The sequence below is a fragment of the Pseudomonas sp. SIMBA_041 genome, from assembly GCF_046535095.1.
Taxonomy (GTDB): domain Bacteria; phylum Pseudomonadota; class Gammaproteobacteria; order Pseudomonadales; family Pseudomonadaceae; genus Aquipseudomonas; species Aquipseudomonas mucoides.
Genome location: NZ_JAWRXJ010000005.1, coordinates 452,978 through 510,044 on the forward strand (window position 1 = coordinate 452,978; position 57,067 = coordinate 510,044).

53 protein-coding genes and 2 pseudogenes (2 of these 55 cut by a window edge) are annotated in these 57,067 nt (G+C 59.5%); 31 read left to right on the top strand and 24 right to left on the bottom strand.

The genetic code is table 11. The annotated features are described in order from the left end of the window. The 8 genes from SB725_RS14815 to SB725_RS14850 form a co-directional block, all read right to left on the bottom strand. Positions 1-583, bottom strand: partial view of a 2-hydroxyacid dehydrogenase gene (locus SB725_RS14815; RefSeq protein ID WP_027923322.1) — the 5' portion only. The gene continues 383 nt to the left of window position 1, outside the view; the window shows 583 of its 966 coding nt (coding positions 1-583); its start codon is at positions 581-583; its stop codon lies beyond the left edge, outside the window. A gap of 103 nt (positions 584-686) precedes the next feature. After that, the gene (locus tag SB725_RS14820; RefSeq protein WP_194939605.1) at positions 687-1,286 is read right to left on the bottom strand and encodes a TetR/AcrR family transcriptional regulator; all 600 of its coding nucleotides are present in this window, start codon (positions 1,284-1,286) and stop codon (positions 687-689) included. Between the two features lie 30 nt (positions 1,287-1,316). Next, positions 1,317-1,700, bottom strand: coding sequence for a tautomerase family protein (locus SB725_RS14825; protein WP_027923324.1), 384 nt, complete (start codon positions 1,698-1,700; stop codon positions 1,317-1,319). 298 nt (positions 1,701-1,998) lie between these two features. After that, entirely contained in the window at positions 1,999-2,670 is a 672-nt protein-coding gene (locus tag SB725_RS14830) for a DUF3313 domain-containing protein (RefSeq protein WP_027923325.1), read from the bottom strand. 46 nt (positions 2,671-2,716) lie between these two features. Beyond that, on the bottom strand, positions 2,717-3,643 hold the full coding sequence (locus tag SB725_RS14835; protein WP_027923326.1) for a transporter: 927 nt from the start codon (positions 3,641-3,643) through the stop codon (positions 2,717-2,719). 17 nt (positions 3,644-3,660) lie between these two features. Beyond that, positions 3,661-4,689 (bottom strand): DUF1254 domain-containing protein, encoded by a 1,029-nt coding sequence (locus SB725_RS14840; RefSeq protein ID WP_410922024.1) that lies wholly within the window; start codon positions 4,687-4,689, stop codon positions 3,661-3,663. A 156-nt stretch (positions 4,690-4,845) separates the two neighbouring features. After that, entirely contained in the window at positions 4,846-8,394 is a 3,549-nt protein-coding gene (locus tag SB725_RS14845) for an ATP-binding protein (protein ID WP_410922025.1), read from the bottom strand. A 76-nt stretch (positions 8,395-8,470) separates the two neighbouring features. Continuing rightward, entirely contained in the window at positions 8,471-9,085 is a 615-nt protein-coding gene (locus SB725_RS14850; RefSeq protein ID WP_194939602.1) for a response regulator transcription factor, read from the bottom strand. 213 nt (positions 9,086-9,298) lie between these two features. On the opposite strand from SB725_RS14850, the gene SB725_RS14855 reads away from it, so the two are divergent. From SB725_RS14855 to SB725_RS14910, 12 genes are all read left to right on the top strand, one after another. After that, the gene (locus SB725_RS14855; RefSeq protein ID WP_194939601.1) at positions 9,299-10,510 is read left to right on the top strand and encodes an EAL domain-containing protein; all 1,212 of its coding nucleotides are present in this window, start codon (positions 9,299-9,301) and stop codon (positions 10,508-10,510) included. Between the two features lie 198 nt (positions 10,511-10,708). Beyond that, a complete protein-coding gene (locus SB725_RS14860; protein WP_194939600.1) occupies positions 10,709-11,086 on the top strand; it encodes a hypothetical protein in 378 nt (125 codons plus the stop codon). Positions 11,087-11,097: 11 nt separating this feature from the next. Further along, the gene (locus tag SB725_RS14865; protein ID WP_194939599.1) at positions 11,098-11,235 is read left to right on the top strand and encodes a hypothetical protein; all 138 of its coding nucleotides are present in this window, start codon (positions 11,098-11,100) and stop codon (positions 11,233-11,235) included. Positions 11,236-11,408: 173 nt separating this feature from the next. Further along, a complete protein-coding gene (locus SB725_RS14870; RefSeq protein WP_194939598.1) occupies positions 11,409-11,909 on the top strand; it encodes an outer membrane beta-barrel protein in 501 nt (166 codons plus the stop codon). 706 nt (positions 11,910-12,615) lie between these two features. Next, positions 12,616-13,173: a fimbrial protein gene (locus SB725_RS14875; protein ID WP_410922026.1), complete on the top strand. Its 558-nt coding sequence runs from the start codon at positions 12,616-12,618 to the stop codon at positions 13,171-13,173. 79 nt (positions 13,174-13,252) lie between these two features. Continuing rightward, a complete protein-coding gene (locus tag SB725_RS14880; RefSeq protein ID WP_027923331.1) occupies positions 13,253-13,780 on the top strand; it encodes a fimbrial protein in 528 nt (175 codons plus the stop codon). A gap of 176 nt (positions 13,781-13,956) precedes the next feature. Further along, on the top strand, positions 13,957-14,487 hold the full coding sequence (locus SB725_RS14885) for a fimbrial protein (RefSeq protein WP_410922027.1): 531 nt from the start codon (positions 13,957-13,959) through the stop codon (positions 14,485-14,487). A gap of 78 nt (positions 14,488-14,565) precedes the next feature. Next, positions 14,566-15,579: a fimbrial protein gene (locus tag SB725_RS14890; RefSeq protein WP_410922028.1), complete on the top strand. Its 1,014-nt coding sequence runs from the start codon at positions 14,566-14,568 to the stop codon at positions 15,577-15,579. A 259-nt stretch (positions 15,580-15,838) separates the two neighbouring features. Beyond that, complete coding sequence (locus SB725_RS14895; protein ID WP_050590178.1) at positions 15,839-16,501, top strand: molecular chaperone; 663 nt, start codon at positions 15,839-15,841, stop codon at positions 16,499-16,501. After that, positions 16,501-18,999: a fimbria/pilus outer membrane usher protein gene (locus SB725_RS14900; protein ID WP_410922029.1), complete on the top strand. Its 2,499-nt coding sequence runs from the start codon at positions 16,501-16,503 to the stop codon at positions 18,997-18,999. The genes SB725_RS14895 and SB725_RS14900 overlap by 1 nt, the downstream gene beginning before the upstream one ends. Before the next feature lie 11 nt (positions 19,000-19,010). After that, positions 19,011-19,691 (top strand): molecular chaperone, encoded by a 681-nt coding sequence (locus SB725_RS14905; RefSeq protein WP_410922030.1) that lies wholly within the window; start codon positions 19,011-19,013, stop codon positions 19,689-19,691. Positions 19,692-20,320: 629 nt separating this feature from the next. Continuing rightward, positions 20,321-20,653 carry a hypothetical protein gene (locus SB725_RS14910; protein ID WP_155953723.1) on the top strand — a complete coding sequence of 111 codons (333 nt, stop codon included), beginning with the start codon at positions 20,321-20,323 and terminating at the stop codon, positions 20,651-20,653. Positions 20,654-21,131: 478 nt separating this feature from the next. Here SB725_RS14910 and SB725_RS14915 read toward each other — a convergent pair whose 3' ends face one another. The 4 genes from SB725_RS14915 to SB725_RS14930 form a co-directional block, all read right to left on the bottom strand. Next, positions 21,132-22,322 carry a lipase family protein gene (locus SB725_RS14915; protein ID WP_410922031.1) on the bottom strand — a complete coding sequence of 397 codons (1,191 nt, stop codon included), beginning with the start codon at positions 22,320-22,322 and terminating at the stop codon, positions 21,132-21,134. Between the two features lie 279 nt (positions 22,323-22,601). Further along, entirely contained in the window at positions 22,602-22,991 is a 390-nt protein-coding gene (locus SB725_RS14920) for a TraR/DksA family transcriptional regulator (protein ID WP_410922032.1), read from the bottom strand. A 91-nt stretch (positions 22,992-23,082) separates the two neighbouring features. Next, a complete protein-coding gene (locus tag SB725_RS14925) occupies positions 23,083-23,271 on the bottom strand; it encodes a carbon storage regulator (RefSeq protein WP_410922033.1) in 189 nt (62 codons plus the stop codon). Between the two features lie 581 nt (positions 23,272-23,852). After that, a complete protein-coding gene (locus SB725_RS14930; protein ID WP_410922035.1) occupies positions 23,853-25,247 on the bottom strand; it encodes a DUF1254 domain-containing protein in 1,395 nt (464 codons plus the stop codon). Positions 25,248-25,549: 302 nt separating this feature from the next. Between SB725_RS14930 and SB725_RS14935 the strand changes: the two genes are divergently transcribed. Beyond that, on the top strand, positions 25,550-26,593 hold the full coding sequence (locus SB725_RS14935) for a helix-turn-helix domain-containing protein (RefSeq protein ID WP_410922037.1): 1,044 nt from the start codon (positions 25,550-25,552) through the stop codon (positions 26,591-26,593). A gap of 82 nt (positions 26,594-26,675) precedes the next feature. Here SB725_RS14935 and SB725_RS14940 read toward each other — a convergent pair whose 3' ends face one another. Beyond that, positions 26,676-27,710, bottom strand: a complete 1,035-nt coding sequence (locus SB725_RS14940) for an AraC family transcriptional regulator ligand-binding domain-containing protein (RefSeq protein WP_410922039.1) — start codon at positions 27,708-27,710, stop codon at positions 26,676-26,678. A gap of 533 nt (positions 27,711-28,243) precedes the next feature. On the opposite strand from SB725_RS14940, the gene SB725_RS14945 reads away from it, so the two are divergent. From SB725_RS14945 to SB725_RS14970, 6 genes and pseudogenes are all read left to right on the top strand, one after another. Beyond that, complete coding sequence (locus tag SB725_RS14945) at positions 28,244-30,106, top strand: DUF1302 domain-containing protein (RefSeq protein ID WP_410922041.1); 1,863 nt, start codon at positions 28,244-28,246, stop codon at positions 30,104-30,106. Then, positions 30,106-31,452 (top strand): DUF1329 domain-containing protein, encoded by a 1,347-nt coding sequence (locus SB725_RS14950; RefSeq protein WP_410922043.1) that lies wholly within the window; start codon positions 30,106-30,108, stop codon positions 31,450-31,452. Before SB725_RS14945 ends, SB725_RS14950 begins: the two co-directional genes overlap by 1 nt. A 1,181-nt stretch (positions 31,453-32,633) precedes the next feature. Continuing rightward, positions 32,634-33,458 (top strand): annotated as a pseudogene (locus SB725_RS14955) (methyl-accepting chemotaxis protein); the annotation flags it as partial. 251 nt (positions 33,459-33,709) lie between these two features. After that, a complete protein-coding gene (locus tag SB725_RS14960; protein ID WP_410922045.1) occupies positions 33,710-35,386 on the top strand; it encodes an EAL domain-containing protein in 1,677 nt (558 codons plus the stop codon). Positions 35,387-35,595: 209 nt separating this feature from the next. Next, positions 35,596-36,876, top strand: coding sequence for an HAAAP family serine/threonine permease (locus SB725_RS14965; protein WP_027923347.1), 1,281 nt, complete (start codon positions 35,596-35,598; stop codon positions 36,874-36,876). A 94-nt stretch (positions 36,877-36,970) separates the two neighbouring features. Further along, a complete protein-coding gene (locus SB725_RS14970; protein ID WP_410922047.1) occupies positions 36,971-38,623 on the top strand; it encodes a SulP family inorganic anion transporter in 1,653 nt (550 codons plus the stop codon). A 93-nt stretch (positions 38,624-38,716) separates the two neighbouring features. Here the strand turns inward: SB725_RS14970 and acnB are convergent, their stop codons facing one another. Further along, complete coding sequence (gene acnB, locus SB725_RS14975; protein ID WP_410922100.1) at positions 38,717-41,317, bottom strand: bifunctional aconitate hydratase 2/2-methylisocitrate dehydratase; 2,601 nt, start codon at positions 41,315-41,317, stop codon at positions 38,717-38,719. 407 nt (positions 41,318-41,724) lie between these two features. On the opposite strand from acnB, the gene SB725_RS14980 reads away from it, so the two are divergent. Continuing rightward, positions 41,725-42,195 carry a DUF1289 domain-containing protein gene (locus SB725_RS14980; protein WP_027923350.1) on the top strand — a complete coding sequence of 157 codons (471 nt, stop codon included), beginning with the start codon at positions 41,725-41,727 and terminating at the stop codon, positions 42,193-42,195. A gap of 119 nt (positions 42,196-42,314) precedes the next feature. Here SB725_RS14980 and SB725_RS14985 read toward each other — a convergent pair whose 3' ends face one another. Then, positions 42,315-43,175 carry a universal stress protein gene (locus tag SB725_RS14985; protein ID WP_410922049.1) on the bottom strand — a complete coding sequence of 287 codons (861 nt, stop codon included), beginning with the start codon at positions 43,173-43,175 and terminating at the stop codon, positions 42,315-42,317. Between the two features lie 162 nt (positions 43,176-43,337). Here SB725_RS14985 and SB725_RS14990 point away from each other — a divergent pair, with 162 nt between their 5' ends. Next, a complete protein-coding gene (locus SB725_RS14990; protein WP_027923352.1) occupies positions 43,338-43,946 on the top strand; it encodes a tRNA-(ms[2]io[6]A)-hydroxylase in 609 nt (202 codons plus the stop codon). A gap of 18 nt (positions 43,947-43,964) precedes the next feature. Here SB725_RS14990 and SB725_RS14995 read toward each other — a convergent pair whose 3' ends face one another. After that, on the bottom strand, positions 43,965-44,453 hold the full coding sequence (locus SB725_RS14995) for a GFA family protein (protein ID WP_027923353.1): 489 nt from the start codon (positions 44,451-44,453) through the stop codon (positions 43,965-43,967). Positions 44,454-44,490: 37 nt separating this feature from the next. Beyond that, the gene (locus SB725_RS15000) at positions 44,491-44,916 is read right to left on the bottom strand and encodes a PaaI family thioesterase (RefSeq protein WP_228758643.1); all 426 of its coding nucleotides are present in this window, start codon (positions 44,914-44,916) and stop codon (positions 44,491-44,493) included. A 230-nt stretch (positions 44,917-45,146) separates the two neighbouring features. Here SB725_RS15000 and SB725_RS15005 point away from each other — a divergent pair, with 230 nt between their 5' ends. The 3 genes from SB725_RS15005 (at position 45,147) to SB725_RS15015 (ending at position 48,356) form a co-directional block, all read left to right on the top strand. Further along, a complete protein-coding gene (locus SB725_RS15005) occupies positions 45,147-46,031 on the top strand; it encodes a LysR substrate-binding domain-containing protein (protein WP_027923355.1) in 885 nt (294 codons plus the stop codon). 100 nt (positions 46,032-46,131) lie between these two features. Next, positions 46,132-47,256: an agmatine deiminase gene (gene aguA, locus SB725_RS15010; protein ID WP_027923356.1), complete on the top strand. Its 1,125-nt coding sequence runs from the start codon at positions 46,132-46,134 to the stop codon at positions 47,254-47,256. Positions 47,257-47,258: 2 nt separating this feature from the next. Continuing rightward, entirely contained in the window at positions 47,259-48,356 is a 1,098-nt protein-coding gene (locus tag SB725_RS15015; protein ID WP_027923357.1) for an extracellular solute-binding protein, read from the top strand. Between the two features lie 115 nt (positions 48,357-48,471). Here SB725_RS15015 and SB725_RS15020 read toward each other — a convergent pair whose 3' ends face one another. Genes SB725_RS15020 through SB725_RS15030 form a run of 3 tightly spaced genes read right to left on the bottom strand, consistent with a single transcriptional unit; the run spans position 48,472 to position 51,012 of the window. After that, the gene (locus tag SB725_RS15020; RefSeq protein ID WP_410922052.1) at positions 48,472-49,089 is read right to left on the bottom strand and encodes a DNA-3-methyladenine glycosylase family protein; all 618 of its coding nucleotides are present in this window, start codon (positions 49,087-49,089) and stop codon (positions 48,472-48,474) included. 5 nt (positions 49,090-49,094) lie between these two features. Then, complete coding sequence (locus tag SB725_RS15025; RefSeq protein WP_410922054.1) at positions 49,095-49,898, bottom strand: isocitrate lyase/phosphoenolpyruvate mutase family protein; 804 nt, start codon at positions 49,896-49,898, stop codon at positions 49,095-49,097. A gap of 31 nt (positions 49,899-49,929) precedes the next feature. Then, positions 49,930-51,012, bottom strand: coding sequence for a bifunctional transcriptional activator/DNA repair enzyme AdaA (locus SB725_RS15030; RefSeq protein ID WP_027923360.1), 1,083 nt, complete (start codon positions 51,010-51,012; stop codon positions 49,930-49,932). A gap of 118 nt (positions 51,013-51,130) precedes the next feature. On the opposite strand from SB725_RS15030, the gene SB725_RS15035 reads away from it, so the two are divergent. Next, on the top strand, positions 51,131-51,550 hold the full coding sequence (locus tag SB725_RS15035; RefSeq protein ID WP_027923361.1) for a VOC family protein: 420 nt from the start codon (positions 51,131-51,133) through the stop codon (positions 51,548-51,550). 43 nt (positions 51,551-51,593) lie between these two features. On the opposite strand, the pseudogene SB725_RS15040 reads toward SB725_RS15035, so the two are convergent. Next, a pseudogene (locus tag SB725_RS15040) lies at positions 51,594-51,704 on the bottom strand (LysR family transcriptional regulator); the annotation flags it as partial. A gap of 89 nt (positions 51,705-51,793) precedes the next feature. Between SB725_RS15040 and SB725_RS15045 the strand changes: the two are divergent. Genes SB725_RS15045 through SB725_RS15060 form a run of 4 tightly spaced genes read left to right on the top strand, consistent with a single transcriptional unit; the run spans position 51,794 to position 52,644 of the window. After that, positions 51,794-52,060, top strand: a complete 267-nt coding sequence (locus SB725_RS15045; RefSeq protein WP_410922056.1) for a phage tail sheath C-terminal domain-containing protein — start codon at positions 51,794-51,796, stop codon at positions 52,058-52,060. A gap of 60 nt (positions 52,061-52,120) precedes the next feature. After that, on the top strand, positions 52,121-52,327 hold the full coding sequence (locus tag SB725_RS15050; RefSeq protein ID WP_410922058.1) for a phage major tail tube protein: 207 nt from the start codon (positions 52,121-52,123) through the stop codon (positions 52,325-52,327). A gap of 17 nt (positions 52,328-52,344) precedes the next feature. Then, complete coding sequence (locus SB725_RS15055) at positions 52,345-52,500, top strand: hypothetical protein (protein ID WP_410922060.1); 156 nt, start codon at positions 52,345-52,347, stop codon at positions 52,498-52,500. 36 nt (positions 52,501-52,536) lie between these two features. Beyond that, positions 52,537-52,644: a phage major tail tube protein gene (locus tag SB725_RS15060; RefSeq protein WP_410922062.1), complete on the top strand. Its 108-nt coding sequence runs from the start codon at positions 52,537-52,539 to the stop codon at positions 52,642-52,644. 262 nt (positions 52,645-52,906) lie between these two features. Here the strand turns inward: SB725_RS15060 and SB725_RS15065 are convergent, their stop codons facing one another. The 3 genes from SB725_RS15065 to SB725_RS15075 form a co-directional block, all read right to left on the bottom strand. After that, a complete protein-coding gene (locus SB725_RS15065) occupies positions 52,907-53,620 on the bottom strand; it encodes a hypothetical protein (RefSeq protein WP_410922064.1) in 714 nt (237 codons plus the stop codon). Between the two features lie 101 nt (positions 53,621-53,721). Next, positions 53,722-54,144: a hypothetical protein gene (locus tag SB725_RS15070; RefSeq protein WP_410922066.1), complete on the bottom strand. Its 423-nt coding sequence runs from the start codon at positions 54,142-54,144 to the stop codon at positions 53,722-53,724. A 64-nt stretch (positions 54,145-54,208) separates the two neighbouring features. After that, positions 54,209-55,474 carry a phospholipase D family protein gene (locus SB725_RS15075; protein WP_410922068.1) on the bottom strand — a complete coding sequence of 422 codons (1,266 nt, stop codon included), beginning with the start codon at positions 55,472-55,474 and terminating at the stop codon, positions 54,209-54,211. A gap of 127 nt (positions 55,475-55,601) precedes the next feature. On the opposite strand from SB725_RS15075, the gene SB725_RS15080 reads away from it, so the two are divergent. Continuing rightward, the gene (locus tag SB725_RS15080) at positions 55,602-55,997 is read left to right on the top strand and encodes a TIR domain-containing protein (RefSeq protein ID WP_410922101.1); all 396 of its coding nucleotides are present in this window, start codon (positions 55,602-55,604) and stop codon (positions 55,995-55,997) included. Positions 55,998-56,861: 864 nt separating this feature from the next. Beyond that, positions 56,862-57,067 carry the 5' portion of a DUF6124 family protein gene (locus SB725_RS15085; RefSeq protein WP_027923362.1) on the top strand. Its footprint extends 187 nt past the window's final position, so 206 of the gene's 393 nt are visible here — the first part of the coding sequence; the start codon lies at positions 56,862-56,864; its stop codon lies beyond the right edge, outside the window.

The window sequence follows — 57,067 nt, forward strand, 5'->3', positions numbered from 1 at the left end:
CCGAGGTGCGCGCCAGTTCGGTGGGCGTTGAGCAGAAGGTGTACGGCACATCGCTGCGATGCTGGCGGTTGTGGTAACTGACCGTCATGTCGAAGCCATTGGCGGCGCGTTTGGCGATGGCCATGCCGACGGCGCCGAGGCCCAGGATGCCCAGGCGCTTGCCGGCCAGGGAAGGGCGCATGATCTTCGGCCACTCACCACGACGCACTGCCGCATCACAGCGGGGGATGTCACGCACCAGCGCGAGCAGCATGGCCATGGCGTGGTCGGCGACTGATGAGGCATTGACGCCGGCACCGTTGGTCACCGTGATGCCGCGGTCAGCGGCGGCCTGCAGGTCGACGTGTTCGTACCCGGCACCGATGACGCAAATAATCTTGAGATTGGGCAGGGCGGCGATTTCATCGGCGTAAAGACCCAGCGGGCCGCGTGTCAGCACAGCATCGATCTGCGCTCCATGACGGCTGATGGCCGCCGCGCGTTCGGCGGGTGTGGGGGCAAGAATCAGGTGAAAACCCTGATGTTCGAGAATCGGCAAGTAATCATTGATGGTTTCAACCAGTACCAGAACGGTTGCAGGCATGTTGCGCTCCTGTGGGCATCGAAATTGTCGGGGCTCGAACGTTGCTTCAGATTGCGGACTCCCGAACAGTTTAGCAACGGCCAACAGTCGCACACGCGGATGTTCAGTTTGATGAACCTTTTGACGTCAGAAAGGTGCGGGCGGCGTCGAGAATTTCATCCGATACGGCCTCACCGCGGGTGGCGCGGGCGAGGGTCAGGGCGCCCACCATCAGCGAGTACTCCACCAGTGCCTGTTGCCGATCGGCATCGACATCGCCCGAATCGAGCAGCGAACCATAGGCTTTCAGCAGCCGGTTGAGCCCCTCCATGAAGGTCTGGCGCAAACCACTGTCGGCCGCTTCGTGGCACATGTCCCCGGCAAAAGCCGCCACCGGGCAACTGTCACCCGGGTTGTCGCGGCTGGCTGGCGACAGGTAAGGCTCGATCAGCGCACGACGGGCGGCGTCCTTGTCGTCGACATGGGCGGCGATCCGTTCCCGCCAGCGTTCAGCCGATTGCTCGAACGCCCGACCACTGGCTTCCTGCGCCAATGCCTCCTTGGACTCGAAATGCCCATAGAAGCCGCCATGGGTCAGGCCTGCGGCGCCCATGACGTCGACGACACTGATGCCGTGTACGCCTCGCTCGCGAAACAGCCGCGTGGCGGCCTCGACGATGATTTCGCGGTTGAGGTCGGCTTGCTTGCGGGAAACTCGCGGCATCAGTGGCTCACAGGTATGAAAGGTGGGGAATCAAAGGGCGTATTGGGCAATCCCGTTGCCGAACGACCAGTTCTCTTTTTTAACTTCCACCAGATTGATGAACACATCCTCCAGGCGTACCGCCAGCTCGCGATTCAGGCTCTCGGCGATGGTTTTGTAGAGCAGCTTTTTCTTCTCGTCCGTCCGGCCTTCGCTCAGCGTGATCTGGATGATCACCAGATTGTCGGTGCGGTTGATGCCCAGGTATCCAGGGTCGAAGATGAAATGGTGTTCATCGTGTTCCGTCAGGATCTGGAAGTTATCGTTCTCCGGTACGGCAATGGCGCTGTGCATGGCCGCGTAAATCAGCTGGCCGACGCGTTTGGCGAAGGTAGGGTCTTGGTGTTTTTTGATGTCGACACGAACCAGTGGCATGGGATGTCTCCAGAAAAAAGGCCGGTCAGTTAAAAATACATGACGGAGGTCCTTTATCAAGTCAAAGCTGTCATCTGGCGATGAAACATCCACAGGCTTGGCGTTGTTGGCATGTCGAGGTCGCCGGCCTGCTTGTTGGGTCTCGGCGCCTGGCGCCACTCGCCTCAAACACCGGCCGTGCGCCCCTCGACTTGCGGCGAGGGACCTTCGGCGTTTTGATCCATAAAAAGACCGTCCCGTGAACGGGAACGGTCAACACGAAGCGGTTCTACTATGGTGCGGGCGGTGCAGTTTGGACTCAGCGCTGCCTGAGCATCTGCAGGGAGCGCGTCATGTCGACCGCCCAGCCGTCCAGCACGGCCTTGACGTCCTGGGCGTGCATCGTCTGGGCATCGTTCTCCAGGTCCTTGCCGGTGCCTTTGCGCACCACTTCGGCGACCGTGCGCCGACTACCGCCGTCGAGGAATGCCGCCTCGCTGGCCAGGCGGGTTTGCTGGTCGCGAATGCCGGTGGCGCTACTCACCTGGGCGGCCACGAACATCAGTGGCAGGTATTCGTACGGGCGCAGGTCCTTGTCCGAGGCTTCGACGGCGGTGATCGCGGGGCGCACCACCAGGGTGCCCGGCCCTGGCTGGGCGGCCAGCGGCAGGACCTTGGCGAGTTCGCGCTGCAGCGCCTGGTCATAGTAGCGGGTGATGTCCCGCAGCGTGTCCTGCGAAATCTTCTCGCTGGGCGGCGGTTGCGGGTAGAGCCGGCTCGGCTCGATGTAGACGCTGGTATAGCGCTTCGCGTCGAGGCCGTCGTCGAGCCAGTACAGCACCTCCGTGCCGGACGCCGACTTGCCCTGTTTCAGCACGCTGTAGTCCTTGAGGAACCCCGAATACTGCTCGGGCTCGACGTACTTGCTGGCGCAGCCGGAGAGGGCGAGGGCGGCCACACAGAGTGAGGCCGCCAGACACTTCGATTTCATGGTGTTGCTCCTTGGGGGCGATTACGGAAGGGCGTTGCGGGGTGGCTCAGAACAGCACCGAGAGGACGATGCGGCCGAGCCAGCCATCGACGCCATCCTCGTTACGTTCCACGGCCTCGCCATAGGTCATCTTCAGCGAGCTGGTGCGGTTGAGGTTGACGCCGGCGGTCACGCCGAGCGACAGCGAGCGCTGCTGGTTATCGTCGTCGACACCATCGGTGCGGGTTTCGCCGCCGCGCCAGAACAGCGCGTCGGCGGACGCCCAAAAGGCTGGGCCGAAGTTGTGGGTGAGGTGCGCCTCGCCACCGTATAAGGGCTTCTGGCTACTGCGGTCGGCGCCGTAGGGCGAGTCGTTGTCGCCATAGACAATAACCGCTGGTAGCAGCTCGAAGGTGGTCAACGACGGATCGAGATAGGACTCGCCCAGGGCATAGGACGTCGGCAGGCCCAGCTCGAGGGCATAGCGGTGGGTGCCGAGATTCACCGCCTTGTGCGAGTCGTACTCGCCGGTGGGCAGGAACAGCTTGCCGAGTACGCCCAGGGAGAAGCCCGGCCGTTGTTGGACGTACTGCTCCGGCGTCAGCGCAGGCGAACCGATCAGGCCGTAGGCAATGCCCAATTGCGCATCGCCCAGGCCCTTGCTGGTGCTCGTGATGTCTTGCCCAGGCAGCTTGACCGTCGCCTTTACCTCACCGTACGGGAGCACGCCGAACAGCGCCGTTGCATGGCCGCCCACATCGAATACCTCGGTGTACTGGACGACGCCCACCTGCACGTCGACATCGCTGCCGCGGATCACCGATCCGGGCATGGTGGACTGGTTGCCATGGGTGACGATGCCGTAGGCGGTGAGCATCTGCGTACCTACGGGGGCGAGCTGATAGGCGCGGGCGCCGTCGTCAGCGGCGTGGGCCGCGGCGAGCGGGAACAGCAGCGACAGGCTCAGCAAAGCGATCTTGGTGTGCGGATACATGCGTTTTCCCGGAGCCGTCACAGCTGCGATTTGGCAGCGGGGAAGGTCCAGCGACCGTCGAGGATCTCCGCGCGCGGCCGGTACAGGCGCACCACGTAGTTCCAGCCGGGTGTCACCGCCAGGCAGTTCGCCGTGGAGGGTTCGCAACCGCCGAACTGCACGGTGACGACGCCATTGGCGTCCTTGCGCGCGGTCAGGTTGTTCAGCGACACCGCGCCGGGGCCGTTCTTCTCGAAGTAGCCGGCGCCGTTGTACACGCTGATCGACCAGAAACCGTCTACCGGCACGTCGCGGACCCTCAGGCGGTGCACGGTGTGTCCGTCGTTGCGTTGGGGATAGACACTGACGTATTTCGCCGCGTACTCGGGGTTGCCGCCCCAGCCGGTGGCGGTGCCCAGCAGGTGGGCAATGGGGTTCACCTGCTCGCGCGTGCCGAAGCGCACGCCGTCGCCGCCAAGGGCGCTCAACGTGTTCAGCGCGTCACGCACCTTGTCCTGCGAGGCACTGTCCCAATGGGCTGGCTCGTATTGTCCCTTGCCGGCCTGGCGGACACTGATCGCGTCTTGCAGCTTCTGCGCGGCACGGATGTCGTTCTGGTCTTCGGGATTGGCGAGGGTCCGCACGATCACGTAGACGTAGCGTGTGCCTACCTGGTCGCGATTGTAGGTATGCGGGCCGGGGGTATAGGTGACGTCGGTGACGTAGTGGTCCTGGGAGAACACCTGCATCGACATGAAGCGCTGGCCGGCGTCGGGCAGGGAAAGGGTGACGGGCCCGGCATCCAGGTCGAACACGCCCGAGGAGTAGAGGGTGTCGCGGTTCATGCGCACCACGGTCTGCTTGTCCTGCGGCGTGGGTTCGCGGTCGTGCAGCAACCGGCCGAAGCCGCCTTCGCGGACGGTCTTGGCGAAATACTGATCCGTTTCGGCACGGATGAAGTTGAGGGCAGTGACTTTGGTCGGGGTTTCGCCGGCCTGTACAAGAGGGGCGCCCAGGCCGAGCACGAGGCTTGCGGCGAGGAGGGTGCGACGAGAGGGAAACCGCATGAATCGCTCCGTGAAGATTGGCGGAATAAAGCACGCGAGTTTGAGAAGCGCCAGATCGCCAAACAACTCCGCAGCGGACAAAAAGTTGACCCGGAGGGTGGCGTCAGGAATTCCCCGAGGCGGCCTCGGTAATCCCTGTGCCAGCCACCCCGCAGGTCAATTGCCGACGCTGGATTCGAGCGCCTGCAGCGCCTCGCACAGTTGCCGGAAGCTATCCTCGACGGTGTCGAACGAGGGCGTCTCGGAACGGCTCTCGCGCTCCAGTGCCTCGCAGCATTCGACGATGGTGCTTGCCGCGATCATCTGCGCAGGCCCCTTGATCCGGTGCGCGAGATCGGAGATGGCGGGCAAGTCGCGCTGCTCGATGCGCGCCTGCAGCGCGAGCAGGTCGGCTCGGCTGGTCTGCGCCATGGACTGCACCAGCGCACGCATGAGTTCGGCATCGTAGTTGGCGAAGGCAGGCTTGGGCGCGGGTGAGGGGGGCGAAGGCTCGGCGGGGAGCAGGCGGGCCAGGCAGTCCTGCAGGTCGTCCAGACTCAGCGGCTTGAACAGGCAGGCATCCATGCCGGCGGCCAGGCATTTCTCGATTTCCTCCTGCTGCGCATTGGCGGTGTAGGCGACGATGGGGCAGCGCGGCGTGCCCGTCTCCGCTTCCCGTGCACGGACCTGCCGGGCTAAGTCGTAGCCATTCAGGTTGGGCATGTTGCAGTCGGTGATGATCAGGTCGACCGCGGCGCCATCAAGCACTGCCAGCGCGGCGTAGCCGTCTTCGGCCTCCAGGAGCGAGTGGCCCATGTGCTGTAGTTGCTGGGTGACCAGCAGCCGATTGGTCGGGTGGTCGTCGACCACCAGCACGCGCAACGGTCTGGCGGGGCCGGTCCGGAGGCTGGCCTGGGGAGCCGCCGTTGCTTCAATCTGCGCATCCGTGGCCAGGGGCAGCGGCAGCTCCAGGTGTACGACGGTGCCCTCGCCCAGGGTGCTTTCCAGGTACAACTGGCCGCCCATCATTTCGCTGATGGAGCGGCAGATCGACAGTCCCAGCCCGGTTCCGCCGCGCGCCGCATGGCCCGGGGCGACGACCTGGGTGAAAGGGGCGAACAGGCGGTCCTGATCGGCGGCGCTGATGCCGATGCCGCTATCGCGCACGCTCAGGTGCAGCAGGATCGCGTCCTGTCCTGCGGGGCGGGTACTGGCGCTGATGCCGACGCTGCCTTCGTCGGTGAACTTGATGGCGTTGCTCAGCAGGTTGGAAAGCACCTGCTTGAAGCGCAGCGCATCGACGGACACGCAGCGGCGCACGCTGTCGTCCAGCGCCAGGTCCAGTTGCAGGCCCTTCTGCTTGGTCAGCCCGTCGAAGACCCGGACCACCGAGAGGATCAGTTCGCCGAGGTGTTCCGCCGCGGGTTTCAGGGTCATGTTGCCGGCCTCGATCTTGGAGATGTCGAGGATGTCGCCAATCAGTTCGAGCAGGCCGTGGGAGGAGTCGTAGGCCACCTCGATCGCCTTGCGGTCGGTCTGGCCGGCATCCAGCTTGCGTAACGCCAGTTCGAGCATGCCGATGATGGCGTTCATCGGCGTACGGATCTCGTGGCTCATGGTCGCCAGGAAGGTGCTCTTCACCCGGCTGGCCTGGTCGGCCTGTTCCTTGGCCGAGCGCAGCGCGTCGACCAGACGCAGGCGCTCGCTGATATCGATCAGGCCGCCGATGATGCCGCGGATCTCGCCTTCGGCATTGCGGTATGGGTGGATCCAGTGGAAGAGGTGGTGGACGGCGCCATTCACGTGCAGTTCACGGTCGCTCTCCTGGGCCGCCCCGCTGGCGATCACCTGTTCGTACTCACGCTCGAGCATCCGCTGCTCTTCGGCGGGCAGCGTGGTGATCGCCCGGGTGGGTTGGCCGATCACCTGTTCCCGGGACATCTGAGTGAGCTCCAGGAGCTTGTCGTTGCAGCTCAGCAGGTTGCCGTCGCGGTCGCGGACATACACCGGCTGGGGAATGCCGTTGATCAGCGACTGCTTGAACGCCAACTGCTCGGCCAGCGCCGCCTCGGCCCGTTCGCGCTGGCGGATCTGTCGGCGCAGGTAGATGGCCCAGAGCAGGGTGAGGGCGAGGAAGGCTGCCGATGCGATCAGCATCTGCAGGAACAGCGGCTTGTAGCGTTGCCAGGTGGTTTCCGTCTGCGCGGCGTTGGTACGCCAGCGGGTGGCGAGGGTATTGATCTCGTTGGGCGGAACCTGCAGCAGGACCTGGTCCAGGACGCCGATCAGGGTCGGGTCCGGGCTGGCGAAGGCGAGCAGGGCATCGGGCGCATCGACCAGCCCGCCGATACGCAGATTCGGGCTGTTGAGGACATTGAGCAGGTACTGGGCCGTGGTGATGCCGGCGACGGTGAGGTCGGCATCGCCGGCAGCCACCGCTCGCAGCGACTCGCGCAGGCTGTCGGTACCGACCAGTTGCAGATCCGGATGACGGGTGTGGAAGAAGGCTTCCAGCGGGTGGCCGCGAGACAGCGCCAGGCGCCGTGGCGTGCTGCCGTCCGAGTCTCCATCGGTGCGGCCGATGTAGACATAGGCGCCGGCGACGAACGGGTGGGTGTAGTGCAGGCCGGGTATGTGGCTGGTAGGCGAGGTGACGACCAGTTGGGTCTTGCCAGTCGCCAGGTCCTGGGTCATCTCGCTGGTTTGGGTATGCCGGCGCAGCTCGAATCGGATGCCGGTCTGCGACGTGGCTATGTTCAGCAGGTCGGCCACCAGGCCGCTGTAGCGGCCGTACTCGTCGTAAAAGGAAATGGGCGGCAAGTCCTCGACGGCGCCGAAGACGATCGATGGGTGGCGGGCCAGCCAGTTCGTCTGCAACGAGGTGAGGTGCAACTGGGTATCCGCGCCGAAGTCCACGCCGCCGATCCAGCGCCGGGCAATTTCCTCACGGCGGTCCTCGGTGATGCCGGCCAGGACAGCGTTGATTGCATGCAGCAACAGGCCGTCATCGTCGCGCACGGCGAAACCGATGCCGCGCAGCGGAGGTATCCGGTAGGCCAGCGGACGAATGTAGTTGTAGTAGCTGCGATTGATCACGTAGCCGGCGCTCAGTGAATTGCCAAAGTACAGGTCCAGGTTGCCGAACGCGACGGCGGCGATGGCCTGTTCATCGGTCTTGAAGAAATGCAGGTTGGCCCCGGGGAACAGCTGCTTCGCCTGGTCGGGGGGCAGGTAGCCGGCCCTCATCGCGATGGAGACGCCCACCAGGCGATCGAGCTGGCGCAGCTCGTTGGTGCGATTGAAGAGGTGGGGGCTGTCCTGGCTGTAGGCGTCGCTGAGCCGGGCCCGGTGGCCGGCGACCTGCTCGGGCGTGATGGTGCTGAGCAGGTCGATCTCGCGCCCGGACAGTGCCGCGAAGGCGTCTTCGAGACTGTCGAACGGGCGTATCTTCACCTCGACGCCCAGGGTGTCCTTCACGATGGCCAGGTAGTCCGCCGACAGGCCTTCGTAGGCCCGCCCGTCGGTGGTGATGTCGAAGGGGCGGAAATCCGGCCGGACCACGCCGACGACGATCCGTTGCCGGGCGGACATGAGTTGCAGGGTCAGCGGATCGTTCAGCGCAAGGCGGTAGTGCGTGCGGGCCAGCAGTTCGAGTTCGTCGGCGCCGGCGAGGCTGGCGGCAAGGGCGACGGCGAGGAACAGAAGTGGGCGAAACAGTCGTTTCATCGTCAGTCCTACAGGCGAGCGAGTGGGAGGCTGTCGTCCGAGGCCATCGCTCGGCGAGCGAGCGCCGAAGCCAGCATCAGGCCAAGCCGTTGCGCCGTGCGCAGTCCACCAGTTCAACGTTGTTGCCCACGCTGAGCTTTTGCATGATCCGCGATTTGTAGGTGCTCACGGTCTTGTCGCTGAGCAGCATGGTGGTGGCGATGTCCTTGATCTTCACGCCGCGGACGATGGCCTGCAGCACCATCATTTCGCGGTCGGTCAGCGAGCCGAAGGCCTCTTTTTCGTTGTTGTGTTCGCGATCGTAGAGGGCGTCCCGCGGGAAAAAACCGTAGCCGGCGGCCACCGCCTTCACCGCGCTGACCAGCTCCTCCAGGTTGTCGCTCTTGTTGATGTAGCCGGACGCGCCGGCGCTCATGCAGCGGCTGGCGAAGAGCGAAGAGGGCCGCGAGGTCAGTACCAGGGTGTCGATGCGCAAGCCGATGCTGCGCATGCGGCCGATGACGTCCAGCCCGTCGAGCAACGGAATGCCGATGTCGATGATGGCGATGTCCGGCATCGCCTCGCGGGCCAGCTTGATCGCGTCGATGCCGTTGTCGGCCTCCGCGACTATCTGGTGACCCTCGCGCTCCAGGATCACCCTGACCGCCAGACGTACAGTGGGATGATCGTCGACAATCATTATCTTACTCATGGTCACCTCGAAGGCTGCACGCCAATTCACTTTAATCCAACTCACTTTAATCCAACCCGCCGCAATGGGTAGGGGAATGCTGCATATTTTCTCGGATTATCCCGAGTGCTGAAAGGCGATTTCCCGGAATAGGGAAAACCCTACAAGGGCTTAGGGGAAGTCTGCTCCGGGTATTGTGTAGCTTTGCCGGCATGCAACCTATGGGGACAAATCATGCAAACCGGCAAGGTCATTCTGCTCGAGGACAATCGTTTTCAGCGTGCCGTCCTGCGCGCCGCGCTCGGGTTGATCGGCGTTACCGACGCGCTGGAAGCGGGCGACGGGGCGGAGGCGCTTGCGCTGTTGCGTGCCTGTGGTGGTGTGCGCCTGGTGATCTGCGATCTGCAGATGGCAGGCATGGATGGCCTGGCCTTCCTTCGGCGCGCCGCGCAAGAGCGGCTGGTGGAAGCGGTGATCATCTGCAGCGATATCGAGCCCTCACTACGCCGGGGTGTCGCCGCCATGGTGGCGGGGCTGGGGCTCGCCTATATCGGTGACCTGGGCAAGCCGTACACGTTGCGCAAGATCGGTGCACTGATGGAGCGTGCAGCGGCAAGCACCCCCCTCCCGACTGTGGTGCCTGGCGTGCCGCCTGCACAGCCTGGGTTTGCCGAAGTGCGGCGTGCCCTGCTGGAGGATGAGTTCGAGCCCTTCTTTCAGCCCAAGCGCGACATCCAGCTCAACCGCGTCGTCGGCGTCGAAGTACTGGCGCGCTGGCGTCATCCGCAGCAGGGGCTGCTCGGTCCGGCGGCGTTCCTGCCGGTCATCGAGGCGTACGGCTTGCTCGACGAACTGTTCTGGGCAATGTTCCTGCCTAGCCTGAAGTTCCAGTGTTCCCTGCGTCAGCGCGGTATTCACCTGCCCATGGCGTTTAACGTTCACACCGCGCAACTGGAATCGCAGCATCTGGTCGAGCGCATTCGTGCCGCGCTGGCCGAACATTGGCTGCCGCCGGGCGCCATCACCCTGGAACTGACCGAGACCGGCGAGATCGCCGACCTGCCCGCCGCCCAGGAAGCGCTGCTGCGCCTGCGCATGCTCGGCTGCAAGGTGTCGATGGACGACTTCGGCTTGGGCTTTTCGTCGTTGAACCGGTTGTGCGAGCTGCCGTTCAACGAGGTGAAGCTCGATGCTGCCTTCATTCGCGCCAGCGATCTGCAGCCACGTAGCGTGGAGGTTATCCGGTCCGCGGTGGACATGGCGCGCGCCATGGGCGTCGAGCTGGTGGTGGAGGGCGTCGAGACGCCGGCACAACTGGCCTTGCTGTGCTCGCTCGGTTGCCGCTATGCCCAGGGCTATCTGCTTGGCCGGCCGATGGCGGCGATCGATATCGCGGCGATGGCTGAATTGAAGGCCGACGTGTTGCCCGAATTGCTCCAGCAGTGACGAGTCAGCCCAGTACCGGGTGCCCTGGCGCAAGGGGTGCGGCGCCCGGTCCTGGCACCTTTTTTCGCACTCGTGCCGGCGGTGCTGCCCGTCGCGAACCCGAGTGCCTTTGCAGATGAACAATGAATACCGATGCCGCGTATCCGTCGGCACGGCCATTTTCTTTAGGGCTCAGTTGGGCCGCAACCGAGGGGAATCATGCGTTTCGCAAAAACCATCATGGTCATGCTCTTTCTGTCCGGTGCCACGATCGTCACGGTCGAACAGGGCGGCCTTCAGGAGGACGCCGGAGGCGCTCGCGGGGAGCGTGAGGAGGGGCGGGGCGGGCAGCCCGACCTGTCCCTGCGCGGCGCGCTTGCCAAGCTACGGCGGGACGAAGCGAAGCAAAACCGGCTTCAGCGCCTGAATCGCCAGGCCGATGTCGAGGCGGGCTTCGCGCTCGGTCAGACGGTGGGCGCTACCGTCGAGTCCTCCTGGCAGGAGGGTGTCGATCTGCATGCTGACTTTCGTGAGGCGGATGCTTTTCGTGGCATCGCTGCGGAGCAGGACGGCGCCTCCTCCTACCGGGGCTTCTGATGGGGCGGGGGGTGGAAGGGGTTGAACAGGCCGTCGGGTCGCGGGAAGGCGGACTGCGCTTTTTCCTGATGACGATAATGAGTTTTTTTCTGATGACGATATTGCGCGTTTTTCTGATGACGATATTGCTGTTCCTGCTGCTGTGCTGAGCGGTAATGCGCGGCGAGTTGCCCGCCGATCTCATCGGTTTCACATCGCCGGTGTCGATGGTTGTTTTATCCATGTTTTGGGTGCTGCGCAATCACTCCGCAGTCTGCTGGGGATGACGTTTTTTAGCGAGTGACCAACGGCTTTTCGAAATTTACAAGTAATGGGAGTAGGTATGCGTTTGTCGAAAATAATTTCCACGATTGTTCTGCTGTCCGGTTCGGCCTTTGCTCTAGCCGACAGCGGCCTGTTTGTCGGCGGCGGCATTGCCCGCTTCGAGGTCGACGAGCGCGAGCTCGACGATTCCGATGAGAGCTACAAGGTCTATGCAGGGTATCGCCTCAATGACTACCTGGCCTTCGAGGGCGCGGTGGTGGACTTTGGCGAACTAAGCGGCGGTCGCGAGAGTTTCAGCGGCCAATCAGCCCAGGCAAGTGCGCAACTGGGGTTCCCGCTGGGGCAGCGTATCCGTGTCTATGGCATCGCAGGGTTGCATGCCTGGCGCAGCGATGATGACGATGTTACTGGTTCGTCCGAGGACATGGACACCCTATATGGCTTCGGTGCCGAAGTGGATGTGGTCGGCGGACTGGGCCTGCGCCTGGAGCAGGTGGCCCTGAAGGTCGGCGATCTGGACGTCGACCAGACCACAGCGTCGGCCTACCTGCGCTTTTGACCGAGGGCGGGATGCTGCGCGGTTTCGTAAGAATGGTCATGCTCTTTCTGTCCGGTGCCACGATCTCCATGGCCGAACGGGGCAGTCTTCAGGGGGGGGGGCGGAGGCGCTCGCAGGGAGCGTGAGGAGGGGCGGGGCGGGCACCCCGACCTGTCCCTGCGCGCTTGCCAAGCTGCGGTGGGACGAAGCGAAGCAAAATCGGCTTCAGCGCCTGAATCGCCAGACCGATGTCGAGGCGGGCTTCGCGCTCGGCCAGGCGGTAGGCGCTACCGTCGAGTCCTCCTGGCAGGAGGGTGTCGATCTGCTTGCTGACTTTCGTGAGGCAGATGCTATTCGTGGCATCGCTGCGGAGCAGTCGGTGCCTCCACGTTTTGGGTCTTCTGATGAGCCCGCGCGCGGAAGAAACCGCCCAGACCGCCCAGCCGCAGGAGGGCGGGTAGTGTTTCCTGTTGATGTCGGTGGTGCTGTTCCTGCTGCTGTGCTGGGTAGCGGACACTTCGCTCCGGCGAGGCCTCCGATGATTCGGATGGGGGTTTTTTAGCGTTCAGTGGGGCGGTTCCCCATTGTCCGCTTTTTTGAGTACTTCGGATTTTTCGCGGTTGTCCTATTAGGGATTTCCCTACTTGTCATTCAGGGGGGCTGCACGGAGTGTTGTAGTAACTTCTGTTATTAAGACATGAACAGCTCTCGGGAGAGAATCAATCCCATGAAAAAAATGAAGAGAATACTACTGGTGGGCGCTATTGCTGTCGGCTATCTGGTTGAGTACGAAATAGTCCAGGCGGAGCCAGGCACTCCCAGAATTGAAGGGTCTGTACATGTAACCGGCGCGGTGCTGGACAAGGGCTGCGATGTTCCCGGCGACAGCAAGTCGCTGAGTATCGAGTTGGGGCAGCTGGATATTTCATCCTTCGGTGGGATGGCCGGCGCAACTTCCGGCGCCGGGGTGATCGAAATTCCGCTGATCAATTGTCCGGTAATGTCTGGTGGCGTCGGGATAGTATTCGACGGGCCGGCAAATTTGTCGGATACCCGTTTATTGGCGCTGCAGGGGAAAGATGCCGCCGAGGGAGTGGGTATTGCGTTTTACGAATCCGATTCCACGACACAGATCCCGTTGTATCGGCAGTCCGAATTCAAGCCCATCGCCGAAGGACAGACCGCCATGCTCTTGCGTTATATCCTGAAGTTCAAATCGACCTCGAAGGATATGGCGGCCGGAACTGCCGAAGCGGTTGCAAACTTCGCCTTGGTCTACAACTAGAAATTCATTGTTCTACTTCTCTGGATGGGGGGTAGTGTCGGGTCGTCTGCGACAGTCACCGCTTGCGAGGTTAATCATCATGTCAAAGTTTCCTGTTGTTTCTCTTTGTGCGTTGTTGGGAGTGCTGGGCTTTTCTTCCGTTCAGGCCGCTTCCGATGGCGTGATCAATTTCGATGGCGAGATCATTGCTGGTGGCTGTGATGTTGCGCCGGGCAGTGATGCGCAAACCGTGAACATGGGTATCATGAGTGTCAAATCGTTCAAGGGTGCCGGTTCCACCGTCGGTTCGGCGCAGTTCAACATCGAACTAGCCAACTGCCATCCTTCGCTGACCAGTGTGGGGCTGGTATTCGACGGAATATCCAGCGCGGACGACGATGCCATTCTCGCCCTACAGGGTGCCAACAGTGCGCAGGGGGTAGGTATCGCTCTCTATGAAATCGATGGGACGACACTGATTCCACTGCGAATGCAGGGGCGGGCGAATATCCTCAACGGTGAGTCGGGAACCACATTGCGCTATGTCGCAAAGTATAAGGCGACCTCCGAAACGGTAACGGCTGGTAAGGCCAGTGCTGTGGTTAATTTCACCCTGGTTTATAACTAAGGTGGTTCGTTCTATATCGCGTACTTTGTGCTTTGATAGTTAATGAGGGGAATCCCTACATGCGGCTAAGGATCGCCTTCTGGGTCGGTGCTTTTTGCATTGATATAATGATTCCATCTCGAGGAAGCATGGCTCGGGTATCAACGATGCATTTTATCAATCAAGTAGGTTTTGTTATGAAAAAATTTCTCCTGGCTTCTGCTGTCATCTTCTCTGGCATGCTGGCTGCACAAAGTTATGCCGTCGCCGGCAGCATCGCCATCACCGGCACGATCATCGACAAGGGTTGTGACGTCGTTGGCGGCGCCCAAGCCATGGATCTCGACCTGGGCATGGTCGACCGCACCGCCTTCGGAGGCGTGGTGGGTGCCACCTTGGGTTCGGCGCCGCTGAAGATCTCGTTGGCTAACTGTCCGACCGGCATCGGCAGCGTGGGCGTGGTCTTCGACGGTTCGGCCGATGCCGAGAACGCCGACCTGCTTGCGCTGCAGTCTGCCGAGGGTGGCGCCAAGGGCGTGGGTATAGCATTTTACGAGTACGACAGTACCACCCAAATCAAGCTGCACCACCAGTCCGTGTACAACCCGCTGGCGGAAGGGCAGACCGACTTGGTGCTGAACTATGTCGCCAAGTACATGGCTACCTCGAAGACCGTGGTGGGTGGTAAGGCTGACGCGGTTGCCAACTTCACGCTGGTTTACAACTAATCGGTAATCCCGGCTGAGTCTTTGGTTTGGCCGGGTTTTTTGTTGTCTGGGTAAATTCGATGTAATGGGGTGGCGGTGATGAGAAGGCTATTTCCTATTCTTGCTTTTTCCTTCGCTGTATTTGCGTTTCGCGCAGCTGAGGCGGCGACAGATGATTGTCAAGTTTATGATCTTTCTATGCCGTCACCGCAGATTGAGGTTGATCTTGCGCAGGATGTATCTCAGGTCGGGGTTCAGCTGGGGGGGCCGGTTTTTAGTGGACGTCAGATAATTACAAGTGCGGGGGCCTGTCCGCATGGAGATAATTACGTGGGGATGGCTGACGCAGTGGCTGATAGAGCTGGTGTGACGTGGAAGTATCAAGGGAAAAGTTATCCGCTGTATAAAACAGGAATTGATGGGGTTGGAGTTGCCATTGGACTAAAGGCTGTTGGTTTGGGTACTGCAGACTGGACTCCGGTTGACAGTTCTAATTATTTTTGGTCTTCAGAAAATAGTTATGACGATCCTGGTTGGTTGGAGGTGATGCTCATATATGTCTCGACTGGCCCGATAAAGCCCGGCACCTATGCCTTTCCTCAGACCAATTTGCTGAACTTGATCTATGCGCATCTCAGGACTCCATATATTGAGTATGATCGGGGCTATATGTATATTGGTGCGGGCAGCGTAACCCATGAAGGGCTCGGGTGCGATTTGGTCGACAGTGAGATCGATGTCAATCTTCATCAGGTAAGTGCGAGTGAATATTTCAAAGGTGTCGGCAGCGTTTCCCCGGCGGAGCATTTCTCCATACCTTTGCAATGCAATGGGGAAGTTGCAATCGACATGACGGTCAGCAGTTCTGGCGCTGCCGATGCCAGCAAGGGATTATTGAGAGTGGATTCGGGCGGGGCTTCGGGAGTGGCCATTCAGCTCTTGCAAGCGGATGGTGTGACCATCATGCCGTTGGGTGAGGAAGTTCGAATAATTCCCCAGACCACGCTGGGGCAAAATACTATAAATATGGCGGCGCGCTATTATCAGAATGCAAGCAAGGTAGTGGTGGGTAAGGCTAAAGGTACTGCTCAATTTACACTTAAATATCGATAGCTAAGGCGGTGCGCTAGAGAGTTGCGCAGATAATTATTATATTAATATATGTAATTGTTTCTTGGGGTGGACCTGTTGGCGGTCCGTCGCTGTGTGCTTTTTAGGGAGATAAGGGAATCCCTACAAATCTACAATACATCCCTGATATGTTGTTGGATGGTAATTTTTTATATTTCTCTCAAATGAACTTCCTTCCATCGCCAGATGGGTTCTTTTGAGGGTAAATGTCGTGAAACATGTATTCATAGCGGCTTGTCTGTTGCTTGTCTCTTCCCTGCAAGTTGCCCACGCCGGTGTCGTCGTCGGCGGCACTCGCTTGGTTTTCAAGGGGGCGGTGAAGGACACTTCCATCGGCCTGGAAAATACCGACAAGAGCGCCTTCCTGGTCCAAGCCTGGGTCGAGGACGAGAAGGGCGGCGATGCCCAGTCGGTGTTTCTGGTGACGCCGCCGCTGTTCAAGATGGCTCCCGAGTCGGCCAGTCTATTGCGGGTGATCAAGATCGGCAACCTGCCGGAAGACCGCGAATCGCTGTTCTGGCTCAACGTGCGCTCCATTCCATCGGTCAAGTCTGGCGTCGATGCCAACCAACTGACCCTCTCCGTGCAATCGCGGATGAAGCTGATCTACCGGCCGCAGGCGCTGCTCGCCAACACCGTGGATGCCATGGCGGCCGGCTTGCAATGGCACTGCCGCGGCGCCAGCCTCGGCGTCAGCAACCCGACCAAGTACTACATGAATTTCGCCTCGGTGAAGGTCAGCGGCGTGGAGATCAAGACGCCCGGGTGGGTCGCGCCCGGTGAATCTAAGACCTTCGCCGGCGCGGTTTCCGGCACCGCCTGTGAGGTGAAATGGCAGGTCATCAACGACTACGGTTCGGCCGGCCAAGTCCATGCCAACACTGCGTTGAAAGGTAACGGATAATGGGTCTCGTGCGTCTCGGTCTCGTCAGCGTTGCCGGAGGGACGGCGCTGCTCATCATGGTGGGAGTGGGGCCCGTTCGCGCTGAGGAATACTTCGATCCGGCCATGCTGAACAGTGGCGGAGGCGCACCAGCGGTCACCGATCTGTCGGTATTCCAGGGGCAGGCCGGGCAGTTGCCTGGCATCTATCGCGTCGATGTCTATGTCAACGGCAAGGCCGTGGACAAGCGCGATATCCGCTTCGAGCCGACCGAAGGCCAGGTACTGCAGCCCTGCCTGTCGCTGGAGATGCTCGACAAGTGGGGCGTCGACTTGTCGCTCATACAGGGCGTGGGGCAGTTGTCCAAATGCCTGAGCATCGATGCCGTGCCGCAGGCCACCACCGAATTCGTGTTCGCCTCCCAGCGCCTCAATGTCAGCGTGCCGCAGGCCTCCATGGTCAAGCAGGCGCGCGGCAGCGTATCGCCCTCACTGTGGGACCAGGGCGAGAACGCCGCCTTCCTCAACTATGGCTTCAGCGGCTTGAACAGCAGCTCGCGCAAGGGTGGCGGCAATTCGTCCTCGCAGAGCCTGTCGCTGCTGCCAGGGGTAAATATCGGCGGCTGGCGCATCCGCAACTTCACTTCGGTGAACAAATCCTCGAGCAGCGCCGACATGCAGATTGAGTCGGTCTACAATTACGCCAAGCGCGTGTTCCCGAGCATCGGCTCGGAACTGACCGTCGGCGCGGCCACCACGTCCTCCGAGGTGTTCGACTCGGTGCCCTTCATGGGCTTCCAGCTCGGCACCGACGAGGACATGCTGCCGGAGAGCCAGCGCGGCTATGCGCCCATCGTACGCGGCATCGCCCGCACGGCCGCGCTAGTGACTGTGCGGCAGAACGGCTATGTAGTCTACAAAGACAGCGTCTCCCCCGGCCCGTTCGAGATCAGCGACCTCTACGCCACCGGCGGCAACGGTGATCTGATGGTGACCGTGGAAGAGAGCGACGGCACCCAGCAGGAATTCATCGTGCCGTTCTCCAGCCTGGCGATCATGCGTCGCGAAGGCGCCTTCAGCTACAGCGTGGCCGCCGGCGACTACCGGCCGTCGAGCGACGACGTGGAGAAGCGCAAGGTCGTGCAGGCCACCGCCATAAAGGGCCTGGCCCATGGCACGACCGTCTATGGCGGTTTCCAAGCCGCCGACGTATATCACTCCGTCGCCGCCGGCCTCGGCCTGAACATGGGTGACTGGGGGGCTGTTTCTGCCGATATCACCCAGGCCTGGTCGCAGGCCTTCAACGAGGAGAAGACCGGCGGGCAGTCGGCACGTATTCGCTACAACAAGAACTTCGTCGACTCCGGCACCGACTTTGCCCTGGCCGCCTATCGCTATTCCACTGAGGGCTACGCCGGCATGACCGAGGTGCTCGACACCTACACCGACGGCGGCTCGGGCTACCTGAACCGGCGCAAGAGCCGCTTCGAGGTGTCGATGAACCAGTCGCTGTCGCCGGAACTGGGAGCGCTGAACATGAGCCTTTACAGTGAGGACTACTGGGGCAACGGGCGTAAGGACCAGTCGGTTTCGGTCGGCTACAGCAACTTCTGGAAGGACGTCAGCTTCAGCGTCGACTACAGTCACACCCGCTCGATCACCCAGGATGAACAGGAAAGCGACGTCAGCACCGACAATGCGTTGTCGGTGAGCGTGAGCATTCCGTTCGACGGCTTCTTCAGCTCCTACAGCTATGCCACTAGCAAGAGCGGCAGCGCCAGCCACCGGGTCAACCTATCTGGCCATGCGCTGCAGGACAAAAACCTGTCGTGGTCGGCGCAGCAGGGCTATACCGAATCCGGCGGTGGCAACGATGGCAGCCTCAATGCGCGCTACATGAGTGGGGCCGGCGAGTTCGCGGCTGGCTACACCTACAACGACTCGAGCACCCAGATAAACTACAGCGCCCGCGGCGGCGTGTTGCTACATGGCGATGGCGTCACCGTCGGCCAGTACATGGGTGAGTCCCCGGCACTGGTCGATGCCGGAGGTGCGGCGGGGGTGAAGGTCCAGGGTCAGTCGGGCGTCTACACTGACTCCCGCGGCTACGCCATTGTCCCCTACACCACGCCTTACCGGAAGAACTCGGTCGGCCTGTCCGTCGAGGCGGCTCCGGAGGACGTGGAAATGGTCGACTCGGTGAAAGACGTGGTGCCGACCCGTGGCGCCCTGACCCGCGCCAAGTTCGTCTCGCGCATCGGCCGCCGCGCACTGATTTCGCTGAAGAACCAGCTCGGCTTCGTGCCCTTCGGCGCCCGCGTGGATATCGAGGGCGAGCCGATCAATCCGGACAACATCGTCGGCAACAAGGGCCAGATCTACCTGACCGGCCTCCAGCCCACCGGCGTGCTCAAGGTCTCCTGGGGCGAGGGCGCGGGCAACAGCTGCAAGGCCAAGTACGAGCTGCCCGAAGACAAGAACGGCACCGGCATCGTCAACACGTCGGCCAAGTGTGAGTGAGGTGAAGAAAGATGCGAAAGCTGGCTTGTCTGCTGTTCTGCCTGAGCGGCCTGGGCCCGCTGCTGGCCCAGGCCGATGTGCAACTGGGCGCGACCCGGGTGATCTTCGCCGAGGGCAAGCGCGAGGCGGGCTTGCGGGTGCGCGACCGCACGACGGGCTCGCCGCCGCACCTGATCCAGTCGTGGATCACCGACGCGGCGGAGCGGGAAACGGATCTGTTGACCGTGGTGCCGCCGCTGTTCCGCCTGGACTCGGGCGTCAGTCGCACGCTGCGCATCATCAAGGCGCCGGGGGCATTGGCAAAGGACCGCGAGACGCTGTTCTGGCTGAACGTGAAGGTCATCCCTCCCTCGGAGAAGGACGCGGAGGATGTGCTCAAGACGGTGGTGGTATTCCAGCTGAAGCTGATCTGCCGGCCTGCGGCGCTGAAGCCGGAACAGGCAGCCAAGGCCTACCGCAGCCTCGCCTTCGATCGCGGCACGATGGGGCAGCTGAAGGTGAGCAACCCGACGCCGTTCTACGTCTCGCTGGCGTACCTGAAGGTGAATGGGGTTGATATCCCGGAAGCGGCGCTGCTGGCCCCGCATGAAACCGCGAGTTATCCGATCGCCGCAACAGAGCCACGCAAGGTGGCCTGGGTCGCCGTGGACGACTTCGGCGTCATGACCGAGGAAGCGAGTTTTTCCTTCTGACGATCCTGGCCTCATCAGCTTTCGGTGGGTGCCGGGCGTCATCCTGTGGACTTTCCGTAGACCGGGAAAGCGCCTGAATAGCGCCATTTTTCCGCAAGGTTGAAATTCTAATGAGCAAGTTAGTAGTCACTGTTCTGCTTTTGTTTTCCGGATGGCAGACGGCTTGAAGTGCATGTAGACACGGATTGTGATCTGAAGAATTTATATGTGGTGCCGCCCGACGCAGAAACTGTCGAGCAGCCCGAAGACCACTGGAGTGCAGATATCACCATCTCGACCATCTCGACCAACTCGAAACCCTCCGTGGAGGGGAAGATGTTCCAGTGTGATATCAGGGCGAATCGTCTCATGCGAGGGCGATGCTTCAGGCTCCGGTTCGACCTGGTCCTATGGTGGCCGGATTTATACCGACTTCCGCTTTTCAGTGTTGGGCATTGGCTATGCCATTGCGATGAGGGGCCCGAAGGCGAGTTCATATACCCCTGTGAATACGACGGGCTGGATCCAGATTTCCCCCTGCGGCGAACTGCAAAACGAAACCTGATCGCTCGGGCTCGATGTGCTGGTGTGGTATGTGGCGGCCGCCGAATTGAAGCTGGGGTTCTATCAACTGCCGAAGGAGCAACTGCTTGAATACAATGCGGATCGATGATGGCCTTGTTGCAGGGCGACCGGAAGATTTCTACATCTGCGTCTACGTAGGCGCCAACGCACTTACCCTTTCAGCAAGGTCCTGTACCTTGCTGGAGCCAGAAGTAAGTGTGGATCTGAGGCGCGTTGATACGAGCAGTCTGGCAGGTGTGGGGAGCGTCGACCCCAATGTAGGTTTCACCATTGCGCTGAACTGCGATAGCGATATGGCGGTAGAAATGGTCGTGGATACCGTCAATGTTCAGGATGCCGCTGCCGGGATATTGAACCTGTCTTCAAGGTGTCGGGGTGTAGATGCACCCGCCCGATAACACTACGCCTGTTTACCTGGGGCAGCCGATGAGGCTGATTGCAATCACTCCCGAGGGGCGCAACGACCTGAATCTGGGAGGCGTTACATTCAGATTGGCGACCAGGTTGTCCCTGGGCGAGCGAGTGCGATGGCCCAGTTCGTTCTGAAATATCGCTAATTAGGCGAATAGCCAGCGCTCTGCGTCGCCATAGCCTGCGTCGGCGGCCGGCTGGGCGTCTTCCGGCCAATACACGGGGCGCATGTGCGCCTTTGTCTATTAGGGTGACCAAACCCGGCCATGGATTTGGACGTGGCGCGCGAAGTAGCGGGGCGGTCGTCTAGGTTCAAAGGGCAATGAAGCGCCAGCGTTGGCCGAGGATTGGCTGCCCTGAGCGGCGCGCCCTTGGCGCTGGCCGGAATACCCTGCGGCGGAAAAGAAAACCGGCCCGCGAAGGGGCCGGTCGGTAGTGCTCGGGTCAGGCAGAGGCCCGCGGTCGTTACAACGGTTTGGTCGAGCAGCCCTGAGCCTGCGCCTTGCCGTCGAAGCGTGCCTGGGTCCAGTCCATCAGCGGCTGCTCCAGCGGGGTTCCCGGGCGTACGATAGTGCCGTGGTCACGTTCGGCGACGGTCCAGTACTCCAGGCGCTGGCTGGCCTTGCAGCGTTCGTCGACGTAGCGCTGGGTGATCGACGGCAGCACCACCGGGTCGGCGAGGCCCTGGATGATCAGTTCCGGCATGGGGATCGGCTGGTTGGCGGTGTTCTGCTCCAGCCGGGCCGCAAGGGCCTTGTCCGCCGGCAGGTTCAGCGACGGACCTTCGAAGGTCGTGGTGAGCGCCTGGATACGCTGTGGATCCTGCGGTGGGAAGAAGCCGCAGAGCCCGGCGATCTCATGGGCGGCGACGCGCGCCTCGGGGCGGATTGCCTGGTCGAATTTGACGTCCGGGTAGAAGCGGCTGTAGGCCTGGGCGATGTACGGGCCGAGACGTTTGTTCACCGCAACGTTGTTTTCCAGGATGTCCTTCATGTTCGCCGCCGGGGCGATGCCGACCACGCCCAGCACCTTCACGTCGGGTGCGTAGCGCGGCGCGACTATGCCGGTCCAGAGCGCCGAGTGGCCGCCCTGCGAGTGGCCCCAGACCACGGTGCGCTCGTCCAGGCTCAATTCGGGCATCTGCCGTGCCGCTCGGGTGGCGTCGAGGGCCGCGCGGGCTTCGCCTTCGCCGATGATGTAGGGGTGCGGGCCGCCTTTTTCGGTGAACGAATAGTCGGTCGCCACCACGACCCAGCCGGCCTTGACGATCTTGTCGCGGGCGGGAATGCCCTCAGTCGGCACCGAGATCAGTGACGGCATGCAGCGTTGCACCAGGCCTGTGGTGCCGTGTTCCCAGGTGATCACCGGGCGCGGTCCGGCCGGCATCTCGGTCGGCGCGAAGACGGTCGCCACGGCGGTGGCCGGGGTGTGGTCGTCCACCGAGGTGCTGTACTGGATGCGCCAGCCGCGCATGCCGGCGGGAAGGCTTGCTTCGGCCAGGGGCTCGCTGCGCAGCAACACGCCGGGTTTGGCGGGTGGGTTGGCGGGCGGATCGTAGAAGCTGTCCGGTGCGCGCACCTCGACGGTCGGCGCCGTCGCGGCCAGCGTCTGCGGCGATGTGGACGCAGCAGCGATCAATAGGGAGGCCTGCAGCATGGCAAGGCTCAACAAGCGTATGGAGTGGGGCATGGAGTACCTCGGTCGTGTTGAAGATCCAGGGATCACGAAAGGGCCTTGCGCAGTGGATTCGCAGCCTGGCCAGCCTCCCAGGGGAGGGAAATTCAACTGGCGGTGGCGGGTGCGCTTCTATGCAGGCACCAGTCTATCTGGCAATCGGAACAGGGTTTTCTGATCTTGCACCGATAGCAGTAAAAAACGATTAAACGCGCCCGCGAATTCGCGGGCTGGCCGCGACGGACGGCCACCGCGCAGCGGTCACAGTGCCGCTCCCTTGGCCATCTGCGCTAACCGCTTCTCCCACATGTGCTGATGTTCGATACAGCGCTCTGCGATCGGCTGTGACAGCAGGCGCTCCAGGCCAATAGGTTCGTCACAGATGATGCACCAGCCAAAGTCCTTGCTCACGATTCGCTCACGGGCTTTGCGAATAGCACTCAGGTTGTTCTGGTCATGGTCTATCTGGCGCAGGATTTCAATGCGTGCTTCTTCCAGTACTGCAAGATCGACGGGGTCGGCCGACGACCCGAGCTCCAGAATGAGCGTTCGCGCTTCGGCGACACGGTCTTCCAGTTGTTCTTGCTGATCAGCAAGCATGGTCCAGTAGATCTTGAGCTGGTCCGGGTTCATGTATTCGTTACTCAACACTTGTAAATCCCTTCTCTCGGATATTCGATGCGTGACATTTAATGGCGGAGCTCCCCGTGGAATCGCCGCGCTGCGGGAGATAAGTTCTCGATTAATCACGGTCAATGATGTTCTGGTGCTCTTGGGTCTTGATCTTGCCGTGCACTTCTTCACGGTATATACGGACGTCCTTTGGCGCTGTGATTGCTAGCGTGATCTCCCCGTTCTGCATCCCGGTGACGGCCACCCGTATGCTGTCAATTCGGAACTCCTCGTTGATCTTTCGCGTAAATACAAGCATCTAATGCTCCGTAATCATTACCAACAGAAAGTAACTTGCACCGTGCGTGAAAGCGTCAAGGGCACACGTCGGTATCCCCGAACAAAGTTACGTTATGGTCAGTTCAATTTTTATATAAGACTCGAGTCTGCACTCGCGTAGAACGGTGCGCGAAACTATTAGAAATTCGCGCCGATATGTCCCAGGGTGAAGTTCAGAAAAGTCTTGCTGCACCCTCTGCCGGTAACGGCAAGAAAACAGCTCGCCGAATAACGGCTCGAGAGGCCACCCACCGGCGGCAGAAGTTTACCGTGGGGCGTGGAGCAGGCTTTCCGCAAGCTCGAGTAAGAAAATCCTTAATGCAGCACTACGGTCAGGGCTCGCCCTCTGCCGACAACTCTGTTGGTACACGCCCTGTTAGCCACTAACACATGCACAGGTACAAATGTGGCACATGGAGGTGCGTGGGAAGCCTGCAGGCCCCGATATTGCTGCACTGCAGAGACTCTCACTTCGGGCATAAACAAAAACGCCGACCATTCCATGGTCGGCGTGGCCTTGCCATAACGGCCAAGGCCGGTTTCCCCTCTGTTACACAAGGATCAGCCGAGCTTGATCAGCTTCGGCCCCTCCCAACGCAACTCTTTCATCAGGCCACGGGGCTCATAAGCGCGCACCATCAGCCAGAAAATATCGCCTCTTTTGACCGGCAACCAATTGGAACGCTTGTCCTCTCCCGGGTCTTCGGCCTGGACATAAATGTCCAGGCTGCCATCGCCGCCATACTTCAGGCTGGTCGTGCGATCACCAATGGCGTATCGATTGATCGGATTGTCGATCACCGTGTATTTGCTGTTGTACGCATGCAGCGACCAGAACGCCTCGGCATCGGGAATCTGGTCAGCCGGGAAATGCAGGCTGTAGCGTGAGTCGCCATTGAGGAGGGCGCCGGAGTCATCCATTTGCAGTAAGTGATAAGGGTTCTCGGTCACCGGCAATGCAATGGTGCCGGCCAATGCCACCGAAGCGCGATAGAGATAGTCGCTGTCGGTGTAGTAGCCCAGGCTGGGTTTCGGTAAGGTCCAACCGTTGGCCGTGTGCTGCCCGGCGAGCGCCCGCGAAGCCTTGATCACTGCCTGGCGTCCATCCTGTTCGGCACGTTTGAGACCTTTCTGGACTTCTGGGGTGAGCTGTTCGAAGCCGTGCTGCCCTGGAGCCAATCCCAGGCGGGTAAAACGGTTGGCGACGGCAGCATCTTCTTTCGAAACTGCGCACTCCTGCCACATGTCCTGCAGAACCTTGAAATCGGCCAGCGGATCTTCCGCCGGCAGGGGAGGCCTGGAGAGTTCGGCAGCCACGCCGGGAACGGCGTCCCGGCCTGCGAGGAAATCCGACAGAGGCGCGACGACAAAGCGTTTCTGATAGTCGATGGCCTTCAGGCGGTCGTCGTTATTGGCGAAGAACATACGCAGGACATTGAATGTCTGCGGGATTTTCGCTCTGAGCACAAGATCGATGCCAACAGGCAGCAGCCCGTTCCAGTCGGGACCGACCACTGCTACGCGCCCGCCTTTGGAAAAGCTGCGGCGGCTGGGTAGGCCGAAGGTCGACCCGAAAAAATCGCAGAACTGCATGCTCCAATAGCGATCGTCCATTTGCGGAATGGTAACGATGTAAGGCTGCGCACGCAGATCCAGCCACAAGGTTGAGTACAGCGTATCGGTTTGCGGAGCTCCGGGGATTTCAGGCGTCACGGGTACATTGCGATGTAGCCACTGCCCCCGGTTTTGTCGGATCTTCATCATCGGATCGCCTTCCATCATGCGCGTGTAGCGCAGGCGGGCGAAGTAAATCAATGGATAGCCATACACGTAGGCTTGCATGCCAAGCTGATAGGCCGTGTCCTCATCCAATGTCAGGGCGTTTGCCCAAAGCTTCGCAGCGGGCAGGCTGGCCGAGACACCCGTTGCCCCCAGGACCGCCAGCGCCTTGAGCATGTCGCGCCGGCAGAACATGCTCGGATTGAGGTTCATCCAGTTACTCGAATCCATCTTGCCCTCCACAGAAAATCAATAGGTTCGTTCCGTCCGCTCACAAGTGGGCGTCGGCTGAATTAAGTGGATGGTTGTGGTTGGGAATGGCGCGAAGGCGTGCCGGTCCCACCTGAGGGCAGCAAGTTGATTTATGCTTCATTTCCTTGATTCACCTGTTATTTTTGTTTGGGCGTGAAGGGAGTGAGTCCCCGAGGTCCCGCAGTCGCGCGACCCTGAAGCAACATGCAGGCAATAGACGAGCAACCATGAATCCCTGGCTGACAAATAATTATCCCAATCACCGAAAACGCCTCTCGCTTTCACCTTCAACGGTTCTGGCCGGCATTCGCCTGCTGGAGTCGCGCGGGATACCGTTGTCCGAGTTGCAGCAACGCTGGAACTTTCCCCTGTCGGCGTTCCGCCAACCCTATCTGCGTTTGCCAGCGTTCCTTTCCCGTCATTTTTGGGAGTGCGCGCGTACGTTAGATAATGACCCTGCCATCGGCCTCGCTGCCGCAAGGCCCGCGGATCTCGGTCAGCTGCTCGGTTTGAACTACCTCATGCAACTGGCACCGACACGCATGGAGGCCCTGCAAACCATGCAACGTTTCTGGCCATTGGTGGCCAGTCACATTGATCTTCGTTTCGAGCAGCAGGGCGACACGCTGCGCTTTGGCCTGCAAGCACCGGCGAAGCTGCGACCGGCTGTGGAGGAGGTGGACTACTGGTGCGCCAGGCAAATTCATCACCTGCGCAGTTGGGTGTGTGCACCGAACCCGATTATCGAAATTCATCTGCGGCGTCCGCGTCCGGTCGATCCCGGGCCCTGGGAGCGGTTAGCGGACAGGCCGGTGTTTTTCTCGGCGCAACGAGACGAAATGCTTTTGGATGTTCAAGCGCTGCATGTCGATCGCCCGGCGGGCCCCTCCAGCGTGCGCCTGGCACTGGAAGAGTCCATGGAGGACTACGCCTGCCAGACCGCCAGGGGCAGCCTGATAGAAATGGCCAGCAGTGCCATGCTGCAGGAGTTGCGCGGTGGACTGAATCTGGAAGACATGGCCGATCGCTTGCACATGACCGCCCGCACCCTGCATCGGGCTTTGCTTCGCGACGGCTGGAATTTCAGCGACCTCATCGATATTCATCGACGCTATCTGGCCCATGACCTGCTGCTGGACAGCACGCTGTCCGTTGCCGAGGTCGCCGATAGTCTGGGGTATAGCGAAGTCAGCAGTTTCACCCGTGCAATCCGTCGCTGGTATGGCACCACGCCCAGCGAACTGCGTGAAGAAAACCCGCGGCTGGGTTAATTTTCGTCAGTTACCGACTCGCGCTGATACGGGGCGAGCATTACCTGACAAAAACGATACCGGCATGAAGCGGCGACCGTCGTTAATCGAGTTGTTTTCGGTAACTCAGAGGGGTGATGCCTTTCCATCGTCGGAACGCCCGAATCAAGCTGCTCTTGGAGCTGAACCCCGCGCGGCTGGCGATCTGGTCCAGGGTCAAGTCGGGCATGGTCAGCAGGTTCAGGGATTGAGCCTCTCGGGTTTGATCGAGCAACTGCGCGAAGGTCGTATTTTGTGCAATCAAGGATGACGTCACGCAGTCCACAGGCAGTGCCAGGGTGTTGGCGAGGTGTTGCGCACTGACCTCTTGGCCGAGTATTTCGGCCAGGCCCGCGCGCAGGGCACTCAGCGGCAGAGGGGCGCCAAGCCGGGCCAGGTGCTGCAGGATCGGTTGTTCGACCCGGGCAAGCCAGCGGGCATTGGCACCCGGCAGGGGGCTATCCCAGGTCTCGCGTTTGAAAACCAGTGTCGCGCATTCCTGTCCGAATAGAACCGCAATGCCCAGCTTGAGCCAGGGTGTCGGGTCGGATGGCTGCGGGCGCGGAATTTCAAGGCGCCGCAGAAACTGCGGGGCTTTCAATCCCGATTGGCGTTCGAACAGTTTCACATTGTGATAATTGAAGCAGTCGCGCGCCGCATCGGCTGGCACGCGAGCGCCTGTGAGTCGGGTTTCCATTCGCCAGTCACCCGATTCGTCCTGGACCAGCCGCATGCGGGTAACGGTTGTAATCAATGGAAGAAATAGCACGTAACGTCGAACGGCATCGCCAATCGTAGCGCTGGTGTAGAGCGCCAGATCAATGCCGTAGAGGTCGGCGGGGCCGAGGTTTCGGGCCACGCAAAGACCAAAGTTCGCGTCACCACTGAGTTCGACTGCACGAAGCCACAACGGAGTGATATCGGTCAGATCCAGGCGCAACTCATTATCGTGCAGGATGGCCGGGTCGAAACCCAGACCCGTCAGCATGGGTAACGGATCGATGTCGTATTGCGACTTCAGCGTTTTGGCAATGGCGCGTGCAATCGAAGCCAGGGTGGTTCTGGCTGCGGTGGCGGGGTTGGTTGGCATGGTTTGCATCGCTTGCGCCTGCTGATAGCGACAAAATTCATGATCAGCATGCCGGGCCGCGTTAGCGTGCGCAATCAGCAATGGATGAGATCAAAGCGCTTGCAGGCTTGATAAAAAAAACACCCCAGGCAAAAAGGCGAGGGGCGATATAGAGCAGCGCTCCAGTCGATGATGCTTTTGTCATAGAGCACTCGGGCTCTACAGCGCGTGAAAGCCGGCTCAAGATGCGCTCATTTGCCTGCAGCGGGTGAGTCATTGACTGACAAATAGTTTCCCCGTAACCCGGTCATCGTCTGGCCGCCCTGTGCTTTGTCCACTCCCCAGCGTCCATGACCGGATCGGCAAATACATTTCGGCCGTCTGATCGCGGCGGGGAAACTATTTGTCAGCCAATGACTCATGCACGACCCCTGTTTACTCACATGGTGGCCGCCGAGCATTCGCTTCAGGCGTAGCTCACGCCTGCCATCGGGCAACGCCAAGTGCCCGGTGGATTCGCGAAAGCCTCATCGCCAATAAAAAAATAACAGGTGAGTCAACACATGAAGCATGTCTCAACCATCCGTAGTGCACGCCGTCAAACACCGATTCTTTACCCGCATCTGCTTGCTTTGGGGGTCGCAGTTGGCTGTCAGTCCGCCCATGCCACCACCTGGCAGGTCAACGACGACTGGGGGCTGACCACCAACACAACGCTCAGTCTGGGGACAAGTTGGGCGCTGCAGAATGCCGACAAATTTCAAATGACGGCTGCCGACGCAGCCAGCATCGGGAAAACCGGCACTGGCGTTAACTACAACGCCGACAACGGCAAGCTCAACTTCAACAAGGGCGACACCATTTCAACGGTGTTCAAGGGGCTGACCGATTTTGATTTGAACGATGGCTCGCAGGGGGCGTTCGTTCGCTTCAAATACTGGTATGACCACGCTCTGGAAACCGGAAATGGCGACTTCGAGAAGTTCAATGACTCCGGCTGGCAGGACCTGGCCCGATTCCAAGGGTTCGAAGTGCTGGATGCGTATGTCTGGAAGGACTTCAACGTGGCCGACCACTCGTTGAACGTCAAAGTCGGCAATCAAGTGTTGAGTTGGGGCGAAGCGCTGTTCATCCAGAACGGTGTGAACGTGATCAACCCCCTGGATGTCTCGGCCTTCAACCGGCCGGGGGTTGAACTCAAGGAAGGGCAGTTACCCGTCGAGATGGTCAGCTTCAACTTTGACCTGAGCGACTCAGTCAGCCTGGAAGGGTTCTGGCAGTACAACTTCCGTCCTTCTGTATACGATGGCTGCGGCACGTTCTTCAGCATTGCCGACAACCTGCAGGAAGGTTGCCAGAACAATTACATGATCGCCGGTGGCACCGGTACCACTGCTCAAAGCCTGCAGGACTTCAATCCCGCCGCAGGAGCGGCCAACGCACAGCGCGAACGTTACCTGCAACGCACCTCAACAGACTACCCGAGCGACACTGGCCAGTACGGATTGGCCATGCATTACACCATCGAGTCGCTGCACGACGCCGACCTTGGGTTGTACTACATCAACTACCACAGCCGTACACCGCAGCTTCAGGGGGTTATTGCTCGCCAGGCGCCTGTCGGGGCTAACGTCAACATCAATACCGGCGATTACTCGAACGTTTACCCGGAAGACATCAGGCTGTTCGGCGCGAGCCTGAGCGGCGTCATTGGCACCACCGCCACCTTTGGCGAGCTGAGCTATCGCCCCAACATGCCGCTGGCCTTCAACGGCGCAGACTTCGTCGGGCTGCTGGCCGGTTCCGGGACCACACCGATCATGCCTTTGACCCCAGCCCAATTGGCGGCGGCCCGTGGCTCTGAGGTCGAGGGTTACGCACGCAAACCAATCTGGCAATTCAGCCTCGGTGCGGTTGATACGGTATCCAACGTGATGGGCGCCAATCGTCTGTCGCTGGCCGGCGAAATGGGTTTCAACTGGATTGAAAACATCGACGGCGATCGTTTCGGTCGTGCCGGAGGATTCGGTCGCACCTTGCCTGCCACAGGTGTTGCAACGTCTTGTGTCGGCGCTGGGGCAGGGGGCATGAGCGCGGCCCAGGTAGCGCAAATGAACGCCGATTTCTGTAACACCGACGGCATCTACACCGATTTTTCCTGGGGCTATCGCCTGCGTGCGGGCCTTTCCTACGAGCAATTGTTGCCGGCCACCGTCATCACGCCGGCCATCAACTGGCGACACGACGTCGAGGGCTACGGGCCCAACTTCCAGGAAGGTCAACAGGCGCTCGGCCTGACACTGACCTTCGACTATCGCAACGATTACTCGTTGGAGTTCGCTTACAACGAATTCCTCGGTACCAACAAATTTTCCACGATCGATGATCGCGATTTTGCCTCGGTGAACCTCAAGGTGAGCTTCTAATGAAAAACTTCACAAAAACATTACCTCTCGTCATGGCAATGATGCTTGCCTGCACCATGGCGCAGGCCAAGCAGGACGACCCTGGATTGATTGGCTCGAAACTGACACCCATGGGTTCCGAGAAAGCCGCCAATGCCGACGGCAGTATTCCCGCCTGGACTGGAGGCATCGCCGCCAACGCCGCCATCGTCAGCTCGAACGGTGATTACGCCGATCCATTCGCGGGCGAAAAACCGCTCTATACCGTGACCAAGGACAATGTCAGTCAGTACAAGAACGTTCTGACGCCAGGCCAGGTGGCTATGTTCGGGCGCTTTCCCGACTACCGCATGCCGGTGTATCCCACTCATCGTACCGCCAACCTGCCCAAGACCGATCAGGATGAAGCGAAGGCGAACCTGGGTAAAGTCGAGCTGGCCGACGGCGGCTATGGTCTGAAAAATTACAGTTTCGGCGTTCCTTTTGCCGAGCCCACAGAGCCACTGGAAGTGCTCTGGAACCACCTGACCCGTTACCGTGGTGGTTCCTTCGTACGTGAGATCGCCTCGGCAACCGTTCAGGATCAAGGGCAATCCACGGTCGTGACGTACAATCAGGTCGCCGCTTTTCGCGACCGGATCAAGGACCTTGATCCGCAGGAAAACCTGCTGTTTTTCTATCGTGCCCAAACCCTGACGCCTTCCCGTTACGCTGGCGAAGTCACCTTGATTCACGAACCGATGAACCAGGTGACAGAAGCGCGTGCGGCCTGGCAATACCTGCCGGGGCAACGTCGCGTGCGGCGGGCGCCGACCGTCTCCTATGACAGCAGCGCGCGCTATAGCTTTGGCCAGATCACCAGTGACGGCACCGATGGCTTCAACGGTGCACCGGACCGATATGACTGGAAACTGATCGGCAAACAGGAACTGCTGGTGGGATACAACGCCTACAAACTCAATAGCAAAACCTTGAAATACGCTGACCTGCTCAAGCCCGGTCACCTGAACACGGATCCGTTGCGCTACGAAAAGCACCGCGTGTGGGTAATCGAGGCGACGCTCAAGCCTGACGCACGCCATGTCTATGGCAAGCGCCGCTTCTATATCGATGAAGACTCCTGGCAGATCCTCGCTTCGGACATGTATGACAGTCGTGGTGAGCTGTGGCGTCTGTTCGAGGCGCACTACGCGATGCTGTACGACGTACAAGTGCCGACCACTGTTGCCGAGACCACCTACGACCTGATTTCGGGCCGCTACGGCGTTTCGCAGATGACCAATGAGGTCAACCAGAAGGTCGCCTATGGCGCGCCGATGGTCAAAGCCGATTTCACGCCGGCGGAAATCAGACGTCTGGGCAAGTGAAAAAACAGCGGGCTTACCCAGGTGAGCCCGCTGTTTTCGATCGCCTGTCGGTAGCGATCCCCGCATCGGGGAGGTAAGTCACTCGGGAGCCGAACAGCAACAGGTGCACGGGCCATGACCACAACCTGATTGGCCTTCCTTCCCAAACCCGAATAACTGCGCTCAGTACCATCCCCGGATCCTTCCTCCGACACGGCGCCGCGCGCCTTGGCGATTGCTGCTTTATAGACATAAGAATCTACAAACCAGGAACAGTAGAAATGAAAGTAGCCAACACTTCGAGAGCGATTCAGTACGCGCTGGTTGCGATAGCCGCGACGTTCTCAGGTCTGCTGTACACCTTTGTGGCGCTCAAACAGGCGGCCCAGGAGGCACGCGAGATCAGCGAGAGGCGTTACCAGTCTTACTTGCTCGCCGATGAGTTGCGCCAGAGTTCCGATGATTTGACGCGTCTGGGCCGCACCTATGTGGTGACGACGAACCCGGAATACGAGCGCGAATATCTGAAGATTCTGGATATTCGCAATGGCAAGGCACCCCGCCCGAAGGAGTATCACCGCATCTACTGGGATTTTGTCGCCGCGGGTAACGAAACGCCTCGCCCTGACGGCGAGGCTGTGGCCTTGGAAACGCTGATGAAACAGGACGGCTTTACGGACAGGGAGTTTGCCAAGCTCAAGGAAGCGCAGGCCAATTCCGACAGCCTGGTACAACTCGAAGTCAAAGCCATGAACGCGGTCAAAGGCAAGTTTGTCGATGCCCAGGGGCAGTACACGGTCAATGGCGAGCCTGATCTCGCACTGGCGCGCAAGCTGGTGCACAGCGAGCAATACCATGCCTTCAAAGCCCAGATCATGAAGCCGGTGGACGAATTCTTCGAGTTGATGGAGCAACGTACTTCGCAAGAAGTACTGCTGGCAAACAACGCGCTGAACTTTGCACAGAACCTGTTCGTCACCATTTTGCTGATGTTGATCGGTGAGATTGGCCTGCTGGTCTATCTGGGGCGCAAGCAGATCCTTCAACAATTGGGCGGTGCACCGGCCGAGCTCGATCGGGTCCTGAATGAAATTGCCGGCGGCAATCTGGGCGTGTCGATTCCCCAAGCGCCCGATAAAAGTGCCTTGGGTAGCGTACGGGTAATGACCAATACGTTGCGAGCACTGATTGGAGCGATCACTCAAACCAGCGAGCAGTTGCGGGTTGCGGTGGTCCAGGTGGCCCAGGTGGTTGAAGACACCGCCGTGCGGGCATCTCAACAGCATGAAATGACTGATCTGGTGGCCACTGCGGTACATGAGATGGGCCTGACCGTTCAAGAAATTGCCCGCAATGCCAGTGGTGCGGCCGAAGCTTCTCAAGTGGCAAAAGACGAAGCCCATCAGGCGAGCGGTATCGTCGGTGAGTCTACGGTACACATCGAACGCATGGCCGAGGAAATCGGCATAGCGGACCATTCCGTGGGGGAACTGGCCGATCACGTGTTGTCCATCGATCAGGTGCTGGCGGTGATTCGCGGCATTTCGCAACAGACTAACTTGCTGGCGTTGAATGCGGCTATCGAAGCGGCACGAGCCGGTGAGTCGGGCAGGGGATTTGCGGTGGTGGCGGATGAAGTCCGGACATTGGCGGGGCGCACCCAGAATTCGACGGATGAAATCCAGCACATGATTCAGGGGCTCAAGCTGGGGGCGGAAACCGCCGTCAACTCGATGCGGGCCGGCCAGGCGGCGACGCAAACAGGCGTACAGGCCAGCCAGCGGACCAATCAGTCGCTGGAGGCCATCGCGTCGCAGATTGAGCGGATCAGCGATATGAACAGCCAAGTGGCCACTGCGACGGAAGAGCAGTCATCGGTCACAGAGGAAATCAATCGTAATGTCCAAGGGATTGCCGACCTGGCCCATTCCACATCCAGTGACACCCATCGTTGCCAGCAGGATTGCCAGACATTGCGACGAGTGTGCGATGAGCTGACGCTACAGATTGGCAATTTCCGTTTGTAGTCGGCAGCTACGGATCAATAGCCCCCAGACGGTATATGCCCGGAAGACTTCCTGGCGGTATCGGGGATTTTAAGGGGTAGCAGGCCAGAGCATTGCCGTGATTAAACGATCGCATTCTCTCGAAGCAGATTTGTGAACGTTTGTATTTTCTTTATGACGCGATTACCTGAAGGTCACATTCGATGATAGGGGATAAAAGCGATGCCTCGGCCGGCAGGACAGAAGACGCCCCAATAGTCCTGGACTTGTCCATGTTCGACGCCATTACCGATGCGTCGCCCAATACAGTTCTGGTCATCGATGAGCGCGGCATCATCCAGGCCGTAAGCCGTTCTTCATTGCAGAACTTCAACTTTGCTCAGATGGAGTTGCTGGGGCAGAACATCTCCCTATTGATACCCGAGGCGTACAACAAAAACCAACCCGGTTACCTGGAGTCTTTTCGCAATGTCGGTGAACACCGGAACATGGGCGGCGGGCGTGAAGTGGTCGGGCAGCGCAAGGATGCTACCTATTTCCCCATGCAATTTAACGTCAATGAGTTCCGATTGGGCGAACAACGTGCCTTCGTCGGCGTTTGCTACGACATCAGCGAGCACCATCGACTCAATAAACGCATTACCCAATTGGCTACTTATGATGATCTGACCGGTTGTATCAATCGCCGTCAATTTGTGGAGATGCTGGAAAAAGCCTTGCTCAGTTGTCAGCAGGCGGAGGGTCGACTGGGGTTGCTTTTTATTGATCTGGACGGTTTCAAACATATCAACGACAGCTATGGCCACGGTGTTGGTGATCGACTGCTCAGAAAGGTAGCCGAACGTTTGCGCGTTGCTCTCAGGGGCACTGACATGCTCGGACGGGTGGGGGGGGACGAGTTCGTGGCGTTCCTTATGCTCAACGAAGATGACAAGGCCGATCTCATTGCAGAGCGCTTGATCGAAAGCCTCAAAGAACCGTTCAGCATCGATGGCATTCCGTTATTGGCGTCAGCCAGCATCGGAATCAGCATGTTTCCGGAGCATGGCAGCTCGGCTGATAAGTTGATAAACGCCGCAGATATCGCCATGTATCGGGGTAAGGCGGATGGCGGAAGCGGAGTCTGTATGTTCAGCCAGGAAATGCGCGAGGAGAACGAGCGTAGCTATCGCCTTGTCTCTTGCTTGCGTGATGCGCTTGAACTGGGGCAACTCGAGCTTCACTACCAATTGCAGTTCGATACGCGGACGTATCGGCCTTCGGGTATGGAGGCGTTGTTACGCTGGCGCAATGGAGATGAACTGGTAATGCCTGACCAGTTCATCTCCATTGCCCTGAAGTATCGTCTGATGCCGGCTATTACTCGCTGGGTCATCAACCAGGCCTGCATTGACAACGCCTGGCTTATCGAGCTGGGAGTACTGGACGTGCCGGTAGCGGTGAATGTCTGTGTTGACTCTTTTGTGGATGAGAACTTTGCCCAAATGGTTGAGCAAATTATCAAGGATACCGGACTACCCTCCGGGAGATTGGTACTGGAAGTTACTGAAGATGTGGCGATGAAAGGGGCGGAGCAGGTGATGCGCAATTCGTTGGCATTACGGAGTGCGGGCATTCATCTGGCCATGGATGACTTTGGGACCGGTTACTCTTCACTGGGACGTCTGCGGAGTTTGCAGTTTCATAAATTGAAGATTGATCGCTCATTTATTGCAATGCTGCCCGGCAGCACGGCCGAACAGGAAATTGTCCGTGCCACGCTCAGCATTGCACGTGCATTAGGCATGGAGGCAATCGCTGAAGGCATTGAAACTCAGGCTCAGTTGGCTTTTCTGCAGGCCGAAGGCTGTAACGAAGGGCAGGGATATTGGTTTGCCAAGCCGATGCCTCTGGAAGCACTCATTACATGGCTCGAGGTAGGGGGCCCAAAGTGTCGAGAGGTACTCTAAATTCAAAAAATAATGAAAACCTACGGCAGCCCTGCTCCTGCGTAACACCCTGAACACTGATCCGCACAACCATTCTTCAGCTAAGTCTTTGCTTCTGTTGATTAATCCCGGACAATCGCGCCCCTGTTTCGGCCAGGGCGCTGCCTGTCGGGTTTTTCCGACTCGTCCTGGCCGGGTAGCAACTGACCGGAATGCGGAGATCCCACCGGATGAATGATCAGGCCAATAGCGTCGACAAACGCTATGTAGCGGCGGCACCAGCGACTCTTTCGAGCTGGAATCGTCATGACACCACCTGGATGCTGGGCCTGTTTGGCACGGCCATCGGGGCCGGCACGCTGTTTCTGCCGATCAATGCGGGGCTGGGCGGCTTCTGGCCGTTGCTGGTCCTGGCGGTGCTGGCGTTCCCCATGACTTTCTACGCGCACCGTGGCCTGACCCGCTTCGTGCTGTCCGGACGCGAAGGCGCGGACATCACCGAAGTGGTGGAAGAACACTTTGGCATCAAGGCCGGTGCGCTGATCACCTTGCTGTATTTCTTTGCGATCTTCCCGATCCTGCTGATCTACAGCGTGGCACTGACCAACACCGTGGGCAGTTTCCTTGAGCATCAACTGCACATCATGCCGCCCCCGCGCGCGGTGTTGTCGTTCGTGCTGATTCTCGGTCTGCTGGCGGTGGTGCGTTGCGGCGAACAGGCGATCGTCAAGGCCATGAGCCTGATGGTGTATCCGTTCATCGTTGCACTGCTGTTTTTGGCGGTGTTCCTGATCCCGCACTGGAACGGCGGCATTCTGTCCACCGCCAGCACGCTGCCTGAACCGTCGGCGCTGCTGCATACCTTGTGGCTGGCGATTCCGGTGATGGTGTTCTCGTTCAACCACTCGCCGATCATCTCGGCGTTTGCGGTCGACCAGAAACGTCGTTACGGCGAACACGCCGAAGAGCGCAGCTCGCAGATCCTGTCCCGCGCCCACCTGTTGATGGTGGTGATGGTGCTGTTCTTCGTCTTCAGTTGCGTGCTGACCCTGTCGCCAGCACAACTGGCCGAAGCCAAGGCGCAGAACCTGTCGATCCTGTCGTACCTGGCCAACCACTTCAGCAACCCGACCATCGCCTTCGCGGCGCCGTTGATTGCCTTCGTGGCCATCTCCAAGTCATTCCTGGGCCACTACATCGGTGCCAGCGAAGGTCTTAAAGGCCTGATCGTCAAAAGCGGCAAGCGCCCGGCACCGAAGACGCTGGACCGCATGACCGCCGCGTTCATGCTGGTGGTGTGCTGGATCGTTGCCACGCTCAACCCGAGCATTCTCGGGATGATTGAAACCCTCGGTGGCCCGGTCATCGCATCGATTCTGTTCCTGATGCCGATGTACGCGATCCGCAAGGTGCCGGCGATGGCGCGTTATCGCGGGCAGGCGTCCAATGTCTTCGTGACGGCGGTGGGCCTGGTGGCGATTACAGCGTTGATCTACTCGCTGACCGCGTGATCGTTCGGCCTGCTCGCGCAGCGCCGGATTGACAGCTACAGTGGCCGCTGCGCGTATTGCGCGCAGCGGTTTTTTTTCGCCTGGAGACACCGGATTGCCCAGCGCCTCACCCCAAAATTTCACTGAACAACCCAATCGCTGGCAGGACCTGCTGGCCGGGTTGTCGATTGCCGGCCTGTTGTTGCCGGAAGCGGTCGCGTATTCAAGTATTGCCGCCGTGGCGCCGCAGGCCGGGGTGATCGCCTTGTTTGCCGGTTTGCTGTGTTACGGGCTGTTCGGCACCAGCCGTTTCGCCATTGTCTCGGCGACATCGTCGTCGGCAGCGGTATTGGCTGCCGCCACCGCGACGCTGGCCAACGGCGATCCGCAACTGCGCTCTGCCCTGGCCATCGGCCTGGTGCTGGTGACTGGCGCGTTCTTCCTGCTGGCCGGGTTGTTCAAGCTGGGCAGCGTGACTTCGTTCATCGCAAAACCGGTGCTGCGCGGCTTTGCCTTTGGCCTGGCGCTGACCATCATTCTCAAGCAAGTCGCCAGTGTGGTCGGGGTGCCCCTGACCAACGGCATTCTGGTGCACTTTCTGCCGCAATTGCTGGAGCAACTGCCGCAATGGAATTGGGTGGCGGCGGGTGTCGCCGCCGTGGCGTTGGCCTTGCTGGTGCTGTGTGCAAGGTTCCGGCGCTTGCCGGGTGGCTTGCTGGTGGTGGTGATTGGCATTGCGGCGAGTCAATGGCTGAACCTGCCGGCGTATGGCGTGAAGCTGATCGGCGTGATCGATCTGAGCCTGGAGGTGCCGAAGCTGCCAGAGTTGCCTTTCACTGACTGGTTGCGCCTGGGTGAATTGGCCTTTGCCATGGTGATGATCCTGTACGCGGAGTCTTACGGCTCGATCAGCGCCTATTCGCTCAAGCACGGCGACCGGATCTCGTCGAATCGCGATTTGCTGGCACTGGGGGCGTCCAACCTGTTGTCCGGGTTGTTTCATGGCATGCCGGCGGGGGCAGGGTACTCGGCAACGTCGGCCAATGAAGCGGCCGGCGCCACGTCGCGATTGGCGGGTGGCGTGGCGGCGCTGGTGGTGTTGCTCATCGTTTTGACCGTGTTGCCCTACATCGCCCTGACCCCGGAGCCGATTCTCGCCGCCATCGTCATCCATGCTCTGGCGCGAGGCTTGAGCCTGCAACCGCTGGGACGCTATTTCATCTGGCGACGCGATCGGTTGCTGGTCATTTGCGCGGTGGCCGCCGTGCTGGTGGTGGGTGTGCTGGACGGGTTGCTGCTGTCGGTGGCGATCAGCGTGGTGTTGATGCTCAAGCAAATGTCGGCAGCGGACATTCAGATCCTCGGGCGCATTGATGGCGGTCACGACTTTGTCGACCTGCACCTTCATCCGACGGCGCAAACAGTGCCAGGGGTTTTGATCGTCCGGCCGGGGGAGGCGTTGTTCTTTGCCAACGTCGAGCGGATTCTGGGCAGCACGTTGCACTTGATCCGTCATTCGCAGACGCCGATTCATTCGGTGGTTCTCAGTCTGGAGGAGTCGCCGGACCTGGATGGCACCAGTATTGAGGCATTGCAGGAATTTTTTGTGCGGGTGCGGGGGGAAGGGAAGCAGCTGGTGCTCGCCCGGCTCAAGGACTCGGCGCAGGCCGCATTGGCGGCGTTGCCGGAAGTGAAGGATACACAGGTGATCCTCAGCGGTTTGAGCGTGGATGGCGCGGTGCAACAAGCCCTCAAGACCAGCGCATAACCCTTGTAGGAGTGTGTAAGGGCATAGCCATCGCAGGCATAAAAAAACGCCGCACATCTCACGATGGGCGGCGTTTTCTATTGCGTTGCAGCGTTAGGCTTGAACGACCGGAATGTTGGCGTTCGCAGCAGCTTCACGGAACTCGGCGATCTGGTCGAAGGACAGGTAGCGGTAGACATCAGCCGCCATGCTGTCGATCTTGCCAGCGTATTCCATGTACTCCTCGACGGTCGGCAGGCGACCCAGGATGGAAGCCACGGACGCCAGCTCAGCCGAAGCCAGGTAGACGTTCGCGCCGTCACCCAGACGGTTCGGGAAGTTACGGGTCGACGTCGACACCACAGTCGAATTCGGTTCTACGCGAGCCTGGTTACCCATGCACAGCGAGCAGCCCGGCATTTCCATGCGTGCGCCGGCCTTGCCGTAGATGCCGTAGTAGCCTTCTTCGGTCAGCTGGTGAGCGTCCATTTTGGTCGGTGGCGACAGCCACAGACGGGTAGGAAGCTGACCCTTGACCTGATCCAGCAGCTTACCGGCCGCGCGGAAGTGACCGATGTTGGTCATGCACGAACCGATGAACACTTCGTCGATCTTCTCGCCAGCAACGCTGGACAGCAGACGGGCGTCGTCCGGATCGTTTGGCGCGCAGAGCACAGGCTCTTTGATGTCGGCCAGGTCGATTTCGATGATTTCAGCGTATTCGGCGTCAGCATCGGCCACCATCAACTCAGGGTTGGCGATCCAGGCTTCCATCGCTTGAGCACGGCGTTCCAGAGTCCGTGCATCGCCGTAGCCTTCGCCGATCATCCAGCGCAGCAGGGTGATGTTGGAGCTCAGGTACTCGGTGATCGACTCTTTCGACAGCTTGATGGTGCAACCGGCAGCCGAACGTTCGGCCGAGGCGTCGGACAGCTCGAAAGCCTGTTCGATGCTCAGGTTGTCCAGGCCTTCGATTTCCAGGATGCGACCGGAGAAAGCGTTCTTCTTGCCTTTCTTCTCAACGGTCAACAGGCCAGCCTGAATCGCGAAGTAAGGAATGGCGTGAACCAGGTCACGCAGGGTGACGCCCGGTTGCATCTTGCCTTTGAAGCGCACCAGGATCGATTCCGGCATGTCCAGCGGCATAACGCCAGTGGCTGCGGCAAACGCCACCAGGCCGGAACCGGCCGGGAACGAAATGCCCATCGGGAAACGGGTGTGCGAGTCACCACCGGTACCGACGGTGTCCGGCAGCAGCATACGGTTCAGCCAGCTGTGGATGATGCCGTCGCCCGGACGCAGGGAAACGCCGCCGCGGGTCATGATGAAGTCTGGCAGGGTGTGGTGGGTGGTCACGTCGATCGGCTTAGGGTAAGCCGCGGTGTGGCAGAAGGACTGCATCACCAGATCAGCGGAGAAGCCCAGGCACGCCAGGTCTTTCAGTTCGTCACGGGTCATTGGACCGGTGGTGTCCTGGGAGCCGACGGTGGTCATCTTCGGTTCGCAGTAGGTGCCTGGACGCACACCGGCTACGCCGCACGCCTTGCCGACCATTTTCTGCGCCAGGGTGAAGCCCTTGGTGCTTTCGATCGGGGCATCCGGTTTCTTGAACAGGTCGAACGCTGGCAGACCCAGTTCGGCGCGAGCCTTGTCGGTCAGGCCACGGCCGATGATCAGCGGAATACGACCGCCGGCACGGACTTCGTCCAACAGCACCGGGGTCTTCATTTCGAAGGTGGTGATGACTTCGTCGGTACCGTGCTTGCAGACTTTGCCTGCGTGCGGGTACAGGTCGATCACGTCGCCCATGTTGATGTTGGTCACATCAAATTCGATCGGCAGGGCGCCGGCATCTTCCATGGTGTTGTAGAAGATCGGAGCAATTTTGCTGCCGAAGCAGAAACCGCCAGCGCGCTTGTTCGGCACGTAAGGAACGTCGTCGCCGAAGAACCACAGCACCGAGTTGGTCGCGGATTTACGCGACGAACCGGTACCCACTACGTCACCGACGTAGGCGATCGGGAAGCCGCTGTTGCGCATTTCTTCGATCTGCTTCATCGGGCCGATGGAGCCTTGTACGTCCGGCACGATGCCGTCGCGGGCCATTTTCAGCATGGCCAGGGCGTGCAGCGGGATGTCCGGGCGGGACCAGGCGTCCGGAGCAGGGGACAGGTCGTCGGTGTTGGTTTCGCCGGTGACCTTGAACACGCGCAGGCTGATCTTGTCGGCCAGTACCGGGCGGTTTTTGAACCACTCGCCGTCAGCCCAGGATTGCAGCACGCCTTGTGCGTGAACGTTACCGTTCTTGGCGCGTTCAGCGACGTCGTGGAAGGCGTCGAACATCAACAGGGTGTGCTTGAGTTCTTTGGCAGCCACTGGCGCCAGTTCAGCGTCGTCCAGCAGGTTGACCAGGGTCACGATGTTGTAGCCGCCCTGCATGGTGCCGAGCAGTTCTACAGCGCGCTTCTTGTCGATCAGGGGGGACTTGGCTTCGCCTTTGGCGAGGGCAGACAGGAAGCCGGCCTTGACATAGGCTGCTTCGTCCACGCCAGGTGGAACGCGATGGGTGATCAGGTCAACGAGGAAAGCTTCTTCGCCAGCCGGAGGATTCTTCAGCAGCTCGATCAGGCCTGCAGTTTGTTCGGCGTTAAGCGGCTGGGGAACGATACCCAGTGCTGCACGCTCTTCGATATGTTTGCGGTAGGCTTCAAGCACAGTTATTACCCTCATCAGTGGTCCCAAATGGGTGTCCGGGACGCTCATCCCGAAATTGCCGTACTCATGCGCTGCGTGGCGTTGTGGGCCACTTAGCCAGAATTACCGACAATTCCTTACAGAAGCTGCTTTCAAAGTTTTACGCCTGCAGAACGGGAGCTGATGAGGGTTGGCGTTGGGCTTTTCCCCGCTGGAAAAACCCTTCGCCAACACCGCTCTGAAGGAACGACTGTGCTCGTGACGCTTTGAAAACAGCTTCTAACGGACATTGGCGCCTTAAAAGGCTGGCTGATTCTACGGCAAAAAAAAATTAAAGGTAAGTTAGCCCCCGAATTTTGAGGGGTGATCAATGTTAGACAAAGGGCTAACATGCGGGCCTGTTCTGCTTTCCAGTGTTTTGCCTACCTATGCCCAATCAGACCATCAAGACTCCCTGCGTCGGCCTCTGCTCCACCGTTTACGGTGACCTGGTGTGCCGCGGCTGCAAGCGTTTCCACCACGAAGTGATCAACTGGAATGGTTACAACGAGGAGGAGAAGCGCGCGGTATGGCTGCGTCTTGAGCAATTGCTGTCCCAGGTGATGGCCAGCAAGCTGGAGGTTTTCGATCCCCAGCGCCTGCGCTTGCAACTGGAGCAACGCAAGATTCGCTTCGTGCCGCATCAGTCGGAGTATTGCTGGGCGTATCAGCTGATTGCCCGTGGGGCGCGGGTGATCAATAACCTGGAGGCTTACGGGATGGTGCTGATGCCGGAGTTTCGTGACTGGAACCTGCCGGAATTGCGTGATGCCATTGATCGGGAATTCTTTTTGCTGTCTGAGGCGCATTACCAACGGTACATCGCACCGGGCTTTCTAAAAGACGCCTTCGGCGCCTGAAAGCATCGTCGGAACGCCGCCCGGACCCAGCCCGGCTCCTACAGTCAAGCTCCGGTGCTCACAAAACCCTGTGGGAGCCGGGCTTGTCCGCGATGGCGTCCGACCAGGCGCCACAGATTTCAGTGCTGAGCCAACTCGTCAAGGTGATCCTCAATCTCCTGCGGTTTGAGCACCAACACATCACTTTCCACCGAATCGAGCACCACTTCCGCCGTATTGCCGATCAACGCCCCCGACACCCCCGACCGCGCCACGGTGCCGATCACGGTCACCGCCGCCTGCAGCTTGTGCACCATGAACGGAATCAACACATCCGCCGGACCTTCCTCGATATGCAAATGCGCATCGTCGATGTCGAACTCCGCCTGGAACGCCTTGCATTGTTCGCGATAGCGCGCCTCGATGGTTTCGCTGAGTTGAAACGTCGGGTCGGCCGCCGACAGCATCGGCGATGGATGCGCGCTGATCACGTGCAGATGCGCCTTGGCCAGACTGGCGATGTCATAGCCGTAATCGATGATGGTGTTGTGCAGGTGACGGTGCTCACCGTCGGTGTTGCCCACATCAATGGCGGCCAGAATGACTTTGTCTTTCCAGGAACCGGACGTTTTCACCAGCAGCACCGGTGTCGGGCATTTACGCAATAATTTCCAGTCGTCCGGGGTCAGCAAAGCTTTTTTCAGCGGGCTGTCCGGGTAATGCTGCTTGATCACCAGCCCGCAGCCTTCGGCTTGCTGCACGTCGATGATGGTTTGGTACAGGCTTTCGTTCCAGGCCTGTTCGGTGGTGACGCTAAAGCCGTCCTCCAACAAGGCTGCCTTGAGCACGCCCAACATAGCGCTATGGTCATGTTTGCGGTCACCGACCAGCAGGTGCAAGTGGGCCCGGGTCACTCTGGCAATCAATTTGGCCCGTTTGAGCGCCAGGCTCTCCGAGTGTTCGGGTTCGAGGACCACCAGGATGCTGCGAATGGCTTGCATGAGCGGGATCTCCATAAACGGCTAAAAAGCACGGCGTTGCACAACTATAGTTCCTGCTCGCCAACCAGGTACTTGATGCATATCAACGGTTGGCGACTGGTGGTCTGGCGGCAGGCCGGTATAATCGGCGCCCTTCGTTTTGACCATTTATCCGTGAGCCCCATGATCCTTCCCGAAATTCACGAGTTCCTCGGCTGCCGCACCCCTGACGGCTGGGTGCAGGCCGCACTGGCTGATCAGGAAACCTTGCTGATCGACCACAAGAACTGCGAATTCAAGGCCGCCAGCACCGCGCTGAGCCTGATTGCCAAGTATCACTCCCACGTCGACCTGATTAACCTGATGTCGCGCCTGGCCCGGGAAGAACTGGTGCACCACGAACAGGTCATGCGCCTGATGAAAAAGCGCAAGATCGAGCTGCGCCAGTTGTCCGCCGGGCGCTACGCCTCGGGCCTGCGCAAAGTGGTGCGCAGCCATGAGCCGGTGAAACTGGTCGATACGCTGGTGGTGGGGGCCTTCATCGAAGCCCGCAGCTGCGAACGTTTCGAGGCGCTGGTGCCGCATCTGGACGAAGAACTGGGCAAGTTCTACTTCGGCCTGCTGAAAAGCGAAGCCCGGCATTTCCAGGGTTACCTGAAGCTGGCTTACCAGTACGGCGACGCCAAGGACATCGCCCACGTGATCGACAAGGTGCGCGCGGCCGAGCAGGAACTGATCGAGTCACCGGACGTGGAATTCCGTTTCCACAGCGGTGTACCGGCTGCGGCCTGACACAACCGGAGAGGCGCTTTAGCAGCTCAAACCCAACCGTTCGTGCCATTCGGCAATGGACTCCTCGGGATAAACCTCGAACTGCTGATCACCCGCGTGCGCCTCAACCTCTACCCACGGTGCTTTTGAACCGAGCATCAAGTGCGTGTGCTCCGGTGGTACCGGCAGCGCAGTGTCGATGGCGGAGGCGAACGGGTGGATCAGCTCCGGCCATTCCGGGCTGAACAGCCACAGTCCCGTCCCGCACAGCGAGCAGAAATGCCGCTCGGCGCTGCTGCTGTGCGCCCGTTTATCGCCTTCGTCCTTCAGGCGCGCATGGTAGATCGCGATGTGTTTGCGACCGCGAACCTTGAGGCTTGCGGCCTCACCGCCGAGGTTGATCGCAAACCCGCCACCGCCCTGGGTCTTGCGGCAGATCGAGCAATAGCAACGCTGATAAGGGTAGGGGTGGGCACTGTTCAAACTGAACGACACCGCGCCGCAATGGCAGGAACCTTCGAGTTGCATGGCAACCTCCGACTGGTCTGGGGTTTATCCAGACAGACTAGACCGGCACCAGAATCGCATCCCCCGTCGCCACCAGCTTGAGTTGATCACCGCTCTGGGCAAACAGCTCGGCGCGGGCGAATACCTGTTTCTTGCCGGCCTTCACCACCCGGCCGCGAGCGAAGAACACTTCACCGACAGCGGGCGCCAGGCAGTTGACCGAGAAGTGCGAGGCCAGCACGTTGCCGGCGACCGTGCCAGCAGCAAAACCGCAAGCGGTGTCGAGCAGCGCGCCGATCAGGCCAGCGTGCAGAAAGCCTGCGTATTGCGCCATATCGGTGTCGCGAAAAGCCATGCTCAGCTCGGCTTCGCCGCTGGCGGCATGGGTCACCTCAAAACCGGCCCAGCGGTTGAAGGCTGAGGTTGAGTTGATCTGTTTGAGTGCGTCGAGCATCGCGAATCCCTCCAGTTGAGGCACCAACATGCGCCCGGTCTGGAGGGAAGTCATGGTGGATAAGGGAGGGTGATGGGCCTAGGGATTTGTGGTGAATGGGCTGCCGCCATCGCGAGCAAGCTCGCTCCCACAGGGGATTTTGTGAACGCCCGAGGTCCCCTGTGGGAGCGGGCTTGCCCGCGATGAACGATAACGCGGTCCTGCTGGACGCCCGCGAATGGCCAAGGCAGCATGGGCGCCTCCATCACCGGGGCTGAATCATGCGACGACTACCCTCTCTGGCCGCACTGCGAACCTTCGAATGCGCCGCCCGCCACGCGCATTTCGGCCGGGCCGCCGCCGAGTTGTGCGTCACCGACAGCGCCGTCAGCCATCAAATCCGCCAACTCGAAGAACACCTCGGCGTTTCGCTGTTCATCCGCGAAGGCCGACAGATTCGCCCGACCATGGCCGCCGGCCGACTGATGCAAAGCTTGCAGCAAGCCTTCGAACTGATCGGCGAGGCCTGCGATGAGCTGCGCGATCCGTCATCCCTGGCGGTGTTGCGCCTGGCCGTTACCGCCGAGCTGGCGCAAAAATGGTTGATGAGCCGCCTCACGGATTTCTACGCGCGCTACCCGCACATCACCCTGCACCTGTACGAACAACCGATTGACGGCACGGCGCCGGGTGAAGACATCGACCTGGCGATTACCTACGGCACCGGTCCGGTGGACAGCAGTGCGTACTTCGTCAGGCCCTTGCCGGCGTTGCAGTTTTTCCCGGTGTGCAGCCCCGGCCTGTTCAATCAGGGCACGCTGAAAACGCCGAAAGATCTGGCGCGGCATTGCCTGTTGCACGACGATCAGGACGGCAAGACCTGGACGGCCTGGCTGACCAGTCATGCCGGTGATCAACGTCCCGAACGGCAGCTGTATTTCGCTCATGCCGGCCTCGCGCTGGAAGCCGCGGCCCAGGGGCAGGGCGTCGCGATGGGCGATAACCTGACGGCGCAGGAAGATTTGCTCAACGGGCGTCTGGTCCGGCCTTTCACCTCGAGCATGACTGCTCTTGGCCAATACGCACTGGTGTGCGAGCGGGTGCGGCTGGAGCGTCCGGCGGTGGCGCAGATGCTGGAGTGGTTCAACGATCAGTTGATCGATTGATGAGTTGAATTCAACTATTCCGAAATAATCATCGTTGGCGAGGACGGCGCCAGCGACCTTAGCCTGTGGTCATTCCAATCCCCGCTGACGAGGTTTGACCATGGCACGTTTGCTCGATTCCACCCCCAAACAAGACGGTTTCCGCTTGCCCGGCGAATTCGAAACCAAGTCCGGTTGCTGGCTCGGCTGGCCGGAGCGCACCGACGTCTGGCGCAACGGTGCCAAGCCCGCGCAGAAAGTCTGGGTGCAAATCGTCACCGCGATTTCCCACAGTGAACCGGTCACTGTTTGCGCCTCGGCCGCGCAATTCGCCACTGCCCGCCGCCAATTGCCGCCGCAAGTGCGCGTGGTGGAAATGACCTGCAACGACACCTGGTTTCGCGACAGCGGGCCATGCTTCGTGGTCAATGACCACAGTGGCGAAGTGCGCGGTGTCGACTTTGAGTTCAACGCTTACGGCGGTCTCGATGGCGGTTTGTACTACCCGTGGGACAAGGATGATCAGATCGCCAGCAAAATCCTCGAAATCGAACGTTTCGACCGCTATCGCGCCCCGCTGATCGCCGAGCTGGGCGGCATCCAGAGTGACGGCCAGGGCAGCATCCTCACCACCGAACAATGCCTGCTCAACCGCAATCGCAACCAGCATCTGGGCAAGGAAGAAGTCACGCGGCGCCTGACCGATTACCTCGGTGCCGAGCAAGTCATCTGGCTGCCACGGGGCTGCAAATTCGACGAAACCGACGGCCATGTCGATGACCTCGCGTGCTTCGTGCGCCCCGGCGAAGTGGTGCTGCAATGGACCGACAACCGCAATGACCCACAATGGGAAATCTATCAGGAGGCCTACGACATCCTGCGCAGCACCCGCGACAGCCGTGGCCGTGAATTGATCGTGCACAAACTGCCGCAACCGGACGTGCTGGAGTGGACTGCTGAAGAAGCCGAGGGCCTGGATCAGCAGGACAGTACACACACGCGTCAGGCCGGGACGCAAATCTGCGCGTCGTACATCAACTACTACGCCGGCAACACCTCGATCGTGGTGCCGCTGTTTGGTGATCGCAACGATCAGGCCGCCATGGCGACCCTGGCCGAACTGTTTCCGCAGCACAAGATCGTCGGCATCGAAAACTCCCGGGAAATCCTCCTTGGCGGCGGCAACGTGGCTTGCATCACCATGCCTCAGTACGCCGCGCCTGCCAGCCACAAAAAGGGAGTATGAACATGGGCCTGCACAAACTGACTCAAGCGTTAATGCTGGTGCTTGCACCCCTGTGTGTGCAGGCCGCCGACACCGCCAAACCGGTGGTCAACCTGTACATCTGGGGCGAGTACCTGGCGCCGGATACGCTGAGCAATTTCGAGAAAAAAACCGGCATTCATGTGGTGGCCGATCACTTTGATTCACTGGAAACCGTCGAAACCAAATTGCTCACCGGGCGCAGCGGCTATGACCTGGTGCTGACCGCCGGGCAACATCTGTCCAGAGCGATTCAGAGCGGCGCGATCCAGACGCTGGACCGCAAGCAAACGCCGCACTTTCAAGGCGTCGGCGAGGAGTTCCGCCAACACATGGCGGTGTTCGATCCGGGCAACCGCTACGCCGGCATTTATGCCTGGGGCACCACCGGCGTCGGTTACCAGGAAGAAGCGGTGAAGCAGCGCCTGGCCGACGCGCCACGGGACAGTTGGGCGATGCTGTTCGACCCTGCGGTGGTGTCGAAATTTGCCGATTGCGGGGTCAGCCTGCTCAACGATCCCAACGAAGTCTTCGCAGCGGTCATGAAGTACATGGGCCTGGACATCAATCGCCAGAGCCTCGATGACCTGAAACTGGCCGAGCAGCAATTGGCCAAGATCCGGCCGTACATTCGCTACTTCGACAATGACCTGAACATCAGCGACCTGGCCAACGGCAACACCTGCGTGGCGATGTCGTGGAACGGCAACGTGGCCATCGCGGCGGGGCAGGCCGAGGCGGCGAAGAAACCGTTCACGCTGAAGTACCGGATACCCAAGGAAGGCACGTTGATCTGGTTTGACGCCATGGTCATTCCCAAGGATGCGCCACACCCCGAGGCGGGGCTGGCGTTGATGGATTACCTGATGACGCCTGAAGTGATTGCGCCGATCACCGACACCATTCACTACGCCAATGCGATTACGGCCGCGGACGGGCTGGTTGATCCGGCGATTCGCGATGATCCGGGGACGTATCCGTCGGCGCAGGTGCGAGCTTCGTTGTATAGCAAGAATGACAATGGAAAGGCGTTTAACAGGGCGTTGATCCGGGCGTTTAGCCGGTTGAAGTCGGGGTTGTGACATGAGGTGGATGTGATTCCGCCATCGCGAGCAAGCTCGGCTCCTACATTGGATCTTCGGCGTTCACGAAGTCCCTGTGGGAGCCGGGCTTGCCCGCGATAAACGATAACGCGGTCTACCGGCTAGGCACCCGCCACAAATACCACGCCGCCACCGTCCGGTACGGGCTCCACCCCAACCCGATCTCCACCATCTGCTTGCGCGTCGGTTGCACCTCCAGCCCCTTCATCCGCCGATAGCCCTCACGTACGCCAAAGTCATCGGCCGGCAAAATATCCGGCCGTTCAAGGCTGTAAATCAGCAACATCTCAACCGTCCAGCGTCCGACCCCGCGCAAGGTGATCAAGCGCTCGATCAACGCCTCATCGTCCATGGCCAACGCCGTCGCATAATCCGGCACCACGCCGTCCAGCGTCGCTTGGGCAATCCCCTGAATGGTCGCGATTTTGCCCGCCGAAAACCCGCAACTGCGCATCTGATCAAACCCGGTCGCCAGAATCTGCTCCGGTCGTGGAAACGCCACTGACGGAAACAACCCCAGCAAGCGACCGACAATCGCATCCCCGGCCTTGGCGTGCAGTTGCTGGTAGGCAATCGCCCGCACCAGCGACTCGTACGGATCGCGAGCCGCATGGGGTTGATGCAGGCACGGGCCGACGGCGGCGATGTGGCGCGCCCAGTCGGCGTCGAGGGACGCCAGAAATTCGGCCGCGGGCCGATAGGGATCGGGCATGGCGATCAAGCGTTCCCGGCCGTTTTCAGCAGGGCGTTGACTTCACCGTACGTAAACGCCTTGAGGTGGCTGCTGTCGAGTTGGCCGGTTTCCAGAAAACCCTTGGCCAGCCCGGCCATGGCGCCATACAAAAACTCGGCGATGCCCGAACCGGCACTCAAGCGCCGCACGCCCAAGGCTTTCAGCGTTTCGGGCGATGGCAGGCTCGCAAGCCCCAGCACGTTCACCGGCAACGTCGTGCCCTGGCACAGTGCGGCGATTTCGTACTCCGCCGACACGCCCGCGGCGAACAACCCGTCGGCCCCCGCCGCTTGATACAACGCGGCACGCTTGAGGGTCTCGGCAACACGGTCCTCGGCCGGCACCAGTCCCTTGAGGTACACATCGGTGCGCGCATTGATGAACAGCTGCACATTGCGCTGATCCGAGATCTTGCGCGCCACTTCGATCTTGCGCACCAGTAACTCGGGCGGGGACGCGCCGTCCTCGATATTGATCCCGACCGCACCGGCAGCAATCACCGCTTCAATCACTTGCGCGACCCGCGTCAGGTCATCGGAATAACCGGCCTCGACGTCCACGGTCAACGGCACGGAAATCACTCGCGCGATGGACTCGACGGTTGAGACCAGACGGTCGAGGGGCAGGGCGTTGCCGTCCGCATAACCATGGGCCCAGGCCACCGCCGCGCTGCTGGTGGCGACGGCTTTGCAGCCCAGTTGTTCGACGATGCGCGCCCCGGTGGCATCGGCGACGTTGGTGAGGATCAACAAGCCTTCGTGGTGCAGTTGGTGGAATTGCTTGTCCATCGAATGTCCTTCCTTATGACGATTGAGGCAATCAGAACGCCAGTTGTTGGGTCATCTGCAGCGCAGCGTTTTCCAGCCGGAGCAGAAACGCCTTGCGCGGTTGTCCTCCACCATAGCCGGTCAATGAGCCGTCTGCACCGATCACCCGGTGGCACGGCACCACGATGGCCAGCCGGTTGTGCCCGTTGGCCAAACCCACTGCGCGACTGGCGCCGGGCTTGCCCAATAACCTGGCGATGCTGCCGTAGGTGCTGGTCTGGCCGTACGGGATCTGTGCCAGTGCAGCCCAGACCTGCCGGGCGAACTCGCTGCCGGGCGTGTGCAGCGCCACCGTGAATTCGCTGAGTTTGCCGGCGAAGTACTGCGCCAGTTCGGCTTCGATTTGCTGCAAGTGCGCGTTATGCCCCGGCGCGACCGCGTAGCCGTAACGGTTCTGCAGTTCTTCGACTTCACGGGTCAGTGCCGGGCGGTCGAGGAACTCCAGCAACACCAGCCCGCGACGCTCGGCCATGGCAATCATCGGCCCCAGTGGCGTGGTCAGCCGGGTGAAGAGCAGGGGTTCACTCTGTGCGGCCCGGCCCGGGGTGATGTGGAACGACTTCTGGAACGCGTCACGAAAACCGCTGAGGGATTCATAACCCGAGTCGAAGGCTGCGCTGTCGATGGAATCGCCCTGTTTGATCCCGCCCAGCGCCATGCCGAGACGGCGGGTGCGCAGCCAGGCGTGAAACGTCATGCCGAAATGCTGTTTGAACCAGCGCCGCAACTTCAGCGGCTCGATGCCCTCGGCCAGCAACTGGGCGTCGGTCCAGCGCTGCTCGGGGTCGGCGTCCACCGACTTCAGCAGCGTCTGTACCCAGTCGGGCGCGATGGCGGCTGCATCCAGCGGTTTGCAGCGCAGACACGCGCGATAACCCGCCGCCATGCATTCATCGGCGTGCGCAAAGAACTCGACGTTCTCCGGTTTCGGCGAACGCGCCGTACACCCGGGGCGGCAGAAGATCCCGGTGGTTTTCACGGCCGTGAAGAACACGCCTTCGTAGGCAGTGTCGCGTTCGAGCATGGCGCGAACCATTTCGGCGTGGGGCGGCAGCACAGCGGTTTGTATGTTCATGGGCTGAGCATAAAACCCTGCGGGCGGTGACTCCACCGGAAAATCGACAGTGAATTTTTGTGGTGCTGGACTACAGTATCCGGGCTACCGGTCATGTAACCCTTCAGGAACTGATTTCATGCATCCGTTCACGATTCAACACATTGATCACATCGTACTGCGCGTCCAGGACCTGGAGCGCAGCATCACGTTTTACGCCCAGGTATTCGGCGCTGAACTGGTCAAGCGCCGCGATGATCTGGGGCTGGTGCATCTGCGCGCCGGGACCTCGATGATCGACCTCGTCAGCCTGGACGGTGAGCTCGGACGCAAGGGCGGCGCTGCCGCCGGTCAGGAGGGGCGTAACCTCGACCATGTCTGCCTGCGCATCGAACCGTTTGATGAAGCGGCGCTTGTGAGCCACTTGCAGTCGTTTGGTTTGACGACGGAGAAAGCGGCTAAGCGCTTTGGTGCTGAGGGTTATGGCTTGTCTCTGTATTGCTTCGACCCGGATGGCAACCAGGTCGAGCTCAAAGGGTCGTCCACTGATCAGCCTTAAGCATCCTCGAGCCGCTCACGCAGGAACTCGATAATGGCGTCTCCTACGTCGGGCTTTGTTGAACTAAGCGCTCAATCAACCACCTCGCGGCCGGGCCCGGTGGCGGGTCCGTGCGGTAGATAACGTCGAAGGCATAGGTGCCGCTTTTGTATTTAAAACAGGATCACCACCGTCTTCAATTCTTATGGCATCGGCCTGCGCTTATGGGGCAATCGCACCGCGGCCTCGCCCAGCGTCACCCATATGCGCAACTTCGAAAACGTGCGCCGCACCAAAGACGTCGTCGACGAATCCATCCGCTACAGCGCCCTGCAATTCGTCGACCAGCCCATCACCACCTCACTCATCACCAGCCTCACGGAAAGCGTCAACCTGTTCCTGCGTAAACTCATCGGCGACGGCGCCTTGCTCGGCGGCGAATGCTGGTACGACCCGGCGCGCAACCCACACCGAACTGGAACAAGGCTACGCACTGTTCAACTACACACTCACCGTACCGCTGCCATTTGAGCGCGGCACCTTTGAAACGCAAATCAAGGCGGATTACCTGGTCAACTGGGGAACGTATAGATGGCAGGCTTTAGCGCGCGTCGCATCATCAACGCCAACCTTTACCTGGATGGCAGTAGCTTCTTTGGCAAGTGTGAAGTGATTGACCTGGGCACCATCAAAACCGTGATGAGCGACTTTCAGGGGCTGGGCATGGTCGGGGTGATTGAACTGCCCGATGGCATCGACAAACTGGAAGGGAAATCATCTGAAACAGCCTTTATGTAGAGACGGCCAGGAAGTTGGTGACGTTGTTCAAGAGCGTGCAGGTGCAGTGCCGGTCGAATGTGCAGGTGTTCAACAATAACGGGCTGGTGAACGAGATTCCGCTGGTCACGACCATGACCATTGCGGGGAAGGAGTATCAGATGGGTATGCACAAACCCAGGGACCCGACCTAGTACGAGACGCCGTTTTCGGCGACCTATGTGCGGCAGATGATCAATGGAGATGAGGTGGTACTGCTGGATTATATGGCGAATATATTTCGGGTCGGTGGTGAGGATCAATTGGCCAAGTACAACAAAAATATTGGGATTTCTTAAGTCTTAAAGCAAGCAAAGTGATACATCATTTGCTCGTAGCAAAGCAGAATGATAGAATCCACCCGTCATCTACGCTCCAGGCCGTCCGGTTCGCTGAATCCAATACGTTGGACACCGATCAGGCATGTGTGGTCCCAGTAGCTAGGAAAGCTCCGAAACAAATGTTTCAGTGCAGTGATCCTTTCTATTGACGCAGCGGGTGGAACATAGCGATAGGTGCATAAAAGCGGAAATCAATTAATTGGTTTTCGCTTTTTTTTGGCTAGTAATAATCGTTCATGAACATATTCAGATGTGTCGTTTTCGTCACATCCCTCCATTCGCAATGGCAATTTGGGAAAGAACCTTTGATGGATGGGTGTTTCCCCGGACCGCGCGTGACGTTGAAATGCCGCTGAATATCAGCAACCTTTCTACCGAATCGAAATGTAAAATTCAGTTCGCAAGACAGTGCGTGCGGATCTCCGGTAGCAGGGAGACTGTGATGCTCTGTGCCATATTCGAAGTGTTTGTCATCATCGTCAATGAAGTAGCGCGTCGAGTAGCTGGACTTTCGTCGAGGTTTTCTCCGCTGCTTAAGCTGTACAAACAACGCCTTGGCCTCTTCAACGAAGGTCGGAGCTTGGGTGCGTAAACGCACAAGCTCAACCAAATCACGCCACTCCGGTGCGTCGAAATTTCGTTCCGGTAACAATGACGCTTGCTGATTTTGACCGTTCAATACTTCAATGCAAAACGCTGAGAATGTGTTGAGCAGGCTACTGACCTTCTGGACCAGATAGCTCTCGGGATTTTCTACTCGAGATGGAATTCCCACTCGATGTATAAAGAGCGCTGTGCGGGTAAATTCCAGGCATTCACCGCAACGTTCATCGCCTATCACAAGCAGTGCGTCACTCGCGCTGGATTTACTGTGAAAATAACGTTCTAGGTTTGGTTCCCGGCTGAGATCAGGCGCTCCCAAGTCCAAGGTCAAAGTCCCTCCTGGAAAATTCGAAGGCGCAGTGATCTTGTTGCGAAGCTTTAAGAACTCACGTCTGAGAAATTCATTCCCTGTGGCTAGTCCGATGAACACTCTCATGGTTGTTTAAATAGCTTCGCCAGCACAGACACAGGAATGTTGATCTTCTCCAGATCCTCTGGATCCAGCTTGCTCAGGATATTCAGCAAGGCGATGGCGTCATTTTGCACTGGGGCGATTTCTGAAGCGGCGGCTTCCTGTGCAGGCTCAGCATCATCTACAAATTTGTATTCCACCTGGGGAGGTACCAAGCCGATTTTGGCTCTATGCACCGGGTGTGTGATCACTTTGTAGGTAGCATCACCGGCCGTTCTTCTGACAAAAGATTTCAGAGTCTCCCCATCCAGCTCAGTCCGGTAATCCACCTGTCGTTCCGCAAAAATTACGGGTAGGTTGCTCAGCAATAGAGGCTTTTGATTGGCATCCCAATAGTCTTGGGTTGCAGCGTGCAGGGTTGTAACAAACGGTGTGGGTTCCATGATGTCTTCCATAGTTAAATCAGTCGGCCAAGATACAGCCGATTGGCTGGATGTTGCACTCCATTCAGGTCGCTCGCACGTCAAAACCTAGAAACCGCAACGCCTTAGCCATCCGGCCATTAATCGGCGGCGCCTGCTCGGGCTTCAGCGTTCCCACCAATTCCAACGCACAAAAACGACCGAAAGCGCCCATTTTGTATCGCTGGTCATACAGCACGGCACAGATGCGCTCCGCAAAGTTATCAGTGCCATGCACCAAGTAAATCAACGAATTTTGCACACGCTGTAGATCACCTTGGTTAAGCGTCCAAAATTTTGTCGGCAATGCTTCTTCGCCACCCTTAGTAAAACGCAGCTGCTGCTTGAACGCGTGCACACAAATAAGGGCATGGGCTAACTGGTCATGATCGCTGTTCCGTATGCTTTCGGGTGTAGCCATAACCCGTCGCAACTCTGTCAGCAGTTGAAAGTAATCATCCGGGATATGTGGGCTCGTCGTTGCTACCCATTGTTCTGCAAGGTGCACGACCATTTGCCGCCTATCAGCTTCAAGTCGCTGTGGCGCCTCCTGCCACGACGCCTCACCAACAGCATGCTCAAGACGTACCCAATTCAGAAAACGGTTCGTCTCGACCTCTAAACCCAGCTCTGTAAACTCAGGCCGGCGCAACCCTCTGTCACGAAGCACATCAGAAACCTCTGTGAAGGCGTGTCTGTAGTTCTCGTTCGATTTCTGCAGGTCACTTAGATAATACTGCTGTGCAGATTTGTGCCCGCTACCGGAAAGTACAGTGGGAGGCTCAACATCCCGTAACGCCTGAAATGGCACGTCAGGGTTGCCTAACCGGGACGCCTTTTCCCACGCGCCCTTGAATTGGTTAAACACCTCATTCGTCAACACTTCGGCACTGTCCCAGACCTGTGCGAAAAACAGCTCAATATCGAGAATGCGGTCTTCATCACCTGGTTGGTCAAGCACAAGGACGGCCTCTCGGTTGCTGGCCATTCCGCCCTCAGTAAGATTGGCAGACCCAAGCATGACCACCCCGTCGAAGAGAAGCACCTTGGCGTGGAAACCATCCGTGAAATATCGAACTAAGCAATTGGGAGCGTTGAGAACGCGACGCAGCGCCGAAGGGTTGGTGATCTTATTGAGTCCCACCAATAGCTCAATTTTTGCCCCGCGGGCTGCTGCCTGCAATATCTCCGTATCACGATTGAAGTACGGCACAGCGATTCTAATTCTGGACGCCTTCGCCATATGGGCAGAGTACGGTCGCAGAACTTGGTCCTGCCCTGGGCTATTAGTGTAGATGCCGGAATTTGTCATCAATGACTCCCTATGAAAGTGAGGATGCTCAAGCTAGAGGCCGTCTGCTTACAGATCGATTGAGTGCTCGGTCGATTATTAGCTGATGGCAGAACAAGGTTGTGCACGGTCCAATCGGCAGTAAAATATAGAATGGTTTTTTCTACAAAAGCTTGGGTTGGAGCCCATCGTGTTGAAGGAATTACCGAATCAGGGCCAAACCATCATTGAAAAGTTCGAGTCCGCAGCCGATGTAGGGTTTGCAGTCGTTTTATTAACGCCTGACGATTTGGCGAGCTCCGCAAAGTCGGAAACGCTGGACGCTAGAGCTCGCCAAAATGTGATTTTTGAGCTCGGGTTCTTTGCTGGCAAGCTTGGCAGAGGCCGTGTTTGTCTACTTCGCAAAGGTCATGTGGAGATCCCCTCGGACTTATACGGCGTTATCTATACCGATATGGACCCGGCAGACGGCTGGCAATCTAAATTGGTGCGAGAGCTCAAAACCGCGAAATTAGATTTTTATCCAAATAAGCTTTGGGATTGATGGTAGTCAGATCAAGATGAGTTTTTTATTTGACGCCTTTGCCTACAACTCAAAACTGAGTCGGCTGACTGACACGACCAGTGACCGGCGGCCCATTAGCTCCCGTGACTCTCGGCCAGTGGCAGGGCTTAACAGCCCGTGGCGCATGCGGTTTGTGTGCCTCTTTTGACAGGACAGGCAGCTCCATGCCTGATTTGATGGTAACTGAACGCAGGGTGCCCTCGGGCAAGTCGGATTACAAAGCTACTTCCACGACTCCATTCCCTGCGTGCAGTTGCCATCACTTTTCCATCCCCGCACGGTACCGTTCAAGGAAGCCATGCAGCGTTCAGCGTCTTAACTCTTCGCCGGTAACCGCCCCGGCATCCTCCTGCCAAACCTCGCTCAAAAAACATCACATCACCTCGCTTGCCCAGAAGGGTTCCAAGCGATCCGCGGGCGCGTCAGCGCCACCACACACTCTGAAAAATGTCGGACGTTTCTTTGGTTTTTTTGGAAGCTTTCAGGCGTTTAACGAAGCGTGTTTAAAAACACTTGGTGTTACGTCCCGAAGGCTACAAGACCTTGCGCCGTTACCTACGATCAAGCCAGAATCCGCCGGCTTGTGCGGCTACGGGGTGGGCTATATCGTTTCCCTGTCACTGAAAAACAGTGATCGGGTTTGGTAGCCCGTCTAGAAGCCGCATGACAACACCTTATGTAGTCTCTTTTTGGGACTCTGTTTTTATGGTGGTCATGCGTGGGGCTCCATTGTGAGCGCCGGGTTTCCAGCTTCTACCGGTCTACCAACCCACGTATGGCCGCCACCCCTTCGTTTGGTAGCGAGGGTGATGGCTCCTCAATATTAGAAGTTGGAGTTCATCTATGTTCAAAGTAACACCTAACCCGCCAGACACCGATTCACCCGATGCCGATCCGCCAAACGCCGATTCAGTGTCCCCGTACGAAACCCTCGACCCCAAAAAACTCCACGACGCCGCCGAACGCGCGCTCAACTTCTATCTCAATCCGGCGGCGCTCATGAACAACACCCCACGTAAACCCAGCACCATTTACATGATTGCTCCAGA

What these genes read in the sequence shown, in the direction of transcription:
- SB725_RS14820 (WP_194939605.1), bottom strand. Translation starts at nt 1,286, where the DNA reads ATGCCGCGAGTTTCCCGCAAGCAAGCCGACCTCAACCGCGAAATCATC.
- SB725_RS14825 (WP_027923324.1), bottom strand. Translation starts at nt 1,700, where the DNA reads ATGCCACTGGTTCGTGTCGACATCAAAAAACACCAAGACCCTACCTTC.
- SB725_RS14830 (WP_027923325.1), bottom strand. Translation starts at nt 2,670, where the DNA reads ATGAAATCGAAGTGTCTGGCGGCCTCACTCTGTGTGGCCGCCCTCGCC.
- SB725_RS14835 (WP_027923326.1), bottom strand. Translation starts at nt 3,643, where the DNA reads ATGTATCCGCACACCAAGATCGCTTTGCTGAGCCTGTCGCTGCTGTTC.
- SB725_RS14840 (WP_410922024.1), bottom strand. Translation starts at nt 4,689, where the DNA reads ATGCGGTTTCCCTCTCGTCGCACCCTCCTCGCCGCAAGCCTCGTGCTC.
- SB725_RS14845 (WP_410922025.1), bottom strand. Translation starts at nt 8,394, where the DNA reads ATGAAACGACTGTTTCGCCCACTTCTGTTCCTCGCCGTCGCCCTTGCC.
- SB725_RS14850 (WP_194939602.1), bottom strand. Translation starts at nt 9,085, where the DNA reads ATGAGTAAGATAATGATTGTCGACGATCATCCCACTGTACGTCTGGCG.
- SB725_RS14855 (WP_194939601.1), top strand. Translation starts at nt 9,299, where the DNA reads ATGCAAACCGGCAAGGTCATTCTGCTCGAGGACAATCGTTTTCAGCGT.
- SB725_RS14860 (WP_194939600.1), top strand. Translation starts at nt 10,709, where the DNA reads ATGCGTTTCGCAAAAACCATCATGGTCATGCTCTTTCTGTCCGGTGCC.
- SB725_RS14870 (WP_194939598.1), top strand. Translation starts at nt 11,409, where the DNA reads ATGCGTTTGTCGAAAATAATTTCCACGATTGTTCTGCTGTCCGGTTCG.
- SB725_RS14875 (WP_410922026.1), top strand. Translation starts at nt 12,616, where the DNA reads ATGAAAAAAATGAAGAGAATACTACTGGTGGGCGCTATTGCTGTCGGC.
- SB725_RS14880 (WP_027923331.1), top strand. Translation starts at nt 13,253, where the DNA reads ATGTCAAAGTTTCCTGTTGTTTCTCTTTGTGCGTTGTTGGGAGTGCTG.
- SB725_RS14885 (WP_410922027.1), top strand. Translation starts at nt 13,957, where the DNA reads ATGAAAAAATTTCTCCTGGCTTCTGCTGTCATCTTCTCTGGCATGCTG.
- SB725_RS14890 (WP_410922028.1), top strand. Translation starts at nt 14,566, where the DNA reads ATGAGAAGGCTATTTCCTATTCTTGCTTTTTCCTTCGCTGTATTTGCG.
- SB725_RS14900 (WP_410922029.1), top strand. Translation starts at nt 16,501, where the DNA reads ATGGGTCTCGTGCGTCTCGGTCTCGTCAGCGTTGCCGGAGGGACGGCG.
- SB725_RS14905 (WP_410922030.1), top strand. Translation starts at nt 19,011, where the DNA reads ATGCGAAAGCTGGCTTGTCTGCTGTTCTGCCTGAGCGGCCTGGGCCCG.
- SB725_RS14915 (WP_410922031.1), bottom strand. Translation starts at nt 22,322, where the DNA reads ATGCTGCAGGCCTCCCTATTGATCGCTGCTGCGTCCACATCGCCGCAG.
- SB725_RS14925 (WP_410922033.1), bottom strand. Translation starts at nt 23,271, where the DNA reads ATGCTTGTATTTACGCGAAAGATCAACGAGGAGTTCCGAATTGACAGC.
- SB725_RS14930 (WP_410922035.1), bottom strand. Translation starts at nt 25,247, where the DNA reads ATGCTCAAGGCGCTGGCGGTCCTGGGGGCAACGGGTGTCTCGGCCAGC.
- SB725_RS14935 (WP_410922037.1), top strand. Translation starts at nt 25,550, where the DNA reads ATGAATCCCTGGCTGACAAATAATTATCCCAATCACCGAAAACGCCTC.
- SB725_RS14940 (WP_410922039.1), bottom strand. Translation starts at nt 27,710, where the DNA reads ATGCAAACCATGCCAACCAACCCCGCCACCGCAGCCAGAACCACCCTG.
- SB725_RS14945 (WP_410922041.1), top strand. Translation starts at nt 28,244, where the DNA reads ATGAAGCATGTCTCAACCATCCGTAGTGCACGCCGTCAAACACCGATT.
- SB725_RS14950 (WP_410922043.1), top strand. Translation starts at nt 30,106, where the DNA reads ATGAAAAACTTCACAAAAACATTACCTCTCGTCATGGCAATGATGCTT.
- SB725_RS14960 (WP_410922045.1), top strand. Translation starts at nt 33,710, where the DNA reads ATGTTCGACGCCATTACCGATGCGTCGCCCAATACAGTTCTGGTCATC.
- SB725_RS14965 (WP_027923347.1), top strand. Translation starts at nt 35,596, where the DNA reads ATGAATGATCAGGCCAATAGCGTCGACAAACGCTATGTAGCGGCGGCA.
- SB725_RS14980 (WP_027923350.1), top strand. Translation starts at nt 41,725, where the DNA reads ATGCCCAATCAGACCATCAAGACTCCCTGCGTCGGCCTCTGCTCCACC.
- SB725_RS14985 (WP_410922049.1), bottom strand. Translation starts at nt 43,175, where the DNA reads ATGCAAGCCATTCGCAGCATCCTGGTGGTCCTCGAACCCGAACACTCG.
- SB725_RS14990 (WP_027923352.1), top strand. Translation starts at nt 43,338, where the DNA reads ATGATCCTTCCCGAAATTCACGAGTTCCTCGGCTGCCGCACCCCTGAC.
- SB725_RS14995 (WP_027923353.1), bottom strand. Translation starts at nt 44,453, where the DNA reads ATGCAACTCGAAGGTTCCTGCCATTGCGGCGCGGTGTCGTTCAGTTTG.
- SB725_RS15000 (WP_228758643.1), bottom strand. Translation starts at nt 44,916, where the DNA reads ATGTTGGTGCCTCAACTGGAGGGATTCGCGATGCTCGACGCACTCAAA.
- SB725_RS15005 (WP_027923355.1), top strand. Translation starts at nt 45,147, where the DNA reads ATGCGACGACTACCCTCTCTGGCCGCACTGCGAACCTTCGAATGCGCC.
- aguA (WP_027923356.1), top strand. Translation starts at nt 46,132, where the DNA reads ATGGCACGTTTGCTCGATTCCACCCCCAAACAAGACGGTTTCCGCTTG.
- SB725_RS15015 (WP_027923357.1), top strand. Translation starts at nt 47,259, where the DNA reads ATGGGCCTGCACAAACTGACTCAAGCGTTAATGCTGGTGCTTGCACCC.
- SB725_RS15020 (WP_410922052.1), bottom strand. Translation starts at nt 49,089, where the DNA reads ATGCCCGATCCCTATCGGCCCGCGGCCGAATTTCTGGCGTCCCTCGAC.
- SB725_RS15025 (WP_410922054.1), bottom strand. Translation starts at nt 49,898, where the DNA reads ATGGACAAGCAATTCCACCAACTGCACCACGAAGGCTTGTTGATCCTC.
- SB725_RS15030 (WP_027923360.1), bottom strand. Translation starts at nt 51,012, where the DNA reads ATGAACATACAAACCGCTGTGCTGCCGCCCCACGCCGAAATGGTTCGC.
- SB725_RS15035 (WP_027923361.1), top strand. Translation starts at nt 51,131, where the DNA reads ATGCATCCGTTCACGATTCAACACATTGATCACATCGTACTGCGCGTC.
- SB725_RS15045 (WP_410922056.1), top strand. Translation starts at nt 51,794, where the DNA reads ATGCGCAACTTCGAAAACGTGCGCCGCACCAAAGACGTCGTCGACGAA.
- SB725_RS15050 (WP_410922058.1), top strand. Translation starts at nt 52,121, where the DNA reads ATGGCAGGCTTTAGCGCGCGTCGCATCATCAACGCCAACCTTTACCTG.
- SB725_RS15060 (WP_410922062.1), top strand. Translation starts at nt 52,537, where the DNA reads ATGATCAATGGAGATGAGGTGGTACTGCTGGATTATATGGCGAATATA.
- SB725_RS15070 (WP_410922066.1), bottom strand. Translation starts at nt 54,144, where the DNA reads ATGGAACCCACACCGTTTGTTACAACCCTGCACGCTGCAACCCAAGAC.
- SB725_RS15075 (WP_410922068.1), bottom strand. Translation starts at nt 55,474, where the DNA reads ATGACAAATTCCGGCATCTACACTAATAGCCCAGGGCAGGACCAAGTT.